This is a genomic window from Desulfogranum japonicum DSM 18378, assembly GCF_000429945.1.
Taxonomy (GTDB): Bacteria; Desulfobacterota; Desulfobulbia; order Desulfobulbales; family Desulfobulbaceae; genus Desulfogranum; species Desulfogranum japonicum.
Map to the genome: position 1 here is coordinate 1 of NZ_AUCV01000033.1, position 57,671 is coordinate 57,671.

A 57,671-nucleotide genomic window follows, 5' to 3' on the forward strand; every position below is an offset into this window, starting at 1 on the left:
GGGTACTTCTCCCTGATTTGCTCAATTATATGAAAAAGGGAGTTATTGGGAGCATCAATGCACTGGATAATATAGGATATTTGTTGGTCGAGACTATCGTCGTACATGTTTTTATAATACTCAGTCCTAGTTTGTGTTCCCAGCGCCATTGTCATAGTATAACCTCCTGATTTTGCAGAATATTATACTATAGTTTTGTCATTTATCAAGCGATAATATTACCTAGTCGGTTGAAATTATTATGCAATTCAAGAAAAGATGGGCCCAGAAGGTTGTGCCATAAATATCGGATGCACCCGATCTGTGTGTATCCATGTGTGTATGATGTCTATTTGTAGTTTTTTTTATGGAAATTTTCCTGACGTATGACGGGATGTTAGGTCCTTTCGGTTTGTATTCCACCCTCGCTGTCGACCTGAACCTCACGATTTGCTCTACCCATGCACAAAGCGGGTACAAAAGAGGGTACGAACAATAAAACAAAAAGCAACTTGAATCATAACTGATTGAAATAAAATATTATTTACAGCAGGATTCGACTCTCGCCTTCACCATCAGACATCCATAGTTAATTAATATGGAATGAAACCCGTTACCAGTAATCTGGTAACGGGTTTTTTATTTGTATTGTTCGCTGTCTCTCAACTCATGGTATTTGAGTTGCTGCAGGAAATTATACCTTACAGATATTACACATGAAGCTGCGGCTGGTTGATGTGCCGGTAATCGGACCGCGTACATCATCCTCGGTAAGGTCATTGAGGTTTGCCTTTGGATCGTATTCTCCCCAGCCCCAGGCGAGCCGGATGGTTCCTGGCTGGACAACCTCAAGAATGCGGGCTTGCATGGTGATACTTCCTTTTGGCGTGGAAATCTTAACAGAATCTCCATCTGCTATTCCCAGTTTTTGACTATCTTGTGGGTGTATGTCGGCAACCGGGCCTGTGGAGCTATTGAGTAAAGAGGGGATATTGCGGAATTGAGAGTTGGTAAATCGAATATCACGAGTTCCAGAAATACCAATAAACGGATAGGTGTCAGATTTATCGTGAAAACTGATGGGGTTTTCCATGGTGCCTTCGGCAAAAGGGACCGGATTATGGCCAACTTCGGCAAGCCTTGCAGAATAAAATTCCACTTTACCGCTAGGGGTGTGAAAAGGATGTTGGGTAAATTTTTCATACTGCTGCTGTTCAACGCGCAGGCAGTTAGAAGTATTTCGAACATCTGCAACCGTTGTTTCGGCTGTTTCCAGTTGATAATCGATGGCCTCTTCAGCCGTTTTCCACGGAAAAACCTTATCAAGGCCCAACTTATCCGCAATCCCTGCTACGATTTTCCAGTCAGGCCATGAATTTCCAACAGGATTAATGACAGCGTTTTGCAGAACAATTGGGTTATTGCGGATGGATGATCTGTTAAGCTGTGTTCTTTCAAAGCAACTGGAAGCAGGTAATACCACATCGGCAAGTTGGGCGGTTTCTGTAAGAAACAGGTCAATGACCACCAATGACGATACCTGAGCAAAAGCCTCTCTGGTTCGTTGTGAGTCAGCCATGCTGATTACGGGGTTACCTGACTGCACTATTACCATTTCCAACGGATAGGGTTTATGGTCAAGAATGGCGTCAACTATGCACCCCTGAACCTGGTTTCCCCAGGTTGGACTGAACGTATTGAATAGATGATAATCCTGGGTTATCGGTTTGAGGGTATCCTCAAGTAGATGCCGGTCTTGAATATTGCGAACGGGAATAGGCTGGGGTAAAACATCTCCACCTGGTTTATCCAGGTTACCTGTGAGTGGCCTGAGGCAGGCAACTGCCCTGGTAGTGTCAAAGACAAAACGATGCATGTCCAGACCATTACCGTCAACGATACAGGCTGGTTTTGTGGTAGCGTACAGAAATGCGACCTTTTTAACCTGTTCAGGTGTCAGCCATATTTGCCGGGCTATTTTTTCCGCCGGAAAATGAGCAGCAGCAGCTTTGAGTTCTTCAAATCCCAAGGTGTATTGAGATACAAACTCTTTATCATACAGTTCCTGTGTTATAATTTCATTGATCATAGACATGGCTAACAGACCGTCATGCCCGGGTTTAATCTGCAGCCAGAGGTCTGCTTTCCTTGCCAGCCTGGTTTGTACTGGGTCAATAACGATCAATTGCGCACCGTTTTTATGACCTGCAAGGATTGCCTCGGCAGCGCCCAAGGTGGTATTGGCATCATTTTTCCCCCAGACAATGATACATTGGCTAGCCTTGGGCTCAGGAAAGGCCATAGACCCATACACATACGAATGGGCCATGTCTCGCCCTACAAAGCAGACCGAGCCGTTGCCGATGGTGTTGGGAGATCCGAAATGGTGCATCAGCCGGTTTGGATAGTCCCACTGGGCACCCCAATCTGCGGCCATGCCGCGTAACCAGGCAACTGATTTCGCGCCACTTGCCCTTTTGTGTTGTTCCATGAGTTGTGCTACTTTCTCAAGGGCTTCGTCCCATCCGACTTCACGAAATGGTGCATTTTTATCATCGCGTACAAGCGGCGTGGTCAATCGCTTTGGGGAAGAGACGATCTCCGGCGCAGCGTTGAGTTTGGGGCAGACAATCTGGTCCTGTTCTGTAACCATGGATTTTCTTCTGGCAGAGACCAGTTTGTCATCTATCACTTCTGCGACGATGGGGCAGCAGGATGAACAGAGACGGCAGACAGTATCAATATGCATAGCACCTCCTATCGCGTGGCTTTGAGATAACAGCTTTGGATGAGCTCATAGTGGTTGGAATGTGTTCTGATTTTCCACCACGTTTTTCCTTTTGTCATAATCTGCCATTGCGATGGGAGATTATCTGTGGAGGAAGACAGCAGGGCTGCAATGTTGTCTAACCCTTTGCCTTGGTAAGGGCCTTCTATTTTACCCCCAAGCCATTCTTCGATTTCAGCAGCTTCCTCTGACCAACTGAAAGGATCTGAAAGGACAAACTGGGAATTTTCCATTCTGGTAACTCGATCCATTTCCATGAGATGCTTGATGGGAGAAGGGACCTTGTCCACCAGGTTAAGTGAACCAAAAGCGGCAATGGTTGATTTGCGAACAGGAAGCGCCAGGGCATTGCCGACAATAAATTCTACATTGGTTGAATCCCAGTGATCAGGAAGCGTGAAGGTGACCTCTTTTGTCAGATACCCTTCCTCTTTCAAGCCAAATGTAATATTTCGCTGCAGCATTAACTGCCTGGCTGTACGGATAAATGCTATAGAATTATCGATTCCCAAAGCAAAATTGCATTTGCTGCCCAACTCAAAGGTGAATCGTCCCACCGCGCCACCAGCATCAAGACCCATACCATTGACAGGTGTAACCAGATCAGACCAGGTTGCATAAGCTTCCGAAGCATTATCCATATCAAACAGATCAGAAAAATGACTCCAGAGATAAGAAGATACAACTGTATCATGTTCATATTTGTTGTTCTGTATTTGCGTATCATCCTGGAACGGATCCAGATACGCAATTCCATTGGCTATGGGATAGGTTGCACCGCAATGGGGGCAGGCGAGGAGACCCTGTTCTATATCATCCTGGGTGGCGATGTCGATCTGCGGAGTAAGGGGAAATTCATCAGGAAGACATTTGGGACAGATAAGGATTTCAAGAAGTTGTTTTTTCACGATTAGTCCTGTATGGGGTTGAGGTTATTGACGGAATCGGAAAATAAAGCAAGGTTTCACGCGGGAACGCCTGCAGGTGCATTGTGCCTCCCTCACGATTGGAGTGTCTTATGTATAAGCATGTTCTTATGGCAGAATATATAAGCAAAGGAATATTAACGTGGGAATTGCTAGCTATACCCTTCACACTCGTATGAGAGTGAATATTTCCTGCCTGTATTGTTCAAAGGATATGAACAGACGACCAATTGTTTAAGTGTACTGAACCAACCTGAAGTCAGTAGCTGGGAAAATGCTTGGATCTCCCACAAGGTGGTTGATTCTTAAATAGAGGTAACTGCTCACAGTGTACTTGATTTTTTCGCGATGAGCCTGGCTTACGTATAACCCAATACGCTGCACCAGCCTGCTTGTAAAAACCTCAGGTACACTGTAACCCGTTACAAATACAGGGGAGTTTCAAACGTATTCATCTTCCCCAATGAGTAGTTGAGAATATAGAATAGAAAGCTACCCGTATGAGATCTGTTAGTCAATTTAAAATATTGTTATTGGAGTCAAGAAGTTAAGGGTCACGGAAGAAATTAATTATCCAATTTTGCTTGTCTTTCAACTCGCTAACGTCGTCGCGTCAAGGGCTCAATACGGCCAGTAGGGAACCATTGACGCGACAACGTTAACATGCCGATATCCTATGGAATTTTTAGATGTTTATTATTTCCTGCGGCCCTAAGCATTAAAGATATCATAGTATCTGGCTCCTGCTTGGTGTATGGAGGCACGGGAGTGTAATGATGAAAATTATTACCTTTATTATCTATATGATAATGAGTGTATGTCCATAAATGAGTATTTTTGTTTGAGGGCAAGGCATGTTTAAAATTTCAATACAGTTATATGTCTGATATTACGATTATAAAATGTAGAAGATTACACAGCTATCTGGCCAAAAGGCCATTTATGAACAGGCATTAACTAGAAAAAATCAGCTTTATTTCCCCTGGTCTTGAAAAATGTTTTTTTCACATATATCATTGCCTTATGCATACAAAAAGATGGAGCGTTTTTTTGGGCCAGTAGGATGTTCACTCTGTCTAATGGGATGCGCTATATCTTTGAGATATATCATATTTGTTTTTAATGATACGTTGTTGAGTAACTGATCACAGGTGCTCCAGATTTGGGCAAGCATGGTTTTTCGCAGGTAAGCGAAGACTCCGGTAGGCTATCTATGCGGGAAACCGCGATCGTGAAAAGAGGTAAGCGACCAGCGGGAGACTCCGTGGAGTACCTGTGATTAGTTACTTTGTTGATATGGGAAATACTGGCTTACCCAATGATTCGCCAAGGAGAATCTTCATGCAGGAAAAACGAAAATATAAACGCTACTATTTTCCAAAAGAAAAAATGATCACCCTGCACATTCACGTTGAAGACACGATTAAACTCGTAGCTAAGCTCCTTAATATTGGCGAAGGTGGTGTTGGCTTGGCAATGGAAAGATCGGCTGCCATTGACTTGCCTGAAGGAACTGTCTTGACCATTGATAAGGTTTCAGGGATCAGACATTTTCGGAGCTTGGCAAAGACTGAAGTTGTAGTTCGCTGGTCGATGGATAGCAATCATTTTCAGCACCTGAGTGTCGGCTGCCAGTTTCTGGCAGAGCAGGAAGCCATTGGCCATGAAATAGCGACATTGGCAGAGAAGGAAGAGATATCAGAACTGTGAAAAGGACAATAGTTCAACGGGATATGAAAAAACAGGTATGAATCGATTAGCTGTTACTGTTTATCCGGTGCTCATGGTTCGTTTAAGCACGTTTTTTCGCTATTGTTGGTTATGCGATGAGGCCTGATCAGGCCGGTGTACGGTGGAAGTTTACAAAAAGACGCCAGCAGCCTGGATAGCTGCTGGCGTTTTATCTAACACGGTTGCGTTTAGAAACGGAAACGTGCTCCAACTCCTATACGGCTGTATTTCTCAAGATCATCGAGTTCATCAACAGCTGCACGTCCTTCCAGGAACAGGGAAATATTGAACTCATCAGGCTCTCCGTAAATACGGCTGCCGACGTTGAGGATCAGGTCAAGATCAGTATCTTCAGTATCCAGGTCATTATCACCGGTACTGATCCAGCCACCCAGTCCAAAGCCAACAAAAACGGGATTCCAGGAGTAGTTAGCTATAACATCCACCAGGAATGCTGTCTCGCCGTCATCACCCTTGAAATGTGGAGCGATACCGACCATACCCAGTACTGAAAATTCCTCAGTGAAGTTGTATTCCATTCCACCGCGGATAAAGAAGTAGTCGCCTGGGTCAGTCTGCTTGTAGTATCCAAGATCAGCAACGGGGCGGAATCGGCTTTTTCCGGTTACTGCGGTCTGGCAGTCCTGCGAAGTTGCTTCCTGTCCCTGGTCATCGATGACTGTCACCTGGATAGTGTTGTCTCCGCAAGGCATGGGCATCTGATAGATCAAGGTGTTTGCCGGTACAGGCTCTTCACTGACCACGTTCCCTTCACTGTCAACGACAGTTACTTTCATGCTGGTGACTGCACTGTCATCGGTGGAGCTGCTTGCGTCAATGGTAACCATTTCTCCGCAGTAAGCGTTGACAGGTGTGACGGATGAGCTACAGGTTGGATCCTGGTTTACAGCCACAGGAATTGCGCCTATTTCTTTCAGGGCAACATTACTGCACACCATGGGGACAACGAATGTGTATCTGCTGCCTTCATAATCTACAACTACTTCAAATCCTGTAAAAGGAGCTTCTCCTCCCCAGGTAACATCTTTCATGATACGTACACGGCCATTCCCGTTTCTTTTATAGAGCATCCAGTTCAGGGTTTCGCCGGGAGCATATTCTTTTACTTCAGGGGTAGTCTGTGCAAGTTGCTCCATGAAGGGTTGATAGAGTTCAGGCATACCGGCGAGGGTAAAACCATCCATGATGGATTGCTGTTCTTCTGTGGCCATTGACTTGAGTTCTTCTACGCTGCTGATTGAAGGCGTATGAAAAGGATGTCGGCCAAGTTCCTTAATTGTGCCTGCGGCCTGGGCACTCACCGCTACAGTGCATGCCAGCAGCGAGGCCAGGAATAGCGTTTTGGTTGTTTTCATTGAATTCTCTCCTTAGGGTTTAAAAATTTGAACCATAAATTGTATAGCAAATTTAGTGCCTTTTGCAAGTGATCATTGCATCGTTATAAGCAAAAAACCGTAATAATAAGGGGTTGTGTCGTGGGTCCGTTTGGGCTCCAACACCTCCTGTATAGACTGGTCTCCCTAAAGGCTCAATGAAGCCAAGTTAGCGATATCTCATTGTCGCAATGAAGAGACGGGTTGTGTGAACAAGCAAGAGCTTTTTTTTCTCTCTTTACTGTCAACATCTGCTCTTGTCAATCTTATCGGAGGGTTACCCTGTGGGGAGGGAACAAAGAATGGAAAGGGCCTGATGTCGGCGATAATGGTTACATCTCGCGTCAGGCCCTTGCAGGCTGAGTGAAATTAAAATGTCACAATTTCAGTCTTATACATGAGCGAAGGCAACTCGTTTTGCCATGCATTACCCCCAAGATCCCTGGCCAGTTTTTCAGCAAGATGCTCGGGATGAATATTCAGGTGACTGTTTCTGCTCAGGCCTGAGATGCATGACGGACAATTGGTAAGAATAGTACTCGCCTGCATATGTTTACGTGCCTCGCTGATGGCATCGCCTTTTTTGATTAACATGGCGCCAGATATGTCTGGCCTGGACAGGGCCATGGTGCCTGCTTCAGAGCAGCAGTAAGGAACTGCTTCCACAGTATGTCCAAGTTGTCTTATGATGGATACGCCCTGACCTTCCATGGAATCATGACAGGGGGTATGGTACAGGTACTCAGAGGCGTTATCTTTTGAAAAGAGAGTAGTATTTTTTTCTACAGCGTATCTGGAGACGTCTTTGATCGGGCAATCAAAGATATCTTCAACACCTATCTCATGGAGTGATTCCTTACAGGTACCACAACTGATCACAAACGCGTCAAAGTTGATATAGCCCAGCATGTCACGAATTTGACTGAGAATAATAGTGTCACGCAAACTGATTTCACCATGCATAGCCTGTTTGGCATTGACTTTGGCTGGGAAACCGCAGCACAGGAATGGAGGTGGCAAAACAACACGAACCTGGGCTTTGAGCAGGATATACAGTGCGGCCATGGAAATATCAGCGTAAAGTCGTTCTGAACCGCATCCAGGGAAATAGAAGACCGTTGTATTAACGCTTTCCTTGGGCTGTATGAGGAGCGTTTCACTATTGGAAGTTGCTGGCAGAATATCGCGCAACGTTCCCTTTGAAGCCCTTGCCATGGGTGACTGGAGGAGTTGCAGACTCTTCACGTGGCTGATGGTTTCCTGCGGCAGTTTTTGAGCCATCGGAGAAAGTTTTCTCTGCACGGCAGCCCCCCATTCCACCACACTCTTTCGAAATACAGCATTAAAGGTTTTATTCCTGTTTTTGAGATACTGCAGAGAAAGGACTGTTTGCACAGGAGAGTGTTTGTAGCCCAAGTCCTGGAGAATTTGACGCTCCAGGATAGAAACCTCTGCCGTGTCTATATCTACCGGGCAAGGGGGCAGACATTTCCTGCACATCGTACAGTGATCAGCCACTTCTTCAAGATATTTGAGCTGATTGAAGCGCGGAAATCGGGAACGCTGCATATCGTACAGCAAGGCTTCAATCAACGCACCTATGACCAGGTTTTTGTTCCTTGGGTGAAAGAAAAGGTTAGTCCCGGGATGGAAAACACAGCAGTCAGCTTTACATTTTCCACAGCGAATACACCGGGAAATCTTTGAAGACAGGGTTTCAAGGGAACCGTACTGTAGAATCCTGGCCTCCAGCTCAAGGAGATTGAAAGATGGTGTGAATACTTTTTCAATGATATTGGAATCTTCCAGCTTTCCGGGGTTCATAAGACCCTGAGGGTCAATTTTTTTTCTGTATGCTGTCAATTCGTTGACACGTTGCTCATCCAGAAATTTCATCTTGGTGATGCCTATGCCGTGTTCGCCGCTGACGACGCCTCCCAGGGCAACAGCTTTTTCCATGATGTCTTCCGCAGTTTTTTCAGCACGCTGCATCATGTAGCGATCATTGGAAAAAACAGGAATGTTAACATGCACGTTGCCATCTCCAGCATGCATGTGGGTGGCAATTATGATTCTTCTTTTGCGAACATCTTTGTAAATCTGTTCGATATTGGAGCTGACCCGTTTATATCCTCGAAACAATTCCAGGAGTTCAACCTTCAACCCATTGATATATGTATCAATGCGTATGGCATCTCTACCACCGGCCTGGAGGTTGCTGATGGCCTGCATGCAGAGTTCATCTGCTTTGGGTTTTTTGGCTTCCAGCCAGTCAGGGTCTTCTATGGGCCCAGCTATTTCAAGGTAGGCGAGGATCTCGTGAATAATCCGTTCTTTGTTGTGGATGTCCTCATCCATATTGTAAGCATCCACAAAGCGGGCAAATTCAGCCAGCGCAGGCAACGGTAGCACGATGTCTTCGTTGAGTTTAAAAGCATTGGTCCGGGCAGCTATGGCACCAAGGCGTTTACGGTCCCGCCAGAAACGTACAGCTTCGTCATTGTCTTTTGCAATAAAGACTTCGGTGTTCACATAGGATTCGAGCAGTCTGGTCAGCCGTTCCTTGCCGTGTTTTATCTGGTCGTCTGTATGGGCGACCATATCTATTAACAGAACAGCTTTGGGTGTCGTGGAACGGGCGGCCTTGACTTTGTAGTCAATGGCTTTGATGTATTCATCATCAAAATGTTCCAAAGCCATAAGAGCTTCTTCACCCTGGTTGGTGAATTCCTCAGATATTTCAACTATGACCCTGCTGGCCTCATCCATGTCAGCGCCAAAGAATTCGAGGCAGAAGGTGGTTTTTTTCTCATATGCGCGGTAAAGAACGAACTCAGCAGAAGTGATAATACCGTCAGTTCCTTCTTTCTGTACACCAGGTAAACCTTTCAGCGCTTTGTTTGTAATATCCTTCCAGAGACCTTTTTTGCGAATCTCATCGCCTTGCAGTTCAATGCGCTGGAGTAAGGTGTCATGTTCATCGGTTATGTTAAATACTACCGAATCATCAGGAAGGATTTTTCGTAACGGATGGCCTTCGCGGCGCACCTGCAACAGGCCAGCTCCTGGCATGGCAATTTTGTATGAGAGAATATTGTCAATTGCGGTTCCCCAGAGGACCGCTGTCTTGCCGCCAGCATTTTCTGCAATATTGCCACCAATGGTGGATGCCCAGGCGCTGGTCGGATCTGTGGCGAAAACCAGGTTGGCTTTGTCCGCATATGCCATGGCATCCTGGGTTATGACTCCTGATTCAAGGCAGAGGACAGGCGTGGTTTGAACCGTGCCGTCAGCCTGGGTGAGATCTTGTTCATGTATAGGGAAAATTCGGTTGAGTTTTTCCGTATTAATGATCACACAGTCTCCCCGGACAGGCACACTGCCTCCTGTGAGTCCCGTACCACCGCCCCGGGGTATAATGTGCAAGTGGAGATCTGCAATGGCATCCATGAGTGGTGCGACCTGTGCTTCTGTCTCAGGCCGCAGAACAGCTATGGGTAGAAACAGACGCCAGTCGGTTGCATCCGTGGCATGGCTGATCAGGGAAAAAGGATCAAAGCATATATTTTCCTTGCCAATGATCGGGGCGAGTTTTTTCTTGATATCTTCCCTACGTTTCGGCGTCCCGCTGATGTTTTCCCGCAACAGGGTCAGTTGCTGTCTGCACAGGTCCACCAGGTTGACCACCTTTGTACTTCGTTCAGATGTCACGCTCACCTTTTGGGCAGTTGACTCTATAATGGCAAGGTCAGTTTCTGCGGTTTTGAAAAAAGAGCGTCTTCGCTTTGGTGAGTCGATCAGTTCCTGGTAAAGAAAGGGGTTTCTATGCAGGATAAACAGATCACCCATAAAACGCATTACCAACCGTGCCGATCTGCCGGTAACCCTTTGACTCCGCAGCTCTTCGAGATCTTCCCACACCGAAGGGCCGAAGAGTTGGTTTATGATCAGTCGGTCATCGGCAGAGGTGAAATTATACGGGATTTCGCGGTAGTCTTTTTTGCTCATGATCTTGCTTCAGTTCAATAAATGTGGATAAGATGAGATAAAATACTGCGTTTCGTTAAACTCTTTCGGCTTTCTGGAATGAGAGACGATCAGGGGTGAACTGCTGAACATCCGGAAGAGAGTATCTGAGGGCAGAATACTTCCCAAAAATCAGAGGAATGGTCATTGCATATGGCAGATTGGTTACTCACACTGTACAGCACTGGTTGTTCAAATAAAAAAAGATATGGAAGCCCATACCTTTGAGAGTATTGCATTGATTGAGCCCTATCGACTTTATGTTTGGGACTAATTATCCATAGTCTACGCCTGCTGACACAAAAATGCTATCAGAATCCGTACTAATCATAAAAAAAAATGATGAATGAAGGGAGGAGACATCAATGGCAGAGATAACTATTCGAGTAGGGGATATTACCAAAGAAGATGTGGATGCCATCGTCAATGCTGCAAACAATTCATTGCTGGGAGGCGGCGGTGTGGATGGCGCTATACATCGGGCTGCAGGGCCTGAATTACTTGCAGCCTGTGTTCCTCTAGGTGGATGCCCAACAGGAAAGGCTAAAATGACCAGTGGTTTTAACCTGCCTGCCAGATACATTATCCATACCGTTGGCCCTATATGGCGGGGTGGGGAACAGGGAGAGGCTGAACTTCTTCGTTCCTGTTACCTCCACTGCTTGCAGCTGGCTGAAGACAATGGTTTGAAAACCATTGCCTTTCCGGCAATCAGTTGCGGGGTTTACGGTTATCCCCTGGATCAGGCGTGTGGTATTGCCTGCAGGACGGTCAAAGAGAGCCTGGAGAGCAGCACCTGTATCGAGGAAGTGCGTTTCATCTGCTTCAACGATGCCATAGAAAAGGCTTATCGCAAAGCCATGGCTCAATCATAGAGCTCCGCGAGGGGTTCCTTGGTGTTCTGGTGTTTGTGAAGTGAAGCCTTGCGTAACGCGACCCAGGATTTATACAGGGCATCACCGTCCCATGGCTGTTCGGGGCGAGTGGCACTGTAAAGATAACGGTTGAGTAAGGTTTTTTGTCGTTTATATTCAGCCAATTCCTGGCTGGCAGTTTCCTTCATTGCAGGTGTGATGAGATCCGCTTCTTCTCCAAGCAGCTGGCGGGCGGCCTCCGCATCACCCTGCTGACAGACTTGTTTTAATTGTCTGCCAAGCTTGTCGTTGCTGGATTTGGAGTGCTCTTTGGACCTGGTAACCTGGGAGATTCGTTTTTTAGACCGCAGCAGAAACAGTCCTGTTGCTGCCCAGCCGGTTGCCAGCAGACAACTGATCCAGAACCAGTATTCGTGTTCTTTCCAGGATCGGGGCGCAACTGCAAGGGTGGCAGGAGCACTTGGGCTGTTAGCTTGTATGGAGCTTGCTTCTTCCTTTGGAGGAGTTGATTCCTGCACACCGGGTGTCGGTAGAACCTGCAGATCGGCACCCTTAATGGTAAGAGTCTCGGGTGCATCTTTTTGAATGTTCCAGTAAGAAATAGTGAGAGGTGCAATGGAGTATGTTCCTTCACCGGGAGCAATAAACGTTATTTTCTTTTCCACTGTTCCACTGATTCCCTGGGAGGTGCTTGTGTCTTTCCACTGGGGTTGATCACTATAGGTTCGCAATTTGCCATCGGATTGCAGCTGTGGATCAGGGAGAAATTTGGCGAGGCTGTTTTGTGCTGTAAGTCGAATGGTCGCTGTAACCGGCGTACCTGCCTGGATTTTTTCAAGGGGGGCAGACCAATCCAGCGAACCCTTGAGTTCCCGTGCTGCCAGCCATGGTGCAGGTGCGTTCTCGGGTATGGGACGGATAGTGAATTGTATGGGAGCAGAGTGGACTCTTTTGGTTGGTCCACGCTGGCTGAATGGATCGAAAAAAGAGTTTCTGCTGCCTACCGTCCCTTCAAAGCGAATTGAGGGAATAGTCATGGAACCGGGTTTCTCTGGAAAAAGCGCGTAACGGCGCTCAATAACCTGATAATTGCGAGCCCCCCTGGTGGTGGTGTATTGTTTGTCTTCTCCCAGTTTTTTAATGGTAACATCATCCATGGTTGGCTCAGAGAGAGCCCCCTGGGATAAGGGAAGGCCAATAAACAAGCGTACACTCAACAGTACCTGCGAATGGACATATGGATCATTGGGAGTAGCTTCAACCTCAAGATACAGATTTTTGTCTTTTTCGTTCTGTTGGGATGTTGCCAGTTTGACGATCAGTTCAATGCCGTTACTACGCTCTTTCCCGACCTGAATGGGAGGTATCTGTAGTAAACCTGTAGTCTTGGGCATGAGACTGAGTTGATATCTGCGCGAATAACTGGTGCTCCCGTTTATCACCTGCATATTGGTGCTGCTGCTGCGATTGAGAATTTCAAATTGTTCTTCCAGCGGTGTCCAGTCTGGTTCCTCCCGGCCTGGATTTTCAATGATCAGCGTATATGTAACTGACTCGTTTTCTGTCACAGGGTTGCGGTCCACCTGGGCAGTTATTGTGGCAGAGAAGGCCGGAACAGAAGACAATATCCACAAAAGAAAGAAAACCGGGATATGGTTGAACAGAAATATTTTTTTGTAATTCTTCACGGGATATATTACGGGCTCTTTTTGCGTTCTGTAATTACGTTTTAGAGGTGCGGAAAATAATAACCATTCAAAAATTGCGCAGGATATTGGATCATTTATTTTTTCCGCAGCCCTTACTTTTCACCATGTCTGCCGAGTCCCTGAAGAACGGGGAAGCTGCTTGTACTGGTACTGAAATTTATTGCGCCATAATCCGCCGGGATCATCGGGAATTGTTCTAAGCCACTGTTCCTTCTGTTGTTCTTCGGGAGTTTGCTGTGCCAGGGCATTATTTGTCTGCACCGCGTCAGTCTGTTCGTTCTCCTGATTTTGCTCCTGGTTTTGGGCAGAGAACCGGGAGTGTTCGCTTTGCGAATCTTTTTCAGGCATGTCTTTTGATGACTGCTGAGCCTGGGCAGATTGTTGTTGCTGTTCCTGTAGGTTGGTATCAGCAGGATCTTTTTGTGCCCCCGGTTCATTATCGGCCGAATTTTCCTTGCCTTTTTGCTGGCTGGCAGTTTGACTTTGCTGTTGCTGTTGCTGTTGCTGTTGCTGTTGCTGTTGCTGTTGCTGTTGCTGTTGCTGTTGCTGTTGCTCAAGAAGTTGCTGGACGATTTCGCGGTTATGGGCTGCATCGCTGTGGTCGGGGTTTTCCCGGAGCACTCGATTGTACTGCTCCAGTGCCTCATCAAGTCTTCCCAATTGTGCCAGAGCATTTCCCCGGTTATATGATGATTCTGTATCGTCAAAGTGGGAAAGTGTCTGTAAAGCAGCCTCGTAATCTCCAGCCTTGTATTGGGCAGCAGCCTTCCATTGGCTATTTTGGAAACGTTCGGCGGCATCGGCCGGTTTGTCGTTTTTAAATGCCTCCATGGCCTGTTGGTTGGTATTGTGCCATAGGTCGTTCCATGCCAGAGCGTGAGAGGGCTTCGGGCCGATAATTACCAGGAGAAGAGCCGTCAGGAATACACCACGTCGAAAAAAAAGGAGTCCGACAGGCAACAGAACCACGGCGAACCAGGCACCATCATCAGTATACTGTTCAATGGTTGTATTCTTTGCCGCTTTCTTCATGTCTGCATGGGATTTCACTGCCTGGAGCAATAGATCCACATCTGTGTTGTCCGGAGTAATGGTGTGATAGATGCCACCTGTCTTTAATGCTACCTGTTTCATGGAATCTTTCTGCAATTTGCTGAGAGCCAGGTTGCCTGAGCTGTCATACATAAATCCTTTCTCGCTATCAGGAACGGGAGCACCTTCTGCAGTCCCCACTCCGAGAATGGAAATTCGATTGCCACTGGCTGCTTTCACCACCTGTGGCAGCACTTCGTTTTCCATGCCGTCAGAAATGAGAAGTATATCTCCGGCAGGAGAACCAGATTGCCGGAGAAGCTCACTGGCTTTTGTAACCGCATCTTCCACATTGGAACCCTGACCAGGCATAATAGAGGTATCCATGGCTTTGACCTGCAGGATGATGGTTTTTTTATCCGGCGTCAATGGACACACTACATAGGATTGTTCCGCATAGACAACCAGGCCTGTCTGGCCACCCTGACGTTGTTTGAGAATATCCATGACTTTGAGTTTGGCCCTGGAAAGGCGGCTGGGCTTGATATCAGCGGCATCCATGGACCGGGAGAGATCCAGGACCAGGACCAGTCCACCTGTATCTGTGAAAACAGGGTGTTCCTGCTTTCTCCAGGACGGACCAGACAATGAGAATATAGCGGGTACAAAAAAAAGCAGGCATAACAAAACGATATTTTTATTTTGTCTGTTTGCCGATTGGACGAGTATTACAGGTCGAAGAACTGAGTCAATGATCTGTTCCCATGGGCGACTACTCAACCTGCGACTGTACAGCAGGTACACCAGCAGGACAAGCAGGGGACAAAGCAGAAAATACCAGGGGCGTAGAAAATGCAGACTGCTCATGACGTCGCTTTCCTGAAAAAGAGCAGTAAGGCGAAGAGAACGGCCAGGCTCAAGGGGATATAATGCAGGGATCGTTCCGGACGATACCACTGCTCATCCGCTGCGATCGGCTCAATGGTATCGATTAAGCGATACACTTCTTCAAGTTCCTTACTGTTTTTTGCCCGAAAATACTTGCCATTGGTTGTGGCTGCAATGGCCTGAAGTGTCTTTTCATCCAGATCCCTGGAAGGATTGACGCTCCGGCGGCCAAAGAGTGTAGAGACGGTCATTTCCTCTGAGCCAACACCTATGGTGTAGACGGTTATGTTCTCCTGTGCTGCAAATTGCGCCGCTTCAATGGGGTCCACCGCACCAGCAGTATTGGCTCCATCCGTCAGCAGGATAAGAACCCTGTGCTCTGCCGGCATCTCACGCAGCTGTTTTACGGCCAGGCCAATGGCGTCGCCGATGGCTGTCTTGTCACCTGCCAGGCCGATGGCTGATTCATCGAGAAATGCCTGGACCGTGGATCGGTCAAAGGTGAGTGGTGCCTGAACATATGGCTGGCTGCCAAAAAGAATCAGACCAATGCGGTCACCCTTACGACGTTCCAGGAAATCACCCGCTACGGCTTTGGTGGCCTGGAGACGATTCACCTGGGATGAACCAAGGGTAAAATCTTCAACCTCCATTGACCCTGAAAGGTCAATAGCAAGAAACATGTCGCGTCCGTTGAGTTGCAGGGCCACGGGTTCTCCCTGCCAGATAGGGCGTGCCGCTGCAGCTACCAGACTGATCCAGCAGACTGTGAGAAGAAAAAGGGTGCCCCAGGAAAGAGTGGAACTGTGTATTTCTGCCTCCTCAAAATCAGTCAGAAAGGGGACCTGCAGCATGGCTGTATCCGGTTCATGTTGATGGCCTGGCCAGTATTTGACAATGACCAGTGGCACGGGAAGCAGTAAAAATACCCACGGCCAGCTGAACTGCAACATCATTCTCTCCAGGTTTTTGCAGGAAGGGCTTTAATCCATGAGAGACATGCCGTATACAGAGCGTCTCTATCCAATACGGAAACCGATCTGTCATACGTGGCACGCAACAGTTGTTGTCCTGTCTCATTATGAAAGAAGCTTTGCTTCTGTTCAGGACCGTACGCACAATTATCCAGAAAATGCAGCCATTCTTCCCCCACAAGGTGGATGCCGGGATTTTCAGGAAAACGGGATTTGCAGATGCGACGCAGCAGTATGGATGTTTGTTTGGCCAGGAGATGCGGAGAGGTTTCCTGGGCAGTGTTTTGGAATATTGAGTCCAAAAGAGTCATGGCTTTGTCCCTCCAGGCTTCCTGTTGCTTTTTTTCGGTCATATAGAAAAAAAAGAGAATACAGGTCAGGCCAAGGGCAAGTATAGCCCACCATCCTGGCGCAAGTGGCCACCATGAAACAGGATCGGGCATATGGTAACCGCGCAGGGGCAGGGCATAAGAGTCTCCTGTCATGAGGAAATCAGGCATGTGCAGTAGTGCTCTATTCATGGATTGGTCCCCCTTTTCTGCATTGGACGCCGAATAAAACCGTGGCGCAGTGTTTCAATGGGGTCCTCATGGGTAGGCAAGGGAAGGTAATGGAGGCCATTTTTAAGTGAAAGGGTCTGAAGGTATTGCTGTCGCAAAAAAAATTGCTGTTCATATTGTTTCCGAAACCTTGAGTTGCCTGTCTGTACATGCATGGTCTGCCGCCCATTGGTTATGGGGAGCTTTCCCTGTTTAGGGAGCGACTGTTCAAAGATGTCAAAAATATGGCAAAGAATGACGTCATTATGCCGTGATAACTGCCCCACCTCAAGTTCTGTTTCGCTGTCAAAAGCTCTCATGTCGCTAAAGATGAGAATGAGTCCACCCGGTTTTGCCACTCTGCGCAGTCGTAGAAGCTCCTGTGCCATGAGTCTGTTAGGTGGCCTATGCCGTTCCTTCCAGGCCGGCGCTTCATGAATCCTGTGTAAAAAATGGAGCAGTCCTCGCTTGCCTTTTTGAGGACGAATTTCACTGCTTGTATCGCCTAATGCAAGAAGTCCTCCAACTCTGTCGCCAACTCGACATGCGTTCCAGGCAACGGCAGCTGCCGTATGGGCGGCAACCACAGATTTGAAAGCACAGCGGGTGGCAAAAAACATAGTTGAGGTGAGATCAATATAAAGCAGGACCGCACGTTCACGTTCTTCCTGAAAGATTTTGGAGTGGGGTTTCCCCAGGCGGGCAGTGATTCGCCAGTCCAGGTGCCTGATATCATCACCGGGTTGGTACGGTCTGGCTTCGATAAATTCCATGCCACGACCACGAAAAGGAGAACGGTATCCTCCTGCCTGCATACCTGTGATGGCTTGAGACCTGAGAGGAATGGCTTTGTCGTACTGTTTGTATTGCACCAGGTCAGCAATAGTCACCGTATCGGGACTGGAATAGCGTTTTTTCCACAAGTGGTGCTGTTCAGAGCGTGTATTAAGAATCGTAGCCATGTTTCAACTGCTGGGGTAGCGTGATAGCATTCAGGGAACAGGAACCTGTTCCACCAGAGCCTGGATAACCTGATCTGGTGTTATTCCTTCGGCCTCAGCTTCGTAGGTCAGCAGCAATCGGTGCCTGAGAACATCAAAGAGGACGTCATGGATATCTTCAGGAGAAACAAAATCTCTGCCCTGCAACCATGCAACTGCTCTGCTGCAGCGATCCAGGGCAATGGCACCCCTGGGGCTGGCACCGTATTGAATATATGATTTGATACGATCGTCCAGGTTACCCTTTCCATGGGTCGCCTCAATTAAACGCAACAGGTATTCTTCCAATACATCGGCCATGTATACCTGTAAAACAGATTGCCTGGCTTCGAAAATGGTTTCCTGGGAGATCTGTACATCCCTGCTGATGGTTTTTTCTCTGTTGCCCGCTTCTTCGCGGGCGAGCTGGAGAATTTTCTTCCCTGCTTCCAGGTCAGGGTAATCCACAGTGACATGGAGGAGGAAACGATCGAGCTGTGCCTCTGGCAGAGGATATGTGCCTTCCTGTTCAATGGGATTCTGGGTCGCCATGACCAGGAACAGTTCCGGCAGGGTATAGGTTGTACTGCCAACGGTAATCTGCCTTTCCGCCATGGCTTCGAGGAGTGCAGATTGCACTTTTGCCGGAGCGCGGTTGATTTCGTCGGCAAGCACCAGGTTATGGAACAGGGGACCGGGTTGAAATTGGAAAGACCCGTCTTTTGGGAAAAAAATGTCAGTTCCTGTGATATCAGCAGGCAATAGGTCTGGAGTGAACTGAACTCTGTGAAAATCAGCTTCAATTCCCTGGCTCAGCACACGTACAGCCCTTGTTTTTGCCAGCCCCGGAGCGCCTTCCACAAGGAGGTGACCGTCTGCAAGCAGTGCCACCAGTAGCCGTGTGACCAGTTTCTCCTGGCCGATAATTCGGGCTTCAATTGAACTTTTAAGCTGTTGTATGTGTTGTGCAGTGTCCATGACGACAATATCTGTTAAGTCTTAATGTGCACGAGGTGATTTGCACTATGTTTATCCCCTGTTGCAGGGGTGTTGCATTTTCCTGTATTACCTTCAATTCGGAGGCAATGATCAGTGTCTCAGTTAACTCTGAAAATCACACTGACACGTTGGTGAAAAAATGCAGTATTTGCTGGAGACTGCTTTCATCACTATCAGTGCCTTCCATAAACAGGCCGTGAAGATCATGTTGACGTACAAAATACCAATTATGACAACATGATAAATCAAAAGAGCCATTTTGGAATAGAATTTTGTAGGTTTTGGTAATCTGACTTTTCCTCTCTGTCAATATTTCTCTTCAGTAAGGAGATGGTGTGATCTAGTATTTCAATCAGAAAAATCACGGTTTAGAGCTTGCAGTTTGTTTGATTTTAAAATTTTGCTCACGTATACTTGAGTCAAGCAGATAATGTCGAATGTATTTCAATCCGAGACAGGGACAATGTGGTATTCGATCTATTCCGTTGGCGATGTAGATATTGATCAGGAACATGCTAATATCGATTTTATGCTCTCAGTTCTTTCTGTAGATGACTCTCAGTTCAAGGATCAGATACAATATCTGGTTAAGGCTCTTGCCCTGCACTTTGTCAATGAAGAGAAAATAGCAGATGCCAGGGGATACAATATGAGCGATGGACATCGGCAGGAGCACCGACGGGTTACAGCGCAATTGGAAGCGATAATGGATTCTTTGCAGGGAAAAAAAGTCGATCCTGTTACGGTTGCTCAAAATCTTCAGGATACCCTGCGGGAACATATTCTGGAATATGATCGATACCTGACTGCTCCTGAATTTTTTTGAATCAAGCCTGTTACTATACTCTCCCTCTCCTGGAAATTTCTTCCTTGGATTCTTTCCCATTGTATTTATAGTACCTGCTATGTGGCAATAGCGTATCGTATATATCAACGGGGGAAGCATCATGCAGCAATCATCGAAACTGGACCTGGGATCTATAACAATTCATTGGCTACAGGGAGGCTATAACCAGCTGGATGGCGGCGCCATGTTTGGCGCAGTGCCCAAAATCCTATGGAGCAAAAAATGTCCCCCTGATGCAGAGAATTACCTGAGTTATCGCAATGATCCGTTGCTGATTCAGACAGATCGGGCCAATATCGTGATTGATACCGGACTTGGTAATAAGCTGACGGAAAAACAACAGAAAATTTATCGCGTGTCCCAAGCCTGGGATGTCCCCACCTCTCTATCTCTGCATGGTTTGAGGCGGGAGGATATTGATTATGTTATTTTTACCCATGGCGATTTTGACCATGCCGGTGGCGTGGCCCTGCGTAATGACAGTGGTGAACTGGAGCTCACCTTTCCAAAGGCACGACATATCATGCAGCGCAGTGAGTGGGAGGATATTTGTGAACCGAATATCCGGGCTGCACACACGTATTTCCCGCTGAATTTCCAGACATTGGCAGAAAGCGGATTGCTGGAACTGGTCGAAGGAGATGCGGATATCGTTACCGGAGTGCGCGTCCGGCACAGTGGCGGGCATACCAGGGGACACCAGATAGTGGAGTTGACAGGGAGCCGGGGCTGTGCCGTTCATCTGGGAGACCTTTTACCCACCCATAATCATTCCAACCCGTTATGGGTGATGTCTTACGATAATTTTCCCTTGGACGTGGTAGCTAAGAGAACAGAATTTTTTGAAGAATATAAGGGGAAAAACAGCTGGTTCACTTTTTACCACGATTTTGATCTACGGGCATGTATCCTGGATGAAAAAAATGGTGTGCTTGAAGAGCTGAGATAAAAAGTTTGGATTCAAAGGAACAAATATATGCCGTTGTATATAGACTTACGCAGTGATACCGTGACCCCGCCCACCGATGCCATGCGGCGGGTTATGGCTGACGCGGTGGTCGGAGATGATGTGTATGGTGAAGACCCCACCATACGAGAGCTGGAGGAATACTGTGCAGACCTGCTGGGCAAGGAAGCTGCACTGTTTACGACCAGTGGGACACAGGGCAATCTGTTAGGCATTATGGTTCATTGTCAGCGTGGAGATGAGTATATTGTAGGTCAACAAGCCCACGCATACAGGTATGAGGCTGGTGGAGCAGCCATACTCGCTTCTGTGCAGCCGCAGCCTCTGAATTTTGAGTCAGACGGTACTCTGGACCTGAAAAAGGTGACTGCAGCGATCAAGCCGGATGATGTCCACTTTGCCCGTACCCGACTCCTCTGTCTGGAAAATACCCATAATGGAATGGCCTTGCCTCTGGGATATGTGCAAGAGGCTGCCAAAGTTGCGGCCATGAATCAGCTTAAGCTTCATCTGGATGGAGCCAGATTGTTTAATGCTGCAGTTTTTCTTGATGTGCCGGTAAAACAGCTTGTTCAGGGTGTAGATACGGTATCCGTGTGCCTTTCAAAGGGTTTGGGGGCGCCGGTCGGTTCTCTGTTGTGTGGCAGTTACCAGGCCATTCACGAGGCGCGTAAGTGGCGTAAAATGCTTGGAGGAGGCCTGCGGCAGGCAGGTATCCTGGCTGCAGCAGGACTGTATGCGTTGCAACAGCATGTTTCCCGTTTGCAGGAAGATCACACCCATGCCGCGTTACTTGCCCAAGGGCTGACCGGAATCCCTGGCATAGAGGTGCAATTTGGGAAATTACAGACCAATATGGTATTTATCAAAACCTCGGAGCAACATGCCCGTGGGTTGAGCCAATATTTGAAAGAGCACAATATTCTCATTGGTACAGGCAACCCCATCCGTCTTGTCACTCACCTGGGAATCAGTGGCAAAGACATTGAGCAGGTAATTGCGTGTTGCAGAGCATTTTTTAAGAACTAATCAGTTAAGGGCCACCGAAAAAAATAGATTATCCAATCTTGCTTGTCTCTCAACTCTGTAACGTCGTCGCGTCAATGGCTCAATACGGCCAGTATGGAACCATTGACGCGACGACGTTACCAAACCGATATCCTACGCTATTTTTGGACATGTAGTATTTTCCGCGACCCTAAAGAATCTCAAGTTGTACTTTTTCCGAAGTAGTGGTTTCTTTTGGAAAAATATTATCTGCATCAGGTGGAACAATGCCTAAAAATTGAATCCCTGTACGTTGAGCAGCTTTGTAATCTGCCATGGCATCACCAATAAAGAGGCTGGCTGTGGGCTGGAAAGAATATTTTTCCAGAATTTCCGACACAATCACATGCTTTGCCCGGGGTGAACCATGCACTTCCTGAAAATAGGGAGCAAGACCTTTCTGCTCAACAATCAGGTTCATTTCTGCATGCGGGGTTCCGGAGACCACAAAAGCAGGAATCTTTTGTTGCTGTAAGCTTGTCAGCGATTCCATTGCACCAGGTATAAAGGGAGCCTGAATAACTTCATCCACCACCAGTTGAGAGAATTGTTGCCCAATCCTGTCTATTTCCTGTTCATCTGGATGTTGGCCAAGCAGTTCAGTCAGGTAATACCGGATTTTTTCTGAACGCGGCATGCCGCCATTATCCAGATGATATTGCACGACCTGGTGGCAGATGTCTTCACCATATTGGCTGAAAAGCTGACGAAATGCACGTGTTTTCACAGCAACTGATCTGGCGATGACACCATCAAAATCAAAAAAAACAGCCTGCCATTGTATGCTCATTTTTTGGAAAACACGTATTAATTTTCAACATGGTCATCTGGATTCTGCTCGTACTTCATTGCCAGAAGCAGGGCTTTCAGGCCCACAGCCTGGACAGCGGTTTGACATTCATCGTGGTGATAGCACCCTGCCATGACAGAGGCAAACTGAGAACCTAGAAAAAGAACTTCTGTATCCTGTTCCCGCTCAAGAATAGAGAGGCATTGCCGGGGTTGATTATCTTCCACAGCCTTGAGTATGGCGTTGAGCCATTCAAGTTTTTCTTCGGAGAAATGGAATTCCGCCATGGCCTGTGCATAGATGGAGATAATTGATGCTCGATGATCATACAAGGTGTCGGCATCGTCATTTTCAGCAGCCTCAAGAACCACGTTGATTTCATCAAGTAGATCGTCCATTTCAAAAGTTTGTTCGGACATGTGTATTCTCCTTGGAGAGGGATGCAGGTAAAGTGCAGGAACAGGCGCTCCGCAGGGAACTGGAATCCCGGGATGTTGTTGCTGCCATTTGATATACTGTCAGTATAGACTGTTGTTTCAATATTACCCAACAGTTATTGTAAGCTTTTGTGTTTCCTGTTGCTTGCCTGGGCCTGAATAGCTGTGATGGCAACCGTATTGACTATATCTGGAACCAGACACCCTCTGCTCAAGTCGTTTACCGGTTTATTGAGGCCCTGCAGGATTGGTCCTATGGCGACCGCACCTGAAGATCTTTGCACAGCTTTATAGGTGTTGTTTCCCGTATTCAGATCCGGAAAGATAAACACGGTTGCCTTTCCCGCAACCTGGCTGTCCGGCATTTTTTTACTGGCTACTGTGGCATCAATGGCCGCGTCATACTGGATAGGTCCATCGATGGGTAAGCCTGGACGGCGTTGATGGACAATATCCACAGCTTTTCGCACCATGTCAACGTCCTCCCCCTGTCCGGATTTACCGCTGGAGTAGGATAACATGGCTACCATTGGTTCAATACCGAACATAGCGGCGGTGTCCGCAGAACTTATAGCAATTTCAGCAAGTTCTTCGCTGTCTGGGTTGGGATTTACAGCGCAGTCTCCGTATACCAGAACTCTGGTATCCATACACATAAAGAAGACACTGGAGACCAGGAGTACGTCCGGCGGTGTCCGTATAATCTGGAAAGCTGGCCTGATGGTATGCTGGGTGGTGTGGGCAGCACCGGACACCATTCCATCCGCCTTGTCCAGGTAGACCATCATAGTGCCGAAATAACTTACATCGGCAATGCGATCATAAGCATACTCTGCCGTCATACCCTTGTCTTTCCGTAATTCATACAGTTTGCAGGCAAATTCATCACGCAAGGGCGATGTTTGGGGATCGATAACGTTGACATCCTGCAGCCTGAGTCCGAGTTGTGTGGCCCGGTTGTGCACCTGATCCTGATCACCAAGAATAGTGAGGTCGACGACATCACGCAGGCGGAGAATTTCCGCTGCCCGAAGAATCCGGTCGTCACTGCCTTCGGGGAGGACTATGTGCTGCTTGACCTGGCGGGCTCTCTCGAAAAGAGCATATTCAAACATCAGGGGTGATATAATGTTGGATTTTGTTACAGCAATACGTTGTCGAAGATCTTTGCTGTCCGTATGTGTCTCAAACAGTCCAAGTGCTTTGGCAATTTTCTGTTCATTTTTGGCTTGAAGCACTCCAGGGACAGAACCTGCCTGCATGGCTGTCCTGTACGTGTCTGTCTTGACACTATAAATAGGCAATGCCAGATCATCGAGGCCTTCGAGAAGTCTCATCATGGATGAAGATGGCAGAAAATTGCCAGAAAGTATAAGGCCCACAGGCGACGGGTAGGTTTTGGAGATAATGGCAGCCAGAGTGGCCAGAATGATATCCGGACGATCACCAGGGGTAATGATGAGGTCATCTTTTTCAAGAAATTCAAGGTAGTTGTTGCTGCTCATGGCGGCAACCTTTATGTCGCGAACATCGCGAAGGAGACGATTTTTGGGACCGGACAGGTAGGTAGCCTGAATTGCCGCGATGATCTGATCCATTGTGGGCATGCTCAGGCTTGGCATATTGGGCAGCAGGGATATGGGAACAGAGCCTTTGAAGGCGTTGCAGATTTTTTCCTTTTCATTGACAACAATTTCAGGAACCACTCGATTGACAAAGACAGCAACCAAAGAGGCGCGGTGCTGTTCAAAAGTATTTTCCGCTACCTGAATATTGCGGATGATTTCATCTACAGAATGGTCAAGCCCATTGGAAACGTAGATGGCAGGTGTGCCCAATTCTCTGGCAATCCGTATGCTGATATCATAATCAAATGCTTCGGAGAGGGTACTGATGTTGGGCCCTTCGCAGAGAAGGAAATCGCATTGCTCCAGGGCTTGATTGTATTTGGAAACTATTGTCCTGTAAATCCGTTGTTCCTGGCCTGATGCAAGCAGAGCCCTGGCTTCTTTATGGGTAATGCCGTGCATCTGCTCGATGGGTAACGGTACGTTATATCGCTTTTTTATCAGGTTGATATCATTATCCGTTGTCCCGTCGCCATGAACTACAGGACGGAAAAAGCCGATCCGGTCAATGTGACGGGACAACAACTCCATAATCCCCAGGGTAACCACAAGTTTTCCACTACCCTGTTCCAGACTCCCAATGTAGATGCTTCCTGTCATGTCGTATTCCTGCGTTGTTATGGAGATGAGGTGGCCTCAGGTCTCTTGATGGCGGTATGGTGAGATATATTTCACCATTTTTCTGTATATTATAATTTTCAGATTATACAGTTAACATATAGAAAACCAATTGGTTGCCCTTATTTTTATATTTTTATAAAGATAATTGATTCAATGTATGTAAGATGCCTGTCTCATTGTAAGGAACACATATTTCGCGAATGATAACATGGTGGGATACACTGGTCGCTACCTGTGAATACTTTCGCTTACATACACCTGGAGCATCGGTCGTCGGTGCAAAAAGGAACGTGAAGTTCTACCAGCATGAGGGAGTAACCGTATGTTTGAATCTGCAGAGTTAGGCCATAAGATTAAGAAATCAGAGTATAAAAAGGAAGTTCCTGTCCTGCGGGAAGCTCTCCTCAACGTACAGCTTGAACTGGTCGAGTCAGCCGATTTTCAGGTAATCATTCTTGTTGGCGGGTTGGACGGAGCAGGGCGCGGAGCCACTGTAAATCTGTTGAATGAATGGATGGATCCCCGCCATATTCAAACCCACGGCATGGGTGAGCCCACAGACGAAGAAATGGATCGCCCCATGATGTGGCGGTTCTGGAGAGCTTTGCCACCCAAAGGTAAAATAGGTGTTTTTCTGGGATCCTGGTACACATGGCCCATGCTGAACAGAGCCTATGGCAGAACCAAAGATGCGGATCTGGAGCAGAGTCTTGAGCGGGCAAAGAATTTAGAAAAAATGTTGGTGGATGAGGGCGCTCTGCTGCTGAAATTCTGGTTTCATCTTTCCAAGGAAAAACAGGAGAAAAGGCTGAAATCCCTGGAGAAGGACCCTTTAACTCGCTGGAAGGTATCCAAGCGGGATTGGAAGCACTTTAAAATGTACGATACATTTCATGAGGTGCATGAAAAGGTCATCCGCCATACCTCAACCGCAGAAGCTCCCTGGTTGATTATTGAAGGAGAGGATGCTCGCTACCGGAATTTGACAGTTGGTAAGTTGATCCTGAATGCCATTCAGGAGCGACTGGACCTGAAGACTCAACCGTCACAGGAAATTCTTGCTCCTCCTCTTATGCCCTCCATTGATAATCTCAATGTCCTCAAGATGTTGGACATGACGCAATCTCTGGACAAAGAAAAATACAGTATACAGCTGAAAAAGTACCAGAGAAAACTGAACCTGTTAACCAGGGACCCTAAATTTAAATATACCTCAGTACTGGCTGTGTTCGAGGGTAATGACGCAGCCGGCAAGGGAGGGGCCATACGTCGCATCACCGGGGCGCTCGATGCACGCTGGTATCAGGTTATTCCCATTGCAGCACCTACAGAAGAGGAACGGGCTCAACCGTATCTTTGGAGATTCTGGAGGCATCTGCCACGCAAAGGCCGGGTAACCATATTTGATCGCTCCTGGTATGGCCGGGTACTGGTGGAGCGGGTGGAACAGTTTTGTTCAGAATCTGACTGGATGCGGGCCTATAGCGAAATCAACGAGTTTGAGGCACAACTTGCCCGACATCGTATTGTGGTGGTCAAGTTCTGGTTGTCTATCACCAATGATGAGCAGCTGCGAAGGTTTCATGATCGGGAACAGACAGGATTCAAGCGGTTCAAAATCACCGATGAAGACTGGCGTAATCGCGATAAATGGGAACAATACGAGCTGGCTGTTTCAGATATGGTAGATCGTACAAGCACTTTTTACGCCCCCTGGACTCTGGTGGAGGCGAACAGCAAATATTTTGCCCGGATCAAAGTGCTCAAAACTCTGTGCGAAAGAATCGAGGACAAACTGAAAGAAATATATGATCAAGGTATTGATTATCTGGAGAAGCCGAAAAAAAAGAAGTGAGGGGTAGAACGTATCCAGGAGTCTGTCCATAGCTGAGAATTTTTGTTCAAGTGTATCTGCTCACAGTGCCTCTGACCTTTCCGCGAGTCATTCCTTTTTATCCCGCAGCATATCCATGAAAGCCAGGGCTGCATTGGAGAGAATACGTTGCCTGTGGTGCAACAGGCCCAGATTTCTGGTGCACTGGAATCCGCTGATATTGTAGCAGTGCAGGGAACTGTTGCCCATGCTGGCAGGAAGAACCGACCAGCCAATGCCCGCTGTGACCAGCATTCTGATGGTTTCAAAGCTGTCAGCAGTTTCCGTACGTTCAGCTGTGGCTCCGATGGCTTCGAGGGATTTATGAATAAGGATGCTGGTGCTGGTGGTCTCTGCAGGCAGGATGATGGGGTAATGGGTCAACTCTGCAGGCAGGTTTTTCTTTTTTGTTACAGGGTGGTGGGTTGCCGTCATGATAACCATGGGATCCTTCCAGAGTCTTTCTGCAATAATTTTTTCTGGCAGAAAGTCTGGAAGGGTTACCACCGCGACTTCGCACGTGCCATCCTGTACCATTTTGATTCCCTGCTCTGAATCAGTAAATTTCACATGAAGTTGTACTTCCGGATATGTGCAGCAATACTTCTGCAGAGATTGCGGAAGTCTGTGCAGTCCGATATGGTGGCTGGTGGCAATTGTGAGTTCACCCTGTATGGTTGTGCCAAGATTGGCAACCATCTTTTTTGCCTCTGTAATTTCAAGCAGGATTTTATGGGCATGTGGCAGAAGAACCTTACCCGCTTCAGTGAGAAGAACGGTGTTGCCAAGTCTGTTAAAAAGTTTACTTCCTAGATCGGTTTCGAGATTGGCTATACGCTTGCTGATTGCAGGTTGGGTTACCAAAAGTCGTTCCGCAGCAACCGAAAACGATCCTTCTTCCGCTACCATCAAAAATGCTTTGAGCCCATGGAGGTCCATTGGAGTTATTCCATCTTGGAATGATTTGTTCGATAATTATAAGAATAATGTATTTAACACGTTGGAGAAATATTTTGCAAGTACGGAGCTTTTTTGCAGAGTTCATACTGAACCTGGCAAATGCTTGACAAATGGAATGTATCGAGGAGGCTGCAACGATTCTGTCGTTCGCTCGGAGGATTTAAGGGTCGCGGAAAATATTAAATATCCAAAAATTGCGTAGGATATCGGTTTGGTAACGTTGTTGCGTCAATGGTTCCATACTGGCCGTATTGAACCATTGACGCGACGACGTTACCGAGTTGAGAGAAAAGCAAGATTGGAATATTTATTTTTTCCGTGACCCTAAGCCACTGCTTCTCTGTTTGACAGGTATGTATGCGACGCTGCCAAACAGAGAAAAACCAGAAGCACAAGTACTAACCGCGGAAGTGAAGCAATTATATGGTCAGGCTTTCTTCCACAAGATTTTTATGCAGTGCAGTAATGGCCTTTTGAAAGTCTTTTTCTTCCACCACAAACTGTACATCAATCTGGCGCATACATTTATGGAGTCCCAGGATTTCTACTCCGGCATTGGCCAACGCATGAACAGCAGTGGGTAACACCCAGGTATCTGCCATATTTGTTCCGATCAGTGATACCAGGGCAACTTTTCTAACCATAATATCCGCGTTTGGAAAAGATTTCTGAATTGCCTCGCTGAGTTTCCTTATATCTTCCAACGGCGCAGCTACATAGTGGGTCAGGGTGTTGGCGTTGGTATCCTTGGCAAGATAACGGATTTTTCTTTCGGTAAAATGCTGCAGCAATTCTGCGTCGTGGTCCCAGCGGCCAACCATATCCTGATCCCATACTTCAATGCCCGTAACTCCCCGTCTTCCAGCAATGATTTCCACCTTGGCCTCAGGGCTTCTATACACATTGGTGATCAGGGTTCCTGGGTGCTCAGGTTCAAAGACGTTTTTCACGCGTAGCGGAATATCGTCCCTGCGCATGCCTTTGGCGGCTCCTGGATGTATGGCTTCCATACCAAGATCAGAGAGTTGATCGGCGACATCATAATTTGTGTCTCCGATAACTTCCACTCGATCTTCACCAACTATTTTGGGATCACCACTGCTTAAGTGGTATTCTTTATGGATAACTCCCTCTTTTGCCTTGGTCAAAACGCATATCTTGGAAAAAGTAATTTCTGTATAACCGCGGTCATACGTGCCCATGATGCCTTCTTTACATTGCGTATACCCTGTGGCTATGGGAAGTTCTGTTTTCAGGTCTATGTCATCAAAGTATTTATGGATTTTTTCCTCAAAGCCGAGCTGCTCGGTTTCCATCCAACCTGAAAGGTCAACAAAGCGGGCATTGATCCCTTTGTTTTTCAGAATCAGGTACGTGTTATAGGCGCTGTGTGCTTCACCAATGGCAGAGAGCATTTCACGGACCGTCATCAGATGTTCATCCAGCTGGAAATGTCCGAATGAACAAAGACGGGTGAGATCAAGGAGGCAACTGCGCGCGCCCTCGATCCGTTCTTTGACAAATCTGTCTGCCTGTATAACGTCAAGGCCCAGGGATTCAAATCCCTTATTGATATTGCACATATGCTGGCAGACTCTGGTGATGGCGTCACTCCAGGCCCAGGAATCGTTATTTTTTGAAAAGAGGCTGTATATTCCAGACTGCTGCGTTTTTTTATGCTCTAATAACTCATTGGTAATTCCTGCATAGGCTGATACTACTATGATTCTATTGTATAATTGCCCGTTTTTACGGTGTCCTACCAGAACATTGTCAAGCACCTTGTCAAACTGGCTCATGGAGGTGCCGCCAATTTTTTCTACAGTATGGGAAGGCATGGGTTATTCCTTGACCAGTTCATATGAGCCGTCGCTGTCATGTGTTTCTCGACCAGTGACTGGAGGGCTGAAGGCACAGATCAGGCGCATATCTTCGGATCCTCCCCGTAAGACGTGCTTATCATGCTCATTCAGCGCATATAAAATGCCGTCTTTGAGAGTGTGAACTTCGCCGGTAGCTAAATCTTCAATTGTGCCATTACCTGCAACACAATAGACAGCTTCCAGATGGTTTTTATACCAAAGACGCAGTTCAGCACCGGCTGGAATAATGGTTTCGTGAAAGGAGAATCCCATATTATCTTTCTTCAGTAAAAGCCGACGGGAAGTCCAGGTTTCTGTTTGTACTTCTCGCTCACTGCCAATAATATCTTGTATATCTCTGATAATCATTAGAACTCACCTTTGAGGTTATCTTGTTTTTCCTGGAGTATTTCTGCAATGGATTGTTTGACAATGCCTATGCCTTTAAGCAAGGTTTCTTCGTCAATAACAAGGGGGGGTAAAAATTTGAGAACTTGGTCTTCAGCGCCAGCCAATTCAATGACAAGGCCGTTTTCGAAACACCGTTCTGAAATTTGATTTGAAAGTCCGCGTTCAGGAATTTCAAACCCATAGATCATACCCCGACCACGAACCGAAGCGTTCAGTTCAGGAAACTCCTTAGCGATGGTGTTGAGTTCCCGGTCCAGCACCGCTCCTTTGTATTGAATGGCTTCTGAAAGATCGTTTGTGTCCCAGTAACTTAACGCCTGGGTTGATGCTACAAAAGCAAGGTTGTTGCCACGAAAGGTTCCTGTATGTTCACCTGGTTTCCATTGATCCAGGTCAGGACGCAAGAGAATAAATGCCAGGGGCAAACCACCACCGATAGCCTTGGAAAGACAGATGATGTCTGGTTTAATACCAGCCTCTTCAAAACTGAAGAAATCTCCGGAGCGACCGTTTCCGACCTGAATGTCATCCACAATTAATAGGATATCAAACTCATAGCATATCTCTGAGAGCTCTTTCAGCCATCGCCTGGAGGCAATGTTAACCCCGCCTTCAGCCTGGATGGTTTCCAGGATAACTGCAGCAGGTAAATCCAGACCACTGGAGTTATCTTCGAGCATGCGCCTGAAAAGTGCCAGTGTATTACAGTCCGGACCGAGATAGTTGTCGTAGGGCATGAAACTTACATTGGAGCGGCTGATATATGCCTCGTCACGATAATGATTATTGCCGGTGATGGCCAATGAGCCCATGGTGAGCCCATGATATCCATTGGTAAAGCAGACAATATTGGAACGTCCCTTGACCATTCTGGCCAGCTTGAGAGCTGTTTCCACCGCATTGGTACCCGTGGGACCGGTAAATTGGAGTTTGTAATCAAGCTGTCTGGGTTCCAGGATGGTCTCTGTAAACTTGTAGAGAAAATTTTTCTTTGCAGTTGTTGCCATGTCAAGGCCGTGCAATACACCGTCATTTTGCAGGTATTCAATCATGGCATTGCTGATCATTTTGTTATTGTGGCCATAATTCAGTGTGCCGGCGCCGGCGAAAAAATCGATGTATTCCTTATCCATCTCGTCAACGAGCATTGCTCCCTTTGCTGACTTGAAGATGACAGGAAACGAACGGATATAGCCGCGGACACGTGATTCCATATTTTCGAAAATACGCATATTTTGCCTCTTAGTATAAAAATGAAATGATGTAGTTTGCTTTAAGATGGTTTCTGTTTCAGTAAGTTTACTCTGCGTGTATTTCTCAAAGCGGTGTGGGCAAGTCCACTATTGGATCGCCCAGTGGAATGACTTGTTAAAATCATTATGAAATGCAGTCTGTTAAGCTGTTGTGAAGGTTAGAAGAAATGTAGATTAATGCCTGTCCATAAACGGTTTTTTCACCAATTTTTGCGTTATGCTCAACATTGTATCCTCGAAGGGAACACTCCGATATCCTACTAAATTTTGAATATTTATTATTTTCCGCGATCCTAAACCTGAGCAAAAAACCTTATTTATGGGCAGATACAGGCTCGTCAGTAAAAGGTCCTATTCGCATGAGATATTCAGCCTCTTCACCTTGCCCCAATTCCTCTTTATGGAAAAAAGGTTCAGCTGAGAAGTGGTATTTTGTATGAAGAGCTGGGCCAAGGGAACTGAATACCTTAATGGAAGCGGTATTCTCTCGTGTGATGGTTGACTCCAGAAAACGTGGCTTGCACTGGTTCACAAGGGCAAGCAACATCTCTTTACCTACTCCCTTTCCCTGATATTGCCGGGCAACACCAATTTGCCAGACAAAAAGTGTTTCAGGTGAACTGGGAGGCGTGTAGCCAATGACATAGGCAACTATCTCACTTTCCTTTTCACCAACGATGCAGGTTTCAGGGAAATGACGGGACATCAAAGTGTATGCGTAGGTGGAGTTGACGGAGAGTACTCCTGTTTCCTCTGCTATGGCATGTATCCGGGGGCCGTCTTGACTTGTTGGGCGTCTATAAAGAATTCCAGTTGACATATGTATATTTGTTTTCAGTTAGTTACAGGCAGTTTCTCAAAAGAACGGGTCGCAGTTATCATTGCAGAGCAATGAATGCTGTTCTTTATGGGAATCTTGGCATTGACTTGGATTGGGATCCGAACGGAAATGGGGGTCAACTCTTGAATCAGATTTGCATATGATTTTTTGTAATGTGTTTTTAGCAACAATTTTGTGATTAAGTTTTCAAATCATACATAAATGTTACATATATAGATATATTTTTCAAGAAAATAATTTTTGATAAAATTGTTTTGTGTAAAAATAAACACAAAGGCACTTGTATTTCAGACTAGGCTTTTTTGCAAAGGAAACAATGTCAGGCTCAATAAAATATGTATGTATTTTAAATTGTTGCCTGCTCTGTGCCAGATTAGGCTGCTGATTGTTTCAGGCTGAGACGAGGCAATAGATGCGGGTAGATGGTAACCTGAGCTTATTTAAAAGTATGGCAAATTTGGAGGAGAGGGCAGGGGGGCGGATGCAGGTAGTGAAGTAACCGGAGGCGTGTGGTTTGGATACTTTGCTCTATGTAGCCTTTATGAATTACCGCCGCACTTTCAGCAACAGGCAGGTAACTGATCACAGACTCCACGAAGTCTCCCGCTGGTCGCTAACCTGCGAAAAACCGCGCTTGCACAAATCTGAAGCACCCGTGACCAGTTACGACTCAGAACTAACCGAAATATCAGTGTTGTTACCCACGTGATCAGTTGTACAGGCAGGGCATCTACAACGTCATGGGTGATTTAAAGATGCATCCTCCAACTGAAAAAAATGGAAGATGCTGTGCTAGGCGCAGCACCTTCCAAAAACGTGGTTTATTGGGCTATGCCATGTACTATTGTTGCACTGCGGCTTGGGATTGCAGGGAGACTGGAAGTTTGTGCAACATATCCTGGGAAGGAACCCTCACGGGAATGAATGGAGGCTGGCCCATGGATTCGAGAACTTTTAATCCGCCTTCCTTGTCAAACAGATATGCGAGAAAGGCTTCTGCGGCTTCTTTGTTGGCTGCATTATCCAACATGGTAATACCGTAGGTGATGGATTTACCAATGCGGTCAATGGTGGTACCGGGTTTTTTGCCGGACACTGTAACCTTGGCTTGCTTATAAATCGGTGTCATTTTGTAATTGCCAAGGTTGATATGATCATCCAGGGTAATGTATTTCAGATTATGTTGCACTGCAACTGAGAGATATTCCCATGCGTAATCCATGCTACCGGATTGGAGAAGCGAGATGAGTTCTGCAGCTTTGGGCAGCACATTTTTTTCAGGGCGATTGGCCAGGAGCTGGGCGTTTAATCCTGGGATATTATAAAAAATTTCAGCTAGCTGTAAAACCATGAGGGCGCGATACCCGCAAGGATCCAGGTTGGGATCTGAGTGTCCCCAGGCGACTCCTTTGCGTTGCAGTATTTCATACCAGTTGTCAGCATTGATTTCGTCTGCGAATTTTGATTTGTCTGTATAACAGAGAACCAATTGATTAGAAGCAAAACGGACATTCCAGGATGCAAATTTCGGAATAAGGTTTTTGTCAATCACCACGTAATCTGCAGAGGCCATGATATCTGCAGGTTTACCTTCCTCTGAGATCATGCGTGCCATCTTGGTGGATCCACCAGCTTCCCGCAGGATATCAACCTTTGGGTATTTTGCTTCAAAAGCTTTTTCCATTTCCGCAAAAGGAACGGAAAGCGATCCGGCGTGAAAGATAACCAGTTTACCGGACGGTTCCGCATTTGCCAGAGCGGCGGCGATGAGCAGAAATGCCAACGCGAATGCCATCAGTTCCAACAGATTTTTTAGCATAATAGCCTCATAGAAATAAATTTGTAGAAGTAGATACAGCCTGATCGATTGCTGATGCTATGTTAGCATTTTTATGCGTCTTATCAAGTACCTCAAAGTGGCACTCTGGTAGTTTATTATGAATAAAGAAGAGAGAGCCCTCTGCGTAACGTTGAAAAACTACAGATAATATTGGTGACTGTTTCAAATGTGGGATCTTGGATGAAAGAAAAGTCTTTTGTTATTTTTGTAATTGGTCTTCGTTTTGATGGTGTTCAAATGCCAGGGCTTTTTACAGTGCCCTTTGCAGAATATGTCGGAGGTCGTTTTCAGTCAGGGCAATGGGGTTGCCTTTCATGCTGCTGGCATTTTGAGCAGCCTGGAGGAGCGCTGTGACGTTGTCCATGGAAAAACCATATGCTGCCAGGCCGGGAATTGAAAATTGTTTGCAGAAGGCAAGGAGTTGTTTTGGTCCTTCATGGATATCTGCATCGGGGTTGCCAGTTATCATTGCAGCGATGTGCTGGTAGCGGGCAAGAGCACTGTTTTCAGGCTCTCTCTCCAGCATGGCCTCAATATTAATCGCCATGACATGTGGCAGCAGCGCAGCACAGATCCCACCGTGTGGAGCATCGTACATTCCGCCAAAAGGGCCGGCAATGCCGTGGACAGCACCCAACTTGGCATTGGCCAGTGCCAGGCCTCCATAAAGACTTGCCAGGGCCATATTACTTCTGGCCTGGATATCAGAGCCGTTTGTACAGGCACGGGGAAGTGCTGAAAATGCGCGTTTGAGACCATCGATACAGAGCTGGTCTGTAAGGGGTGAGTTTTGAAGGGAGACATAAGGTTCCAGCACCTGGGTCAAAGCGTCCATGCCGGTTAATACAGTAATTGCAGGGGGCATGGTTATTGTCAGTTCCGGATCTACTAACGCTACCCTGGGGAGCATACGCGGACTTCGCAGGCTTACTTTCAGTCGGTGTTCCGGTGAACCGATGACAGCATTGGCTGTCACTTCCGCACCGGTTCCTGCGGTGGTCGGGACTGCGATATAGGGTAATGGGTCTGCCAGCAGAGGTTTGCCCCGGCCAATGATTTCCAGGTAATCGGTTATATCGCCGGGGTTGTTTACCAGGGTAGCCACCGCCTTACCCGTGTCCAGTACACTGCCGCCTCCAATGCCTATTACCAGGTCGCATTCGTTCTGATGACAGGATGTCACACCGCTGGCAACCGTATTTATGGTCGGCTCTATGTGTACGGGATATTCGTGGATATGCAGCCCCTTGCTGCGAAGCATATCGATCAGGGGTTGGTGGCGCTCCATACTCTTTCCATGAACCAGAAAAACCTTTGCTCCAAACTGCAGAGCAGTGTCTCCCAGCTGTAGGTGTGTACCTGGGCCGAAAATGATTTTGCCGGCTGTGGAAAAGGTAAAGGCTTTGGGTGGTTCAACGGGTTGTATCATGCTGTGTACCTGGACGAAAATTGGTTGTCATGCTGCGGAAATGCGCAAGGTCATCATCGTTGTACTGCCCACTGAATCGTAGTTTGATGTATAAATGTACAATCGGCGCTGCCTGGTCGTAAAGGTCCTGCCTCTGTTTTTTGATTTTTTCCAGAAAGAGTATAGGGCCCTGACTTGGAAGCCTCCCAACCCCTGCGCGCTGCATTTTTGTACAGAATGTGGACCAGTACTGGCTTACTTTATCCTGTTCCTGTTTTTTGGGCCGTAAAAAAACCAGGTTCAGGAAAAATGTGGCCCCGAGAAGGACCGCGGCAATAAACACTATTTGTACGATACCTTTATTGAGTGAAATATTGATACCGATTTTGGAGAAAAGGCTTCTCTGGCTGGATATGGAATATTCCATGACCCACATGTTCCATTTGTTATTGGCAAAATCCCACATGTTGCGTACACCCGTAAACCACTGGGGGACTTCATGAAAACCCAGTCGGGAGAGCCATGAGGCTTGAGTATCATCCTGTATTGCCTGTTCTGCGCTCAGGTTTGCTCTTTCCGGGGCGACTATGGTGGTCGGATCAACTCTTTGCCAGATATTTTCGTCGTTGAGCACTTCCACCCAGGCGTGGGCGTCTGATTGGCGGATAATCCAGTAATCGCCCATGGGATTTTTTGCTCCGCCGAGATAGCCGCCAACCAGTCTTGCCGGGACATCAGCTGCCCGCAGGAGAAATGCCAGGGACGTTGCAAAATGTTCGCAGAAGCCGCTTCGACTGGAGAACAAAAAGTAGTCTATGGGATCCCCCTGCATGGAAACAGGTATGGCACCTGGTTTCAGGGTATAGACAATGTTCTGGGTTTTGAAGAATTGAATTGCTTTTTCAACTATTTCCATTCTGGAACCAGCTACCTGAGACCATTGCCTGGCAAGGTCACGTGCCCTGGGATTTCCTGTGGAGGGAAGGGATAATGCCAGGTCTATATTTGGTGACCTGGCTTGGGAACGGGCCCCCAGATATGATTCCACCGTATAATTGAAACGGCTGCTCACAGGCCTGCGTCTGTACAGGGAGTGATCATCGCGTAGCCAACTCCAGGAGGCTTGCAGCTGAGTGGGTAGGTCGATACCAAAGAGCCACTGCTGGTTGTGGGGTTCCAGGGTTACGTTGTAGCGAATTTTTCGTGTTCCTTTCTGGAACTGGCTGGCTGCTCCACGGCTGCGGTTTCCCCTTTTCCATGTCTGGCCGTCAAAATTCCAAAGTACGATACCCCGCCAGTAGAGCTGGTCTTGCGGGGGAGGATCAGAGGTAAAGGTAACTCGAAAGGCAACTTTATCGCTTTGAGCCAGAGAAGCCACGGTGCCTAAAGATATGGTGTCGCTGAACCCGGTTTTGTTTTGCAGTAGCTCCGGTCTGCCCCAGAAGCCTGTCTGAATGCGGGGGAAGACGAGAAAGAGGATAATCATGAAAGGAAACGCCCGCAACGCCAGCTGAAAGGAGAGTGAAAAAGCTGGAGAAAGTTGTAGTTCCGGATACTGAATATGGATAAGCACTGCTGTGTTGAACAGGACCGTGAACAGAATATAAAAAGTGGCAATGATGGAATCATTGAAAAACATACCGCTGACAATGATGAAATAGCAGAGGATGACGGCGATAACACCATCTTGTAGCTTTTTCAGTTCAAAGAGTTTCAGGGCTATCATTAGAGTGAGAAGGGCAACAAAGGCCTCCACGGTCAGACCTTCATGGGTGAGTACCGCCATGATGAACAGGATCGTACCCAGGACAGTCCGGACTTTCAAACCAGGTATGGGCCAGCCTTTATACAGGGAACCCAGATGATATCCCCACATGCAAATACAGATCAGTGTTGCAATGACGGATATGTTAATCAGGTGGGGAAGGGTGCACAGGATAACTGTGTAAAGAATGGGAAGGGTTTGGCTGCGGTCGGAATGACTGTTCATTGTCCGTAGAGACTCAGGGCTTTAAGGCAGGAAGATGTATGAGGTGCACCTTGTGACGGCTCAAGGAGTTGCGATCCCAACCGGAGGCCAAATGGGATTCCCCTGGCATCAGCAGTGAGGATCATCTGGCAGAGTCTGGAGAGTTTGAACTCCAGATCTTTTCCTGGAATATCCTGAAGTGAAAAGAGCGAACTACCTGAAGTTTGCTCCTCAAAAAATTTCGAATGCAGCCCTTTTCCTCCAGCCAGACTTTTCCAATGGATTTGCCGAGGCGTATCGCCTGGTTTATAGGCGAGCAGGCCGGAAAAATCCTTGCCTTTGGAGCGTTCCTGCTGGTGTTGATCTTCATCTGAACCTGTGCCGGTCTCAGTGTGTAAAGGCCCGGCAATGGGGGTGGGATAGACCAGGCAGGAGAGCGAAACAGGGGCTTCCGTTCGCCAGGTGAACAGGCCAAGGGGGAAACTGGTGGAGAGAAAAATTCTGTTCACCTGCAGTATTCCTCTGCTTTTTGCGGGCAGGGCAAGTTGTGTGCTGGCAGCAAGATTATGAGTGAGGTTCAGTTGTTGGCGGTGATGATGATCAAGGGCGGCTACTACTCCGTATCGTTTCCCTTCCCTTGCCTGCAGATGAATATTGAATCGGGTGGTCTGGCCTGCAAATACTGGTCTGCCATTTCCCCCTGAAACAGTAATGTTACGCAGATTACGATAGGTCAACATGATTGAAACCAGGAACATGGAGCTGAGAAGAAACGTCAACAGATACCCCAGATTATTGTTATGGTTGATTGAGCCTATGAGCAGTGCCGTCAACATCCCGAAAAATATCACCCCGTACAGGGTCGGATGAAACCGGTATGTAACGGTTTTGATGCGAATGGCTGGCATGAACTTGTGCAGCCTGTCAGAGGTGAAATATTGTTGAATGGCAGAGACGACGGATGTACTCATGTTGGTACCGCAACAGCTTGAAAAGAGGTAACAAGGTCATCAAACGGCATTTCCGTCATGGTATCGGTCTGGTGTAGTCTGTGAATTGCCACATAGGGCAGTACCTGCTGGATATCTTCTGGAATCACGTAATCCCTTCCACTGATCAGTGCCCAGGCCTGTCCCGCCCGAGCCAGGGAAAGGCCTGCACGGGGAGAAAGACCCAGGGAGAAAAGGCCGCTGTTTCTACTATATTCCAGCAGGTTCTGGATGTAGGTTACCAGAGGATCTGAAAGATGAACGTTCATCACCATCTGCTGCAGGTTAAGTACTTGATCCGGCCCAAGCAACGGTTGTGCTTTGGCAACTTCATCCTGAATTCCTCCCCCGCGCAGCAATCTGTTTTCCGCTTCTTTGCTCGGGTAGCCGATGGATATGCGAAACAGGAATCTATCCAACTGGGACTCTGGCAGCGGATAGGTGCCTGCCTGTTCCAGGGGGTTTTGGGTGGCCATAACAAAAAATGGGTTGGGCAGCATCCTGGTCTCTCCTTCAATGGATACCTGATGCTCTTCCATGGCCTCCAGCAGGGCACTCTGGGTCTTGGGAGTGGTTCTGTTGATTTCATCTGCCAGTAGAATCTGGGTGAAGACCGGACCTTTGTGAAAGGAAAACGAGCCGCTTTTCGGGTCAAAAACAGCCACTCCCAGAATGTCGCCTGGCAGCATATCGTTGGTGCATTGAATACGCTGGAATTCCAAACCTAAAATTCGGGCCAGCACTTTTGCCAGGGTGGTTTTACCTATACCTGGAATATCTTCTATAAGCAGATGCCCCTGGGCAAGAAGGCAGCACAGCGACAGTTTAACCTGCAGTTCCTTTCCCAGAACATAACTGCTCACCCGTTGTTCGAGGGAAGAGAAAATGGCGGCTAATTCTTTTTTATCATGAAATACATCGTGATTTTCTTTGGAGGTTGTGGGCACACTCATTGAATTTTCTGTATATGATTTTGATATGAAATTTAGGGTCGCGGAAAATAATAAATATCCAAAAATTGCGTAGGATACCGGTTTGGTAACGTCGTCGCGTCAATGGTTCCATACTGGCCGTATTGAGCCATTGACGTGACGACGTTACCGAGTTGAGAGACAAGCAAGATTGGATAATCTATTTTTTCTGTGACCCTTATATGTGTCTTGCTGTTATGCCCCAGGGCATATCATGAGTCAGGGTTCACTTTGATTATAAAAGAACAGGGGCAAAATCTGAAAGCTGTATTTGGTTTTTTATAAGCTGAATCAACTAAAGCTCAAAATCTGATTTCAGATAATTCAGTAACAGCAAAGAACTTGATCATAGAGACTCCACGAAGTCTCCCGCTGGTCGCTTATCTCTTTAAACGATAGCGATTTCACGCATGGATAGGCCAACGGAGCCTGCACTTACCTAAACTTGAGCAAAACTCCTCATTTCTGGACAAACACTCGTTATGGATACTTCCGGCGATGGGGAAAAAAACATTGACATAGGATGTGTTTTTTTGTATTTGGCTAAATTGGTTGGGCCAATTTTTTTTCAATGTAATGCTATGCAGAAAATACGACACGATCAAGTAGTACGAAAAATAGAAGAATTTATTGCCTGCGGTCAGTTCAAAGCAGGGGAACGTATCCCACCGGAACGTGACCTGGCGGATCATTTTCAGGTTTCGCGTAATACTATCCGAGAAGCGATCAAAGCCCTGGCTGAGAAAGGTGTATTGGTAAGTCGCCGTGGTGCCGGAACCTTTGTGGCTCAGGGAGCCCTGGCATGCGTGGTCTATGGTTTTACTCGACGTCATAAACGGCTGACGGAAATTTTTGAGTTGAGAAATCTTCTGGAACCTCAGATCGCCCGTCTTGCAGCCAGGAGGATAACCTCTGAGCAGATTGAAATTCTCAAGGGTATTGTGCAGCAGCAGCGAGAGAATCTGGAAGACAAAACAATCCAGGCAATGCTTGATGACCAGTTTCATTCCCTGATAGTACAGGCAGCTGGAAATACGGTTCTTAGTGAACTGTATGACGCTTTGCACGGGGCACTGACCGAGAGCCGCTCCCAGGAACTGCAAAGTTATGAACGCAATGTACGTTCCATGGAATACCATGGCAGGTTGGTAGAAGCACTGGAGGCACATGCTGAATCACAGGCCGCGACTATAATGCGTGAGCACATGCAGCAGGTGGAATCCAATTTTGAACAGCTTGTCAGGGCACAGCATCACACTGATGGAACTGAGCATTTGCTCGAAAATGATGCGGAACCGCATGCTAACAAGAAATTGTAATACAGTTATGTTGTCTGAATATACGCAGTCCGTATAAAAACTCAAAGCGTTTACAGGTGTACCTGTGGAGTCTCTGTGAATGCTTACAGGTAAACACAGGAGAAAATCATGAAAGAAGTCTTAGATGCAGCACGTGAAAAAATGAAAGGCTATTGCCGGGTTTGTCCCCAGTGTAACGGCAAGGCCTGCGTGGGAGAGGTTCCCGGCATGGGCGGGCTTGGTACCGGCTCTTCCTTTGCCGCTAATCTCGAGGCACTGGCAAAGTATCGGTTTAATATGCGCCTTATCCATGACGTGACAAAACCTGACACCAGCATTGATTTTCTGGGGCGAAAACTATCCATGCCCGTACTGGCCGCCCCCATTGGCGGTGTGAGTTTTAATATGGGCGGAGGTATCACTGAAGAGGAATATACCGATGCGGTTATCGGAGGTTGCGTAGCAGCAGGAACCCTCGGCTGTACAGGTGACGGCGTACCTGATTTTATCCATGAATCAGGCTTTGGTTCTATTACAAAGAATCAGGGACAGGGAATCCCCTTTATTAAACCCTGGGAAGACGAAGAATTTTACCAGAAACTGGAAAAAGCACAGCAAACAGGGATCGATACCTTTGGTATGGATATTGATGCTGCAGGTCTGGTTACCCTGCGTGAAATGGGAAGACCTGTTTCTCCTAAAAACCCCTCACAGTTACGCAAAATTATTCAATCCACATCGCTCAAGTTCATTCTTAAAGGCGTGATGACTGTGGATGAAGCAGTGTTGGCTGCAGAAGTGGGTGTTGATGCCATTGTTGTGTCCAATCATGGGGGGCGAGTTCTGGATTTCTCTCCAGGATCGGCAGATGTGCTGGAAGACATTGCTGACGCAGTGAAAGGTAAAGTTACCATTCTTGCCGATGGCGGTGTACGAAGCGGCGCAGATGTATTGAAGCTGCTTGCCCTGGGGGCGGATGCTGTTATGATTGGCCGTCCCATTTCTGTGGCAGCCGTGGGCGGTCTGCAGCAGGGCGTGGAGAGCTATCTGGCCAAGATCAAGGGCGAGCTAATTCAGTCCATGGTGCTTACCGGCACAGCTACGGCTTCCATGGTGAGCAAAGAAATTTTGTATTCCTGATCAGGGAGAAGCGAGACATTATGGAAATTATACTTCTCTATTTAGCTCTTGGGGCCTTTGGCGGCGTGCTTGCAGGACTCCTCGGCATTGGTGGCGGATTGGTTATTGTACCCATGCTCACCTTCAGCTTTGCGGCCCAGGGTATTCCCCATGAGCACATTCTGCACCTGGCGTTGGGAACTTCACTGACTTCAATCATTTTTACGTCCATTTCCAGCCTGCTGGCCCACCATAAGCGTGGAGCAGTTATTTGGCCCACTGTGATCAGTCTTACCCCTGGAATCCTGATCGGCACCTTTTTCGGTACCTGGGTGGCAGCGCAGTTGTCCACCAATTTTCTGAAAATCTTTTTCGGGGTTTTTCTGCTTTACGTGGCTACGCAGATGCTGCTGGGCATTAAACCCAAGGCATCTCGGGAATTGCCAGGCACCACCGGTATGTTTGCCTCTGGCAGCATCATCGGTATCTTTTCCAGCCTGGTGGGAATTGGCGGAGGCACTTTGTCTGTTCCTTTCCTGGTGTTTCACAATACAGCCATGCACAAGGCAATTGGTACAGCAGCTGCCATTGGCCTGCCCATTGCCCTGGCCGGCTCTGCAGGCAATATCCTCAACGGCTGGTCTGCAGAAGGGCTTCCAGCCGGATGCATCGGCTATGTATATTTGACAGCACTGATCGGTATTGTGGCAGCCAGTGTCTGCACTGCCCCCCTAGGTGCAAAACTGGCCCATAGCCTGCCCGTGGCAAAGTTAAAACGAATTTTTGCCATTCTTTTGTATGTGGTGGGAATTAAGATGTTGATCGGTGGGTTATAAAACGGGAATAAAAAGAAACCTGGCAGGGGGAAATCTCCCTGCCAGGTATGGTATTATCTCCAAAATACATTCACTTGTAACTGATCACAGTTCCTCCATCTTCAGCACAGCTTTGCCGCAGCCAATAATCGCAAAATTCTTTTTAGCCGCAAGCAGTTATTATATGCATCTGCGCTATGGGAGAAGGGTACTGAAATGCTCTTCCAGTCTTTGACACGGTCGCCACAGATACCATCCCTTGGAAGTATGACAGGGAGATTTTCCATGGCATAAAGAGAAGCTTTGGAGTATGGAACAGAAAAATGCTCACTGATTAATTCAAGATGGTTCCCTTCTATGTTTACAGCTCTGGTTACTATTTTTACCACCAGTTTTATGATAGCCCTTTCCGGAGCTCTCATGCCCGGACCCGTACTGACAGTTACCGTGACTGAAAGTACTCGACGGGGAGCTTTTGCCGGGCCATTGATGATGCTTGGGCACGGAATCCTTGAGCTTGCCCTGATCGTGGCTCTTTTGGCAGGACTGGCACCTTTGCTCAATCAGGATAAGGTCTTTATAACTGTTTCTGTTGTGGGGGGAGTAATCCTTCTGTGGATGGGAGTGAGTATGCTTCGTCAGTTGCCTGATACTTCACTTACCGTGGAAGCATCATCGGATAAATCCAGAAATCTGGTACTGGCCGGTATCCTGCTGAGTCTTGCCAACCCATACTGGTTAATCTGGTGGGCAACTATTGGCATGGGATACATTGTTGTGTCTGTGAAGTATGGTGCGGCAGGGGTTGCGGCCTTTTTTTCAGGACATATTCTTGCCGATTTTATCTGGTACAGCCTGGTATCCTTTGGGGTAGCCAGAGGCAAACGGTTTTTAAGTGATGGCGCATACCGAAAATTGATTGGTTTTTGTGCTTCCTTCCTGCTTCTTTTTTCCTGTTATTTTTTCTATTCAGCAATAGATCGCCTGGTGTAAAAATCAGGGGAAACGTGTAATGCGCATAGAGCGGAGTCGCTCTATGCGTTACCTGCATATCTGGTCTACTGTCTGTGATTTCGGATTATGCTTCCTGGGCTTCAGGTGTGACAGACTGAGGAAGCTCACCAAATACCGAGTCGGTGAATCGTACGTACCAGGCGGCGGACTGTACCTGAATAATATATGCCAGGGCGATTACCAGGGCTGCATTGGCTCCGGCTTCACCAAAAGCATTGATGGCAATGGCCAGGGCAATGGACAGGTTGCGCATAACCGTACCGTAAACCAAAGCGATCCCATCGTTGCGTCCAAACATTGTCTTGCCAACTACGGTGGACAGTGCAAAGTTAAGACCGTAGAGAATCAGCAAGGGCAGAAAAATTGATACCAGCATTCCAGGTTGCGCAGTGATGGTCTTTGCCTTCAGTGCCATGGCAACAAAGACAATGCCCAGGACACCTATGGTGGATAGAGCCGGGAAACGTGGCGCGACCTTTGCTTTAAATTCATTCATGCCATATTTCTTCAATAGAAACTGGCGGGTCAGATATCCTGCTGCCATGGGCAAAAACACTATAAAGATAATCTGTTGCACTACCTTTGCAAAATTTACATCAACCTGCGCCCCAAGAAGCCATTGCACATAAAAGGGGGTGGCAAGCGAGCCCAGAGTGAGGCCGATCACAGTCATATTGATGGCTGCTCCCATATTGCCCTTGGCAAAGCCTGTCCAGGAGATGGTCATCCCGCTTGTGGGCAGGAGGGCCGCCAGCAGGAGGCCCAGTGCCATGTATGGTTGGCCTGGAAAGAAAATTTTTCCCAGACCAAAAGCAACAAAGGGAATCAGACCAAAATTAATGAGCTGGGTCATTGATTGCAGCTTCATATCCATGCCCTGTTTCAGGTGGTTGATGTTCAGGGTGACCATCATAGGGTAGACCATGAGAAAAGTCATCGGAATGATGAGTATTTTAAGGCTTTTTATCAGTTGTGGCGATGTCAGTACGCCAAAAATACAACCAGCAATCATGAGCGTTGGAATCGCGTATACCAGGTTTTTATTTATCTTGATCAGATATTTCCACATGGTTGCACCTCTCGATGGTTACAGACTGTCTAGGGATATACACTTTGTTTATCTCGCGTAACTGCTCACAATGCACCTGATCTTTCCGCGATCAGCCTGGCTTACGTATGGCCCAATACGCTGCGCCAGCCTGCTTGCAAAAAACTCAGGCACCCTGTAACCAGTTACAAATACAGGGGAGTTTCAAGCTTATTCGTCTCCCCTATGAGTAGCTACTATCTTGCTTCATCAATCATCGAATGAATCGTACTATGCGTTCCTGCAAGTGATTCCGGAAATTTTGGGTCTTCAGGGACCAGCGCTTCTATGTCTTCCTGTTCATAGCTCAGGTATCGAATTTGTGTTGTACTGTTTTTAGTGAAAACATGGACAAACTTGGGCATGAGGATGGCCCGTTCAGGGTTGGCCGTTAAACTTTTATCAGCTTTTGTGGGTTTACAGATCTGGATCATATGCAGATCGAAATCTTCCGGGACATTGCCGCCATGTTCGGTAAAAGTTTTTTTCATATCCATGGTAGCGGCGTTGTTGATGACAAAATTTTTTGATCTGGCAATGGCGGCAAAATCCTGCACAAAGGTGGCTACGCTTTTATCGCTTTCCACAGCATAGACATTTGTATTTCTCTGCATGGGTAGGGCCCCTCGTTTGTTACTCATGGTTGTTTCAGGCAAACTCGATTGTCAACACTGTAGAACAGTGCGAGTTGTATTGTATTTCTGAATAGATAACAAAATATATGCCAGAAGATGTTTTTTGTTGTAAAGCGTTGAAATGGTGAGTGTATTTTGAGATCATGCTTGACAGTGGTTCATGTTTCCTGTATGACGTAACGTTACTATTGCATGTTTGGTAACGTTACTCTTTGCAGAGGTAACAGGTGGAGAAAACAAAAGGCAGTATTCTCAATGAACAGTTTGTCAGCAGGATTATTGATTCCATGGCGGATGGGGTTTTTATCATGGATGACAAAGGCCGCATTACCTACTGGAATCGGTCCATGGAGCGCATCAGTGGCTACACAAGCGGAGAAGCTCTGGGCAAAACCTGTGCGTTGTTGAGTTGCAGCAGATGCTTTGGCAAAAGTTGTCCCGCAGATGCCAACAGATGCAAAATCTTCGAGCGTGGCTACTCTGAAGCCAAGGAATGCCACCTGCAGCACAAAGACGGTCGCGATATTCCGATAATTAAAAACGCCAGTGTGGTAAAAGCCAATGATGGCAGTATACTTGGGATTGTTGAAACAGTAACAGATCTCACTGAACTCAACAGGGCCAGAGCAGAAGCTGAACAGGCATCTCTCAGGCTGGGCGAGATGCACAGGCTGGATAACATCATTGGCAAGAGCGAAGCCATGACCAAACTGTTTGCAGCAGTGAAAATGGCTGCTGCCAGTGATGCAACGATTCTGATCCATGGTGAGAGCGGTACCGGAAAAGAGCTTATCGCAGGAGCCATTCATTTTAACAGTGATCGCAGGACCAATCCCCTTGTTACCGTGAATTGCAGCGCCTTGCCGGAAACCTTGCTGGAAAGTGAACTGTTCGGCCATGTGAAAGGGGCATATACAGGAGCTGTACGTTCCAGGACCGGGCGTTTTGAAGAGGCGACAGGAGGAACCATTTTCCTTGATGAAATTGGCGAACTGAGCCCCTTTATCCAGGTCAAACTTCTTCGGGTGTTGCAGGAACGTGAGATCGAACGGGTTGGGGAATCTGTTAAACGCAAGGTAAATATCAGAGTGGTTGCAGCCACAAACAAAGATCTGAGAGAAATGATCCGCGATAAAACCTTTCGTGAAGATCTGTATTATCGCCTGCATGTTTTTCCGCTTTCTGTGCCACCGCTGCGCGAACGGAAGGAAGACATTCCGCTTCTGGTGAGTCATTTTATAGACAAGCTGAAACAGAACACCGGAAAGCAGATTGTAGATGCCTCGCGGGAAGTCATGCGTGCTTTTCTCGATTATGACTGGCCTGGTAATGTGAGGGAGTTGGAGAATGCTATCGAACATGCTTTTGTTCTCTGCGGCAGGGATCGGATAGAGCTTGATGATCTACCCGACAATCTCCGGAATCCCACTGCTCACAAACTTGATGCGGTAACCCGTCCTGTGGAGACAAAAAAATCCAGGGTAACAAGGGAGGAACTTTTTACACTCCTCCATGATTGCCAGTGGAACAAGGCCGAGGTGGCGAGAAGGCTTGGGGTCAGCCACACCTCGGTGTGGAAATATATGAAAAAATGGGATATCCCTCTACGACCTCAGGGGCGCGGTAGATAATATGCTGTAACCAGTAACCAGTAATCCGGATCACGGATTGTTTTTATATTGGTTGAAACTGCAGGGCTTGTTCTGTTTGTGGCATGTCCGCAGTTGGTGTTATGGTTGCCGGTGTTTGCCGGTGTTTGCCGGTGTTTGCCGGTAACAGGTGTTGAATTTTTCTGCAAATCCGGCAGGTTCTGGTATGTTCGAAGGGAGAGGCAAACATACCGGGCTGCCGGATTGGCACCCTTTACAGGAGGGGGAGATTTTTCCTCGGCAGCTATTGTTTTATATTCCATTACGGACTTCAGCATCGCGAAAGGGGGGATCATGAAGGTCGTAAAGGTCATGGATACTGAAATAGCAGTTCTTTCAGTTGATGACTCCTTGCAACAGGCAGCAAAACTGCTGGAACAAACTGATCGGCAGGAAATTGTGGTGGTACACCCGGATTTTTCACCTGCAGGCCTGTTAAGTCACCGTGAGATACTTCGCGCCATTGGTCAGGGAATGACTGTGGATGGGGCTATCGGCCCAATGGTGAATACCCATTTTGGCGTGACAGATCCTGATTCATCGTTATCTGCTTTGGATTCCGACGGTTATGGGCACTGGATAGTATATGCCCAGGGCAAACCTGTGGGCCTTGTCCGATATGCTGAGGTCGCCGAGAACGGTTTTCAAGATCCCAGGCATCTTTTTCGGCATCTCGGCAGGCTCATGGAAAGTGTTCAACTTCCTGTTCTGGTTCAGGATATTTCTTCCACCATTGTGGTTGCCAACAGCACAGCCTGCCAGGTAATAGGCCTTGCTTCGGAATCCATTATCAGCCATCCCATAGGCTCCATTCTAACGTCACTTGGCTCTGAAGACAGACGCAGCGTTGGCACTATGGAGTTCATCCAAAGATTCCGTCTACATGGGGTCACCTATATGGCCACCTGGGCACCGGTCAATCTTCGGGGGAAAGAGGTAGGTGCATGTGCCATTTTGGGAGACTGTACCGAAAGCGAGGTCATGTTTGATGAACTTTCCCATGCCCGGGATGTTTCCAAAGAACTCAGCGCAATCATAGAATCTTCCTTTGATGGTATTTATGTTACCGATGGTCGCAGTCGTACATTACGGGTGAACAGAGCGTATGAACGGATCACCGGCATTAAGAGCAATGAGGTTGTGGGCAAGACCATGACTGATTTGGTTGAAGGAGGAATGTATAATGAATCTGCAACGTTACGTGTTCTCAGGGAAAAGCATCCGGTGACCATTGTCCAGAACATTATGAAAACAGGCAAAACCATTGTTGCCACCGGTAATCCGGTATTTGACGAACAGGGCAACATTTTCCGGGTAGTCACCAATGTTCGGGATGTGACGGAATTGAATCGTTTGCAGGAGCAGATCGAAAAGATGGAGCAGCTCCAGTCCCGTTATGAAATGGAGTTGCAGCAACTGCGCAAAAACAGCAAAGATCATAAAAGATTCGTGCTGAAGTCGAAAAAGATGAAGGAGATCTACGCCTTGGCGCTCAAGCTGGCCAAGGTGGATTCCACCATTCTCATCCAGGGAGATTCAGGGGTGGGGAAAGAGGTGTTCTGCGAGATTATCCATAGCAATGGAGTACGGCAAAAGAAGCCATTTATAAAGATCAGCTGTGCTGCTATTCCTGAAAATCTGTTGGAATCCGAGTTGTTTGGGTATGCACCCGGTTCATTCACTGGAGCCAGTAAAGAGGGGCGGGCCGGAATTTTCGAGGTAGCGCACGGGGGCACCATCTTTCTTGATGAGATAGGTGAGATGCCCATGAGTTTGCAGGTGAAATTGCTGCGTGTATTGCAGGAAAGAGAAATCGTACGCATAGGCGGGTCTAAACCGATCAAGGTGGATACACGTATTGTAGCAGCCACAAATCGTGACCTGGAAGAAATGGTGAAGAATAAAGATTTTCGAAAAGATCTCTTTTTTCGCCTAAATGTTGTGCCTGTCATGATCCCGCCGCTTCGAGAGCGTAAGGAGGCAATCAGTCATTTTATTTTCTTCTTTCTTGAAAAGCACAATAAAAAATACGGATTCAGCAGGCAGATAACCCCGGAAGCCGTTGATGCCATGATAGAGTACGATTGGCCCGGCAATGTGCGTGAATTGGAAAACCTGATAGAACGTCTGGTGGTCATGTCTCAAGGCGAGATAATCACCGCCGATGATCTGCCCAGCAAGATCAGGTCAGTGCAGGTACTGCACAATGGCATCAGCCGAGAAGATAAACCCCTTAAGGCTGCACTGGCAGAATTTGAATATCAGTTGCTGAGTGCTGCCCTGGAAAAATATGGCAGTTCCCGGAAAGCTGCCATGGTCCTTGGAATAAACCAATCCACCGTTGTCCGTAAGGCTAATCGTCTGGGGATTCGGATTGGTACTGAGTGATTGATGCATTTGTGCATATGTCGATGCATTTGTGCATCAAACGATAAGGTTCCCTCTCGGCCACAGTTGTAAAAACTATTTCAGTTATATTTTCGATGAACAACCCCTGCCATCGATGCATTAATGCATCGGATAGCAGGGGTTGTGTTATTTTCATATGCGTATTGTCCTTTCCGGTTCCAGGAAAGTGCTCTCTATCCTTTACTAAAAAATCGCATGCCCGCAACGGGTTCAATGGAGCATCCCATGAATGGAGAAATTTATTTAAAGGTATAGTTTTCAGATGGTTAAGAGGTTGATCGCTTGTGGTTCTGGTAGTGTACCACTGTTGGTCCGGGATACAGGCAGGTCTGTCTGCAACAGACCTTGTATAAAAATCGGCTGCAATTCCAATTAAAATGTGACCGGAGATTGCTAACGGCTCGTTTCTTGCTCATACAAGAGCATATACCACCGGTATTGACGAGTTTCTCTGGAACATTGCTGTGTTTGCATATGGGGAATGCGGATTCATTCCATGGGTGCGGATCCTGATGTCCTCATTTCCGTCAATGTTCTCCCTGGGGGGTATTCAGGCAGTACATGGCCAATCAATGCTTGGCTGGGTGTCGTATCTTTCCATGACATTGTCATAAAGTAGATTGTCTTTCGTATCTGTCTGTAAAAATGAGTAAACTTTAATATCGGATTCTCTGCGCAGGGATACTCCGCATTTCTCACAGGCATATTTTGCTGTGTCACAGGTTTTCAGATATGAAGTCGTGTACTCCTGTTGGAGTGTACGCCTGGCTTACATGTCTGCATGTACTGCTGATGCCTTAAAATAGGTTTGTCCGAAAGGGTGGCTTTTTGATGTCGCGCATTCCTTGTTTGTAAAGGGAGCCAGCGTGCTTTTCAAAAAGTCATGGGTGGTGTGGAGTTGGGGGGCTTTTCTAGAAGGAAGAATATCCAAATAAGGAAAGGAGTGTTTGCACATGAGAAAAAAGAGAGAGTATGGGGCGAGACAACCAGGCATACCCATGGGGCCATTGACCCTGCGTATACCCTTTATCCACTATCGGTTCGAGATAGCAGATTACCTGCAGGGGCTGTTGATGTGTACAGTCTGTCTCGCAATTATCCCGGTGTTAACGGGTAAGTTAGGGATGTCATTTGAGGTGGCTCTGGCTATCGTTATAATGAATGGCACGCTGTATCTGGCCCATGTCACATTTGGTGATCCGGTCATACCTGGCTGGGTAACACCGGCTATCCCCCTGCTGATTGCCTATGTGGAGACATTTGCACCTGGGGTAGAACGCATGCAGGCGTTGATCGCATTTGAGCTGACCTTCGGGCTGTTTTGTGTTTTTTTGGGAATTACAGGGCTTGCAAAGCGTTTCGTGCGCCTGATACCCAATGCGGTGCAGTCTGCTATTTTAATGGGTGCAGGATTCTCAGCTGTCATACTTGTGTTTAAGCCTGGTGAGGGATTGAAGAGTTTTGATTCCAACCCCTGGACGATCACCATCTGCATAGGTATTGCCTTTTACCTTTTGTTTTCCGAACATTTTAAAAAATTGAGGCGTGAAAACAAATTTATGTACTACCTGGGGAATTTGGGCATGATGCCTGCTCTGGCGTTGGCAATTGTTGTGGGGCCGCTGCTGGGTGAACTGTCATGGCCCACCTATGACGGTAATATCATTACCCACCCTGATTTCCAGACCCTTTTTAAAGAATTTACTATTTTCGGTAACATACCCTTTCCTTCTCTGAAGATGTTCATCACTGGACTGCCCATGGTGATCAGTTCTTATGTGGTGGTGTTTGGAGATGTTATTCAGTCACAGGCATTACTTGATGATGCGCAGAAATATCGGCCTGATGAAGAAATCAATTACAATCCTAACAGGTCTCACATCATCTTTGGTGCCAGAAACAGTATCATGTCCATCATAGGCCCTGACATTTCCATGTGCGGTCCGTTGTGGGCAGCCATGCAGGTCGTTGTCTGTGAACGTTACAAACATGGCCCTAAAGCCATGGAATCAATCTATGGCGGTGCGGCATCATTTCGTTTCGGAACATGGACCGGTTATTTTCTCGCTCCAATAGTATCCACTGTTAAGCCAATCCTCGGTGTTGGTCTTGCTTCAACCATGCTTATTCAGGGGTATGTGAGTGTCCGGGTGGGTGTCCTTAAATCACGTGGATTTAATGATTTGGGCATTGCAGGTGTTGCCGGGGCAATTCTTGCTACCCGTGGAGCCGCCTGGGGATTGGGATCAGCAATTATCCTGACCGTTCTCATTTATCTGAGTAACTTCCGTAAAGCATATGAAAAGGAAGAACCGATTTTTCCCATGGATTCTCCTGACGCCATTGCCAAGGAAATTGCAGAAACAATGAAAGCAAAATAATACGACTGACTCCATGGCCAATATACTCGGATTTACGAAAAATTCTCAAGATAGATTGTCGGCAGAACATGTGTTCCTGATTGGTATTGTCGCGGTTTCCCTGGCGGGCTTTATGCTGTTTTCCGATGATCGCTGGGCAGATCATCTCTTGTCTATGGTTGGGACAATCGCTGTCATTCTTCTTTTGATTGGGTTTGGACTGAGCAGGATGCATCCCATGCTGTGGAAACGAATTTTTCACAAAGCCGAGTATGGGCGATATGTAAAAGGGCAAAGAGAAATCGTTGAAGCTCTGCAGAACCTGGGTGATGAGTACCAGGTGCTGTGCGGGTTCACCTTTGAACTGATCCATATAGAGTTTCTCGTTCTTTGCCCCGGCAATATTTTTGTACTAGGCCAGGCCAATACACAGGCTCCCCTGCGTGTGGAAGATGATCTGCTCATGGCTGGAAACCAGTCTCTACAGAAGCTGACCGCCAATCTGTGGAAAGCAAGTCACCTGGTCAATCTTGTTTTCAAAAAAGGCTATGGCAGGGATCTTATGCCCATGCCGATTCTGGTGATACCCCATGGCCAGGAGCAAGGAGTGGAAGAATTTGACGGTATAACCATCGTTCACCCTGAGCAACTTGGTGCACTTCTGGATCGGTCGCGCCAGCAGGATATCTCTGAAGAGATGGTGTTGGGCTTCAGTGAATATCTCTACAAAAGGTACATGGCATAACCCTGTTTCTACAGATGCATACCACTGTTTAAATATGATACCGGGAGATTGTTCGAGAAGAGGGTTTTTTCCCAGATCCGAACATTTCAGAAAAGCAAGCATAGCCGTATGCGTAAGATTGCAAACAGTTTTTTTGAAATAACAGCGGGCTGGGGCAAAAGGGCCTTCTCAGGCAACCTCCTGGCGTCCTTCAGGAGCATTCCATAGGTTGTGCTCCTGTACGAAAGGAGAAATATATGTCGAATATAACTTTATTTCGGACCACTGAACGCATTGTGATGGGTGCCGGAGCGATCAACAATATTGTTGAAGAGATTCAGCGCTTTGAAGGTAAGAAGCCAATTATTATCACGGACCCTGGCCTGGTTTCCACCGGGATCATAGACCGGCTGGAACAGATTCTGGATGACGGCGGCATTTCATTTGTCCGCTTTGATCGAGTAGAGGCCGATCCTCCTTACGAACTGGTCAACGAAGTCGTTGACCTGGTCACTGCCAACGGCGTGGACTGCGTAATAGGCATTGGGGGTGGTTCTTCCCTTGATATTGCCAAGGTTGTTGCCGTCATGGTGACTAACCCTGGCTCGGTGGAGGATTATTTTGGCATTGATCTGCTGAAAAAAGCGGGCATTCCCCTGGTTTTGATTCCAACTACTGCAGGAACAGGCAGTGAAGTGACGCCCATTGTCATCCTTTCAGATCATCACGAAAAATTGAAAAAAGGCGTTGTCAGTTCTTTCCTGTTTCCAAATTGTGCCTTGCTTGATTCCGAGTTGACCCTCGGGCTGCCGCCTGCGGTAACTGCTGCAACCGGTATGGATGCACTGATACATGCCATGGAAGCATATACCTCGATCAATGCCAATGCCACCACAGACATGCTGGCTGTGCAAGCCATGGATCTAATTTTCAATAATATACGCACAGCCTATGCTAACGGTAGTGATATTACAGCCCGTGAGAAAATGCTGGAAGGCAGTATGCTGGCAGGGATGGCATTCGCCAACGCCGGGGTCACTGCCGTACATGCCTTTGCCTATCCCATTGGTGCGGAATTTCACATTCCCCATGGCATTGCCAATACGATAATGTTGACTCCGGTCATGGAGTTTAACCTCATTGGCAACCTGGATAAATTTGCAGATATTGCCCGTATTTTTGGCGAAGATCATGCTGATATCAGTGTAAGGAAACAAGCAGGGCTTGGAGTTGCAGCCGTACGACAGTTGGCTGAAGACTTGAACGTTCCACAACATTTAAGCGCCTATGGAGTGCAAGAAAAACATATTCCAGACTTGGCTGGAGGTGTGATGAAAGTCACCAGGTTGCTGGCAAATAATCCGCGCCTGATGCGGATCGAGGACGCAGAAGCTATTTACAGAAAGGTGTTGTGAGCAGGCAAAGGAGAAAAACAAATGGGACTAAGCAGAAGGGATCTGTTTAAATTAGGTGGAGGAGCGGCTGCCGTTGTTGGGCTTTCACACTTTCCGATTTTCAGTGCCAGGGCGTCCCGTGGCCTGGAGGTAGAGGTTTATGCCTTTCATTGCGGTATCCTCAAAACCCAGACCCAGTACATCCTGAAAGACACGCGGGTAGGAGTACCGTTTGATATCCCTGTTCCGTTTTATCTTATTCGTCGAGGAGGGGACTGGGTGGCCTATGATATGGGCAATAACGCCCAGGTAGCTGTCGATCCCATAGGATACTGGAGTCAGTCAGTCTGCGAGGCATATATGCCGGTCATGAAACCGTATGAGGCCTTCAGGATTCAGATTAAAAAGCTCGGACTCAAGCCAGAGGATCTGCACGCCGTTATTGTCAGCCATGGTCACCTTGATCATTGCGGGGCTTTGGAAGACTTTGTCGGAACCCAGGTGCCGATCTACATCCAGAAAAAGGAACTGGAGTGGGTTAAAGCTCAGGTGGAATCTGGTAAGAGAACTGCGTATATACCCGATGATTTTAAGCAACTCGGGGAAGTCAATATTCAGCAGGTCGATGGTGTACTTGATCTTTTTGGCGACCAAAGCGTCATGGCCATCCCAACCGTTGGCCACACTCCGGGGCATCAGTCACTGCTTGTTCGTGCCAGCAGCGGCAAGAATTATATTCTTGCCCAGGACGCCTGCTATACCCTGGAAAACATGTTTGCATGTATTCCTCCGGGATTAGCCCATGATATTCCCGATTCAATGACCAATATCTATCATTTCAAAGCTATGAGCGTCATTGGTGCTGAACTGGTACCTCCCCACGACCCTGATTGGTGGGCAGGTAAACCATTGGCTCCGCAGAAATTGATAGTATAGCCGTCGTGTCAACCAGCCTCTCCCTCGTTCATCACGTCCTGCCTTTTCGGGGGGCGTGGTGAACTTTTCACTGTGCGATCTCCTACGCAAATTTTGGATATTTATTATTTCCCGCGACCCTAACACATTGTGAAACGTATGCAAGTCAGGGACTGTATGCAGCATGAAATCAACGTGCTATCCGGTGATGATACCTTACGGTATGCTGCCTCCACTTTCGCAGTACATTCAGATCAGCTCGCTCTGGTTCTGGATACTCAAGGATATCCGGTTAGAGTTGTTACCTCTGCACATATCATACAGGCCATTGCTCTTGGACAACGTATGCACGAACCAGTTCATACATTACCCGGACCCCGGTGCGGGGTGGTCTCTCCAGAAGATATGGTGTCTGCAATTATGGATTCGCGATATGATTACTGGGCAGTGTGCGAAGCAAACAATATTATCGGTTTTCTCCAGCGCAGCCAGATCTGTCAGGATTCTGAATCTTCTGAAAAAGATTTTTTTCATCATATGGAGACAGCCCTGGAGTGTATTTCCAGACCAGCTCTCCTGGTGAACAAACAGAACCATATTGTTGCCTGTAACACCTCCCTGTGTCAAACGATACGCAGGATGAAAACCGATATTGTTGGCCATGGCATCGCATCAGTGCTGGGCTTGTTTCAGTATCAGGGACAGAAAAATCGACCAGGGGACATTCTGGCAGAATTGGGTCAGAGATGTACCATTGACGGCACTGCATATGTGGCTGATTGGATACCTCTTCTTTTGGAAGATGACCCGAGGGGGGCATTTGTTCTTTTACAGAATGCAGAATATTCTTCCACTTTTTGTGAGCTTGAACAGGCACGCGATACATCGCGTGAACTTAACGCCATTATAGACTCGTCGTTTGACGGTATCTATGTCACCGACGCAGACAGCCGCACTATCATGATTAATGATGCCTATGAACGTATCACAGGAATCAAGGGGCATGAGGTTGTGGGGAAGACCATGATCGAGCTTGTTGAGCAAGGGGTTTTCAGTGAATCGGTTTCTTTGCGCGTATTGAAAGAGAAACGACCGATTACCATTGTGCAGAATATTACGCGAGCCAATAAAACCATAGTAGTAACCGGTAATCCTATTTTCAACGAAAAGGGAGATTTGTTCCGGGTTGTGACCAATGTTCGTGATGTTACAGAACTGCATCAGTTACAGAATAAAATAAAAAAGATGGAGCAACTGCAGTCAAGATATGAGGTTGAACTGAGACAATTTCGTGAAACAGGAGACGATCATACAAAATATGTGATTAAGTCAAAGAAAATGAAAGCCGTCTATGAACTCGGGCTGAAGCTTGCCAATGTTGACTCAACTATACTGATTCAGGGCGAATCCGGAGTGGGCAAAGAAGTCTTTGCGGAAATCGTCCATAATAACGGCAGGCGAAGAAAAAAACCTTTTATTAAGATCAGTTGTGCTGCAATACCTGACAATTTATTGGAGTCTGAGCTTTTTGGATATGACCCCGGTGCCTTTACGGGTGCAAACAGAGAAGGCAAGGTCGGTATTTTTGAGTTAGCCCATGGTGGAACTATTTTTCTCGATGAAATAGGTGAAATGCCCCTTGGATTGCAGGTTAAGCTGTTACGTGTCCTGCAACAGAAGGAAATTGTCCGTATCGGAGGAAATAAACCTATACAGGTGGATGCACGCATCATGGCTGCCACCAACCGTGAACTTGAGGAAATGGTTCGCAGCCACCGGTTCAGAAAAGACCTGTTTTTCAGGCTTAATGTAGTACCTGTGGTTATTCCGCCACTCAGGGAAAGAAAAGAGGCTCTCAGTCATTTTATCTATCTTTTTCTGCAAAAATGTAACAGTCGTTACGGCTTCAGCAAACAGATAGCTCCAGAAGTGGTCGATATCCTGGCATCGTATGATTGGCCGGGGAACGTAAGGGAACTGGAGAACATGATCGAGCGATTTGTGATAATGGCAAACGGTGAAGTGATAACTGCAGATACCTTGCCTTTGCATTTGAAATCGTTTTCCAGCAAACCTCCAGCAGCATGTTTTGAGAAAAAGACATTGAAAATGGCCATGGACGAGTATGAACGGAAACTTCTTCATGCTGCCATAACCAAATATGGTACCTCCAGAAAAGTTGCAGCAGCACTGGGCATTAATCAGTCTACCGTTGTGCGTAAGGCAGAGCGATACAGTCTTTCCATTGGAAAATAATTGTTTGAGCATGAGTTTTTAAGGGGCAACCCAGCAAAAAGGGCAAGTAAAAACGTATTCATTGAAGTATGGTAACCCCTTATAGGGGAAACAGATAAAATTGAAATTCCCCTGTATTAGCAACTGGTTACAGGGTGCCTGAGATTTTCGTAATCAGGCTGGCGCAGCGTATTGGATCATACGTAAGCCAGGCTGATCGCGGAAAGATCAGGTGCACTGTGAACAGTTACGAAGTATGTTGAAAAGCCGCTGGCTCAGGGCCTCGGAAAAGAATAAATGATCCAATCGTGTTGGTTTCTCAACTCATTTTTCCTGCGCAATTTTTGTGTAGTGAGTATTTTCCGCGCCCCTTGGATCTCGATGTTAAACAATTTTATTACGCTGTTTTGCCGCCTATGCCCATCTCGAAGCTTACCGTTGCTGAACTTCGCCTCACCCTCGA

The 57,671-nt window shown here is 47.2% G+C and carries 45 protein-coding genes (1 of these 45 running past the window's edge); 18 read left to right on the forward strand and 27 right to left on the reverse strand.

Annotated features, from left to right (window positions below; genetic code table 11):
* Nucleotides 1–673 precede the first annotated feature (673 nt).
* Nucleotides 674–2,728: a molybdopterin-containing oxidoreductase family protein gene (locus G493_RS0115045; RefSeq protein WP_028581053.1), complete on the reverse strand. Its 2,055-nt coding sequence runs from the start codon at nt 2,726–2,728 to the stop codon at nt 674–676.
* An 8-nt stretch (nt 2,729–2,736) separates the two neighbouring features.
* Nucleotides 2,737–3,675 (reverse strand): class I SAM-dependent methyltransferase, encoded by a 939-nt coding sequence (locus G493_RS0115050; RefSeq protein ID WP_028581054.1) that lies wholly within the window; start codon nt 3,673–3,675, stop codon nt 2,737–2,739.
* 1,359 nt (nt 3,676–5,034) lie between these two features.
* Between G493_RS0115050 and G493_RS0115055 the strand changes: the two genes are divergently transcribed.
* A complete protein-coding gene (locus G493_RS0115055; protein ID WP_028581055.1) occupies nt 5,035–5,403 on the forward strand; it encodes a PilZ domain-containing protein in 369 nt (122 codons plus the stop codon).
* A gap of 209 nt (nt 5,404–5,612) precedes the next feature.
* Here G493_RS0115055 and G493_RS0115060 read toward each other — a convergent pair whose 3' ends face one another.
* Together G493_RS0115060 and G493_RS0115065 are read right to left on the reverse strand one after the other, a co-directional pair.
* The gene (locus tag G493_RS0115060) at nt 5,613–6,800 is read right to left on the reverse strand and encodes a hypothetical protein (RefSeq protein ID WP_028581056.1); all 1,188 of its coding nucleotides are present in this window, start codon (nt 6,798–6,800) and stop codon (nt 5,613–5,615) included.
* Between the two features lie 387 nt (nt 6,801–7,187).
* A complete protein-coding gene (locus tag G493_RS0115065; protein ID WP_028581057.1) occupies nt 7,188–10,826 on the reverse strand; it encodes a DUF3683 domain-containing protein in 3,639 nt (1,212 codons plus the stop codon).
* Nucleotides 10,827–11,209: 383 nt separating this feature from the next.
* Between G493_RS0115065 and G493_RS0115070 the strand changes: the two genes are divergently transcribed.
* Complete coding sequence (locus G493_RS0115070) at nt 11,210–11,719, forward strand: O-acetyl-ADP-ribose deacetylase (protein WP_028581058.1); 510 nt, start codon at nt 11,210–11,212, stop codon at nt 11,717–11,719.
* On the opposite strand, the gene G493_RS0115075 is transcribed toward G493_RS0115070, so the two are convergent.
* From G493_RS0115075 to G493_RS0115100, 6 genes are all read right to left on the reverse strand, one after another.
* Complete coding sequence (locus G493_RS0115075) at nt 11,710–13,407, reverse strand: BatD family protein (RefSeq protein WP_028581059.1); 1,698 nt, start codon at nt 13,405–13,407, stop codon at nt 11,710–11,712. The genes G493_RS0115070 and G493_RS0115075 overlap by 10 nt on opposite strands.
* A 120-nt stretch (nt 13,408–13,527) precedes the next feature.
* Nucleotides 13,528–15,327 (reverse strand): VWA domain-containing protein, encoded by a 1,800-nt coding sequence (locus tag G493_RS0115080; RefSeq protein WP_028581060.1) that lies wholly within the window; start codon nt 15,325–15,327, stop codon nt 13,528–13,530.
* Entirely contained in the window at nt 15,324–16,304 is a 981-nt protein-coding gene (locus tag G493_RS0115085; RefSeq protein WP_205623694.1) for a vWA domain-containing protein, read from the reverse strand. The genes G493_RS0115080 and G493_RS0115085 overlap by 4 nt, the downstream gene beginning before the upstream one ends.
* Nucleotides 16,301–16,843: a DUF4381 domain-containing protein gene (locus tag G493_RS0115090; protein WP_028581062.1), complete on the reverse strand. Its 543-nt coding sequence runs from the start codon at nt 16,841–16,843 to the stop codon at nt 16,301–16,303. The genes G493_RS0115085 and G493_RS0115090 overlap by 4 nt, the downstream gene beginning before the upstream one ends.
* Nucleotides 16,840–17,823 carry a DUF58 domain-containing protein gene (locus G493_RS29505; RefSeq protein ID WP_051309341.1) on the reverse strand — a complete coding sequence of 328 codons (984 nt, stop codon included), beginning with the start codon at nt 17,821–17,823 and terminating at the stop codon, nt 16,840–16,842. Before G493_RS29505 ends, G493_RS0115090 begins: the two co-directional genes overlap by 4 nt.
* Nucleotides 17,824–17,853: 30 nt before the next feature.
* Nucleotides 17,854–18,819 (reverse strand): AAA family ATPase, encoded by a 966-nt coding sequence (locus tag G493_RS0115100; protein WP_028581063.1) that lies wholly within the window; start codon nt 18,817–18,819, stop codon nt 17,854–17,856.
* A 451-nt stretch (nt 18,820–19,270) separates the two neighbouring features.
* Between G493_RS0115100 and G493_RS0115110 the strand changes: the two genes are divergently transcribed.
* From G493_RS0115110 to ltaE, 3 genes are all read left to right on the forward strand, one after another.
* Nucleotides 19,271–19,666 carry a hemerythrin family protein gene (locus G493_RS0115110; RefSeq protein WP_028581065.1) on the forward strand — a complete coding sequence of 132 codons (396 nt, stop codon included), beginning with the start codon at nt 19,271–19,273 and terminating at the stop codon, nt 19,664–19,666.
* Nucleotides 19,667–19,787: 121 nt separating this feature from the next.
* Nucleotides 19,788–20,636 (forward strand): MBL fold metallo-hydrolase, encoded by an 849-nt coding sequence (locus tag G493_RS0115115; protein WP_035274672.1) that lies wholly within the window; start codon nt 19,788–19,790, stop codon nt 20,634–20,636.
* A gap of 33 nt (nt 20,637–20,669) precedes the next feature.
* Nucleotides 20,670–21,683, forward strand: coding sequence for a low-specificity L-threonine aldolase (gene ltaE / locus G493_RS0115120; RefSeq protein WP_028581067.1), 1,014 nt, complete (start codon nt 20,670–20,672; stop codon nt 21,681–21,683).
* Nucleotides 21,684–21,852: 169 nt separating this feature from the next.
* Here ltaE and G493_RS29510 read toward each other — a convergent pair whose 3' ends face one another.
* From G493_RS29510 to pta, 3 genes are all read right to left on the reverse strand, one after another.
* Nucleotides 21,853–22,491, reverse strand: a complete 639-nt coding sequence (locus tag G493_RS29510; protein WP_051309342.1) for an HAD family hydrolase — start codon at nt 22,489–22,491, stop codon at nt 21,853–21,855.
* A 17-nt stretch (nt 22,492–22,508) separates the two neighbouring features.
* A complete protein-coding gene (locus G493_RS0115130) occupies nt 22,509–22,910 on the reverse strand; it encodes a hypothetical protein (protein WP_028581068.1) in 402 nt (133 codons plus the stop codon).
* Nucleotides 22,911–23,044: 134 nt separating this feature from the next.
* Nucleotides 23,045–25,156: a phosphate acetyltransferase gene (pta, locus tag G493_RS0115135; RefSeq protein WP_028581069.1), complete on the reverse strand. Its 2,112-nt coding sequence runs from the start codon at nt 25,154–25,156 to the stop codon at nt 23,045–23,047.
* A 343-nt stretch (nt 25,157–25,499) separates the two neighbouring features.
* Between pta and pap the strand changes: the two genes are divergently transcribed.
* The gene (gene pap, locus G493_RS0115140; protein ID WP_028581070.1) at nt 25,500–27,032 is read left to right on the forward strand and encodes a polyphosphate:AMP phosphotransferase; all 1,533 of its coding nucleotides are present in this window, start codon (nt 25,500–25,502) and stop codon (nt 27,030–27,032) included.
* An 87-nt stretch (nt 27,033–27,119) separates the two neighbouring features.
* Here pap and G493_RS0115145 read toward each other — a convergent pair whose 3' ends face one another.
* From G493_RS0115145 to G493_RS29515, 10 genes are all read right to left on the reverse strand, one after another.
* The gene (locus G493_RS0115145) at nt 27,120–27,989 is read right to left on the reverse strand and encodes a LysR family transcriptional regulator (RefSeq protein ID WP_028581071.1); all 870 of its coding nucleotides are present in this window, start codon (nt 27,987–27,989) and stop codon (nt 27,120–27,122) included.
* A 440-nt stretch (nt 27,990–28,429) separates the two neighbouring features.
* Nucleotides 28,430–29,848: an aspartate kinase gene (locus G493_RS0115150; protein ID WP_028581072.1), complete on the reverse strand. Its 1,419-nt coding sequence runs from the start codon at nt 29,846–29,848 to the stop codon at nt 28,430–28,432.
* A gap of 3 nt (nt 29,849–29,851) precedes the next feature.
* Nucleotides 29,852–30,241 carry an ectoine synthase gene (locus tag G493_RS0115155; RefSeq protein ID WP_028581073.1) on the reverse strand — a complete coding sequence of 130 codons (390 nt, stop codon included), beginning with the start codon at nt 30,239–30,241 and terminating at the stop codon, nt 29,852–29,854.
* A complete protein-coding gene (ectB, locus tag G493_RS0115160) occupies nt 30,241–31,515 on the reverse strand; it encodes a diaminobutyrate--2-oxoglutarate transaminase (protein WP_028581074.1) in 1,275 nt (424 codons plus the stop codon). Before ectB ends, G493_RS0115155 begins: the two co-directional genes overlap by 1 nt.
* 334 nt (nt 31,516–31,849) lie before the next feature.
* On the reverse strand, nt 31,850–32,356 hold the full coding sequence (gene ectA / locus G493_RS0115165; protein ID WP_028581075.1) for a diaminobutyrate acetyltransferase: 507 nt from the start codon (nt 32,354–32,356) through the stop codon (nt 31,850–31,852).
* Between the two features lie 862 nt (nt 32,357–33,218).
* Complete coding sequence (gene wtpA, locus G493_RS0115170; RefSeq protein ID WP_028581076.1) at nt 33,219–34,196, reverse strand: tungstate ABC transporter substrate-binding protein WtpA; 978 nt, start codon at nt 34,194–34,196, stop codon at nt 33,219–33,221.
* A 271-nt stretch (nt 34,197–34,467) separates the two neighbouring features.
* Entirely contained in the window at nt 34,468–35,646 is a 1,179-nt protein-coding gene (locus G493_RS0115175; protein WP_028581077.1) for an iron-containing alcohol dehydrogenase, read from the reverse strand.
* Nucleotides 35,630–37,615, reverse strand: a complete 1,986-nt coding sequence (locus tag G493_RS0115180; RefSeq protein ID WP_028581078.1) for a transglutaminase family protein — start codon at nt 37,613–37,615, stop codon at nt 35,630–35,632. Before G493_RS0115180 ends, G493_RS0115175 begins: the two co-directional genes overlap by 17 nt.
* Complete coding sequence (locus G493_RS0115185; RefSeq protein WP_028581079.1) at nt 37,612–38,565, reverse strand: DUF58 domain-containing protein; 954 nt, start codon at nt 38,563–38,565, stop codon at nt 37,612–37,614. The genes G493_RS0115180 and G493_RS0115185 overlap by 4 nt, the downstream gene beginning before the upstream one ends.
* Nucleotides 38,562–39,536 carry an AAA family ATPase gene (locus tag G493_RS29515; protein ID WP_084813605.1) on the reverse strand — a complete coding sequence of 325 codons (975 nt, stop codon included), beginning with the start codon at nt 39,534–39,536 and terminating at the stop codon, nt 38,562–38,564. The genes G493_RS0115185 and G493_RS29515 overlap by 4 nt, the downstream gene beginning before the upstream one ends.
* Nucleotides 39,537–40,135: 599 nt before the next feature.
* Between G493_RS29515 and G493_RS29520 the strand changes: the two genes are divergently transcribed.
* The 3 genes from G493_RS29520 to G493_RS0115205 all read left to right on the forward strand — a co-directional run bounded on the left by G493_RS29520 (nt 40,136) and on the right by G493_RS0115205 (nt 42,807).
* Entirely contained in the window at nt 40,136–40,873 is a 738-nt protein-coding gene (locus tag G493_RS29520; protein ID WP_161629834.1) for a FadR/GntR family transcriptional regulator, read from the forward strand.
* Between the two features lie 108 nt (nt 40,874–40,981).
* Entirely contained in the window at nt 40,982–41,992 is a 1,011-nt protein-coding gene (locus G493_RS0115200) for an alpha-hydroxy-acid oxidizing protein (protein ID WP_028581080.1), read from the forward strand.
* A 20-nt stretch (nt 41,993–42,012) separates the two neighbouring features.
* Nucleotides 42,013–42,807 carry a sulfite exporter TauE/SafE family protein gene (locus G493_RS0115205; RefSeq protein ID WP_035274676.1) on the forward strand — a complete coding sequence of 265 codons (795 nt, stop codon included), beginning with the start codon at nt 42,013–42,015 and terminating at the stop codon, nt 42,805–42,807.
* Between the two features lie 101 nt (nt 42,808–42,908).
* Here G493_RS0115205 and G493_RS33855 read toward each other — a convergent pair whose 3' ends face one another.
* Entirely contained in the window at nt 42,909–43,208 is a 300-nt protein-coding gene (locus tag G493_RS33855; protein WP_167332851.1) for a hypothetical protein, read from the reverse strand.
* On the opposite strand from G493_RS33855, the gene G493_RS0115215 reads away from it, so the two are divergent.
* The gene (locus tag G493_RS0115215) at nt 43,207–43,779 is read left to right on the forward strand and encodes a LysE family transporter (RefSeq protein ID WP_232363773.1); all 573 of its coding nucleotides are present in this window, start codon (nt 43,207–43,209) and stop codon (nt 43,777–43,779) included. The two genes, G493_RS33855 and G493_RS0115215, sit on opposite strands and share 2 nt — an antisense overlap.
* A gap of 85 nt (nt 43,780–43,864) precedes the next feature.
* On the opposite strand, the gene G493_RS0115220 is transcribed toward G493_RS0115215, so the two are convergent.
* Together G493_RS0115220 and G493_RS0115225 are read right to left on the reverse strand one after the other, a co-directional pair.
* Complete coding sequence (locus G493_RS0115220; protein ID WP_028581084.1) at nt 43,865–44,869, reverse strand: arsenic resistance protein; 1,005 nt, start codon at nt 44,867–44,869, stop codon at nt 43,865–43,867.
* Nucleotides 44,870–45,084: 215 nt separating this feature from the next.
* Nucleotides 45,085–45,501, reverse strand: coding sequence for a DUF302 domain-containing protein (locus tag G493_RS0115225; protein WP_028581085.1), 417 nt, complete (start codon nt 45,499–45,501; stop codon nt 45,085–45,087).
* Between the two features lie 248 nt (nt 45,502–45,749).
* Between G493_RS0115225 and G493_RS0115230 the strand changes: the two genes are divergently transcribed.
* Nucleotides 45,750–47,153, forward strand: a complete 1,404-nt coding sequence (locus G493_RS0115230; RefSeq protein WP_028581086.1) for a sigma-54 interaction domain-containing protein — start codon at nt 45,750–45,752, stop codon at nt 47,151–47,153.
* On the opposite strand, the gene G493_RS0115235 is transcribed toward G493_RS0115230, so the two are convergent.
* Nucleotides 47,135–47,434 carry a hypothetical protein gene (locus G493_RS0115235; protein ID WP_153306542.1) on the reverse strand — a complete coding sequence of 100 codons (300 nt, stop codon included), beginning with the start codon at nt 47,432–47,434 and terminating at the stop codon, nt 47,135–47,137. The two genes, G493_RS0115230 and G493_RS0115235, sit on opposite strands and share 19 nt — an antisense overlap.
* 31 nt (nt 47,435–47,465) lie before the next feature.
* Here G493_RS0115235 and G493_RS0115240 point away from each other — a divergent pair, with 31 nt between their 5' ends.
* The 7 genes from G493_RS0115240 to G493_RS0115270 all read left to right on the forward strand — a co-directional run.
* Nucleotides 47,466–49,559 carry a sigma 54-interacting transcriptional regulator gene (locus G493_RS0115240; protein ID WP_028581088.1) on the forward strand — a complete coding sequence of 698 codons (2,094 nt, stop codon included), beginning with the start codon at nt 47,466–47,468 and terminating at the stop codon, nt 49,557–49,559.
* 974 nt (nt 49,560–50,533) lie between these two features.
* A complete protein-coding gene (locus G493_RS29525) occupies nt 50,534–51,961 on the forward strand; it encodes a benzoate/H(+) symporter BenE family transporter (RefSeq protein ID WP_051309344.1) in 1,428 nt (475 codons plus the stop codon).
* Nucleotides 51,962–51,974: 13 nt separating this feature from the next.
* Nucleotides 51,975–52,685: a hypothetical protein gene (locus G493_RS0115250; protein WP_028581089.1), complete on the forward strand. Its 711-nt coding sequence runs from the start codon at nt 51,975–51,977 to the stop codon at nt 52,683–52,685.
* A 236-nt stretch (nt 52,686–52,921) separates the two neighbouring features.
* On the forward strand, nt 52,922–54,079 hold the full coding sequence (locus tag G493_RS0115255; RefSeq protein ID WP_028581090.1) for an iron-containing alcohol dehydrogenase: 1,158 nt from the start codon (nt 52,922–52,924) through the stop codon (nt 54,077–54,079).
* 21 nt (nt 54,080–54,100) lie between these two features.
* Nucleotides 54,101–54,994, forward strand: coding sequence for an N-acyl homoserine lactonase family protein (locus tag G493_RS29530; protein ID WP_051309345.1), 894 nt, complete (start codon nt 54,101–54,103; stop codon nt 54,992–54,994).
* Nucleotides 54,995–55,150: 156 nt separating this feature from the next.
* Nucleotides 55,151–57,229, forward strand: a complete 2,079-nt coding sequence (locus G493_RS0115265; protein ID WP_051309346.1) for a sigma-54 interaction domain-containing protein — start codon at nt 55,151–55,153, stop codon at nt 57,227–57,229.
* 395 nt (nt 57,230–57,624) lie between these two features.
* Nucleotides 57,625–57,671 carry the beginning of a Lon protease family protein gene (locus G493_RS0115270; protein WP_028581092.1) on the forward strand. The gene runs 2,374 nt beyond the window's last position, so the window shows 47 of its 2,421 coding nt (coding positions 1–47); its start codon is at nt 57,625–57,627; its stop codon lies beyond the right edge, outside the window.

What these genes read in the sequence shown, in the direction of transcription:
- G493_RS29510 (WP_051309342.1), bottom strand. Translation starts at nt 22,491, where the DNA reads ATGAGCATACAATGGCAGGCTGTTTTTTTTGATTTTGATGGTGTCATC.
- G493_RS0115115 (WP_035274672.1), top strand. Translation starts at nt 19,788, where the DNA reads ATGCAGCAATCATCGAAACTGGACCTGGGATCTATAACAATTCATTGG.
- G493_RS0115070 (WP_028581058.1), top strand. Translation starts at nt 11,210, where the DNA reads ATGGCAGAGATAACTATTCGAGTAGGGGATATTACCAAAGAAGATGTG.
- ectA (WP_028581075.1), bottom strand. Translation starts at nt 32,356, where the DNA reads ATGTCAACTGGAATTCTTTATAGACGCCCAACAAGTCAAGACGGCCCC.
- G493_RS0115220 (WP_028581084.1), bottom strand. Translation starts at nt 44,869, where the DNA reads ATGTGGAAATATCTGATCAAGATAAATAAAAACCTGGTATACGCGATT.
- G493_RS0115225 (WP_028581085.1), bottom strand. Translation starts at nt 45,501, where the DNA reads ATGCAGAGAAATACAAATGTCTATGCTGTGGAAAGCGATAAAAGCGTA.
- G493_RS0115215 (WP_232363773.1), top strand. Translation starts at nt 43,207, where the DNA reads ATGCCCGGACCCGTACTGACAGTTACCGTGACTGAAAGTACTCGACGG.
- G493_RS0115060 (WP_028581056.1), bottom strand. Translation starts at nt 6,800, where the DNA reads ATGAAAACAACCAAAACGCTATTCCTGGCCTCGCTGCTGGCATGCACT.
- G493_RS29525 (WP_051309344.1), top strand. Translation starts at nt 50,534, where the DNA reads ATGAGAAAAAAGAGAGAGTATGGGGCGAGACAACCAGGCATACCCATG.
- G493_RS0115055 (WP_028581055.1), top strand. Translation starts at nt 5,035, where the DNA reads ATGCAGGAAAAACGAAAATATAAACGCTACTATTTTCCAAAAGAAAAA.
- G493_RS0115200 (WP_028581080.1), top strand. Translation starts at nt 40,982, where the DNA reads ATGAAAGAAGTCTTAGATGCAGCACGTGAAAAAATGAAAGGCTATTGC.
- G493_RS0115045 (WP_028581053.1), bottom strand. Translation starts at nt 2,728, where the DNA reads ATGCATATTGATACTGTCTGCCGTCTCTGTTCATCCTGCTGCCCCATC.
- wtpA (WP_028581076.1), bottom strand. Translation starts at nt 34,196, where the DNA reads ATGCTAAAAAATCTGTTGGAACTGATGGCATTCGCGTTGGCATTTCTG.
- G493_RS0115150 (WP_028581072.1), bottom strand. Translation starts at nt 29,848, where the DNA reads ATGCCTTCCCATACTGTAGAAAAAATTGGCGGCACCTCCATGAGCCAG.
- pap (WP_028581070.1), top strand. Translation starts at nt 25,500, where the DNA reads ATGTTTGAATCTGCAGAGTTAGGCCATAAGATTAAGAAATCAGAGTAT.
- G493_RS0115090 (WP_028581062.1), bottom strand. Translation starts at nt 16,843, where the DNA reads ATGAATAGAGCACTACTGCACATGCCTGATTTCCTCATGACAGGAGAC.
- G493_RS0115155 (WP_028581073.1), bottom strand. Translation starts at nt 30,241, where the DNA reads ATGATTATCAGAGATATACAAGATATTATTGGCAGTGAGCGAGAAGTA.
- G493_RS0115080 (WP_028581060.1), bottom strand. Translation starts at nt 15,327, where the DNA reads ATGAGCAGTCTGCATTTTCTACGCCCCTGGTATTTTCTGCTTTGTCCC.
- G493_RS0115255 (WP_028581090.1), top strand. Translation starts at nt 52,922, where the DNA reads ATGTCGAATATAACTTTATTTCGGACCACTGAACGCATTGTGATGGGT.
- G493_RS0115240 (WP_028581088.1), top strand. Translation starts at nt 47,466, where the DNA reads ATGAAGGTCGTAAAGGTCATGGATACTGAAATAGCAGTTCTTTCAGTT.
- G493_RS0115110 (WP_028581065.1), top strand. Translation starts at nt 19,271, where the DNA reads ATGTCGAATGTATTTCAATCCGAGACAGGGACAATGTGGTATTCGATC.
- G493_RS0115145 (WP_028581071.1), bottom strand. Translation starts at nt 27,989, where the DNA reads ATGGACCTCCATGGGCTCAAAGCATTTTTGATGGTAGCGGAAGAAGGA.
- G493_RS0115175 (WP_028581077.1), bottom strand. Translation starts at nt 35,646, where the DNA reads ATGATACAACCCGTTGAACCACCCAAAGCCTTTACCTTTTCCACAGCC.
- G493_RS33855 (WP_167332851.1), bottom strand. Translation starts at nt 43,208, where the DNA reads ATGAGAGCTCCGGAAAGGGCTATCATAAAACTGGTGGTAAAAATAGTA.
- G493_RS0115065 (WP_028581057.1), bottom strand. Translation starts at nt 10,826, where the DNA reads ATGAGCAAAAAAGACTACCGCGAAATCCCGTATAATTTCACCTCTGCC.
- G493_RS0115235 (WP_153306542.1), bottom strand. Translation starts at nt 47,434, where the DNA reads ATGGAATATAAAACAATAGCTGCCGAGGAAAAATCTCCCCCTCCTGTA.
- G493_RS0115250 (WP_028581089.1), top strand. Translation starts at nt 51,975, where the DNA reads ATGGCCAATATACTCGGATTTACGAAAAATTCTCAAGATAGATTGTCG.
- G493_RS0115085 (WP_205623694.1), bottom strand. Translation starts at nt 16,304, where the DNA reads ATGATGTTGCAGTTCAGCTGGCCGTGGGTATTTTTACTGCTTCCCGTG.
- G493_RS0115185 (WP_028581079.1), bottom strand. Translation starts at nt 38,565, where the DNA reads ATGAGTACATCCGTCGTCTCTGCCATTCAACAATATTTCACCTCTGAC.
- G493_RS29505 (WP_051309341.1), bottom strand. Translation starts at nt 17,823, where the DNA reads ATGGCTACGATTCTTAATACACGCTCTGAACAGCACCACTTGTGGAAA.
- G493_RS29515 (WP_084813605.1), bottom strand. Translation starts at nt 39,536, where the DNA reads ATGAGTGTGCCCACAACCTCCAAAGAAAATCACGATGTATTTCATGAT.
- ectB (WP_028581074.1), bottom strand. Translation starts at nt 31,515, where the DNA reads ATGCGTATTTTCGAAAATATGGAATCACGTGTCCGCGGCTATATCCGT.
- G493_RS0115265 (WP_051309346.1), top strand. Translation starts at nt 55,151, where the DNA reads ATGCAGCATGAAATCAACGTGCTATCCGGTGATGATACCTTACGGTAT.
- G493_RS29530 (WP_051309345.1), top strand. Translation starts at nt 54,101, where the DNA reads ATGGGACTAAGCAGAAGGGATCTGTTTAAATTAGGTGGAGGAGCGGCT.
- pta (WP_028581069.1), bottom strand. Translation starts at nt 25,156, where the DNA reads ATGACAGGAAGCATCTACATTGGGAGTCTGGAACAGGGTAGTGGAAAA.
- G493_RS0115205 (WP_035274676.1), top strand. Translation starts at nt 42,013, where the DNA reads ATGGAAATTATACTTCTCTATTTAGCTCTTGGGGCCTTTGGCGGCGTG.
- G493_RS0115180 (WP_028581078.1), bottom strand. Translation starts at nt 37,615, where the DNA reads ATGAACAGTCATTCCGACCGCAGCCAAACCCTTCCCATTCTTTACACA.
- G493_RS0115100 (WP_028581063.1), bottom strand. Translation starts at nt 18,819, where the DNA reads ATGGACACTGCACAACACATACAACAGCTTAAAAGTTCAATTGAAGCC.
- G493_RS29520 (WP_161629834.1), top strand. Translation starts at nt 40,136, where the DNA reads ATGCAGAAAATACGACACGATCAAGTAGTACGAAAAATAGAAGAATTT.
- G493_RS0115130 (WP_028581068.1), bottom strand. Translation starts at nt 22,910, where the DNA reads ATGTCCGAACAAACTTTTGAAATGGACGATCTACTTGATGAAATCAAC.